The organism is Streptomyces sp. P17 (assembly GCF_032436805.1).
GTDB lineage: Bacteria > Actinomycetota > Actinomycetes > Streptomycetales > Streptomycetaceae > Streptomyces.
Genome location: NZ_JAVRBF010000009.1, coordinates 111,664 through 160,167 on the forward strand (window position 1 = coordinate 111,664; position 48,504 = coordinate 160,167).

Genomic DNA, 48,504 nt, shown 5'->3' on the forward strand with positions numbered 1-48,504 from the left:
AACCCACCCGCAAGGAGCGCAAGGCACTCCTGAAGCTGCGCCGTGAATCGGTCGGCATCCTGCGTGCGTGGGAGGACCGCCTCGCCCGGGTCGCCCGGATCGAGGGCTGCGAGGGCGTTGACATCAACTGGTGGCCCGCCAAGGTCGGCTACACCGTGGAGATCAATCTGCCTGCCGGCGGCACCACGGCCGACGACCTCAACGGGTACGGGCCGAAGTTCGCCGCCGACATGCGCCTGCCCGACGGCTGCGGCGTCGACATCTACCCCGGCGCCAACCGTGGGACGATCCTCGTCGAGGTCACCCTCGAGGACGTCATGTCCAAGGACATCCCGTACCCGGAGGACTTCAGCGAGCTCACCATCACCGAGCGGTTCCCCATCGGGCTTCACCGCAACGGCCAGTACGCCCTCGGCGCGCTGTGCAACGACTGCGGCGTCCTCATCGGGGAGACCGACGCCGGCAAGACGAACCAGCTGCGTGTCGTCACCGCCCAGCTCGCCCGCATGCCCGACGCGCTGATCTGGGCGATCGATACCACCGGCGGCGGCGTCGCCCTGCCGTGGCTCACGCCCTTCGCCACCGAGGGCACCGCGGTCGCGCCCATCATCGACTGGATCGCCAACAACGACGACGAAGCCCGGCTGATGACCAACCTGGCCATCGAGGGCATCGCCGCCCGGAAGGCCGGCTACCAGCGGCTGATGCGGGAGAAGAAGACCGACAACAAGCTCCCCGTCAGCCACGAGATCCCCGCTGTCATCATCCTCGTCGACGAGACCGCCTCCCTCCCGCACGACGTCAAGGAGAACCTCGACCGCATCGTCAACGAAGGCCGCGCGATGCGTGTCCGCGTCCTGATCTGCGGCCTGCGAGCCACGCAGGACGTCATCACCGCCGCCATGAAGCTCCAGGCCAAGTGGCGCGTGGGCATGACCGTCAGCGACCCGGAGGAACTGGCCTACCTCTTCCCCGGCTACATCAAGATCGACCCCAAGGACGCCCCGGTCGCCGGGTCGGGCTGGAACATGCACACGCGCCTCGGCCCGAGGAAGCCGTCGCCGTTCAAGGGCTGGCACATCTACGACGAAATCACCGACAAGGTGTGCGCCGCGACCGCAGGCCGACGTCCGACGCTCGACGCGATCACCCTGGACGTCCCCGCCGGCGTGGCCTACCCGGGCCGCTGGGCACGCACGCTCCCTGTTCTGTACAAGGGGCAGCAGCTCACCGAGGCGGCACAGCGGGTTATCGACGAGGCCGGAGAGATCATCGAGGCGGCCGCTCTGCTCGCCGACCTTCCCGAGCCGGCCACCGCGAGCGCCCCCGCCGCGGGCAACGCTGCTGCGGGGACGCCGTCGGGTTACGAGGCGTTCGGCGGCGGGACCGCCGAGCTGTTCGCCGCCGTCGAGGCGAACATCAACGGCTCGGCCGCCGGAGCGACGCCGGCCGCCGCTCCGGTACAGCCGGTGCCGGCCGCGGCCGCCGCCACGATCGTTCCGCCTCCCGCGCCCCGCATCGACCCCCGGGAACTGGGCTGGGAACTCCTCGTAGCCGCCGGCTCCGACGGCTACGAGCCCAAGCAGCTGCACGCCGTGCTGTCCGAGATGATGGACAAGATGCTCGGCGACGGAGCGAGCGTTCCCGCCCCCCGGACCGTCGGCGGATGGCTGAAGAAGTGGGCCGAAGAGGGCAAGGCTCTCGCGGACACGAGCGGGCAGTACACCCGCTACTTCGCCCGTACGACCCCCGGCACCCCGCAGCCCGCGGGGGAGAACGCAGCCGAGGAGGACTCTCTCGAACTGCCCGACGGGGTCGACGGAGTGCTCGTTCTCACCGCGGCCGAGCTCGTGGTGTCCACTCAGTTCGGCTCAACGTCCATGCTCCAGCGCAAGCTGCGGACCACCATGGTCGAATCCGGCGCGCTGATGGAGGTCCTGCACAAGCTCGGCGTTGTCGGCCCGAGCGAGGGCACCCTGGCCCGCAAGGTGCTGGTGGCGCCCGCAGACTGGCCGGAGACGCTCAGTAGGCTCTCCGACGAACTCGGAGTTCAGCAGGGCGACTTGGAGTCCATGGGGCTGGCCGTGGCCGCCTCGGGAGCGGCAGGGGAGTGATGCGAAGGTGGAGACACCGGAGGAAGAGATCGCCCGACTGGAGGGCGAACGGCACACCTACAGCCTGACGTTCGCCAATACCTCGGAGACCGATCTGGTGACCCGGGCCCACCTCCAGCACGAGATGGACCGGCGCACGAATCGCATCGTGGAACTGCAGCAACACAAGCCCCTCGGGTTCCTTGCCCGATGGGGCCTGCGCGCTGCCGCACTCCTCGGCGCGTGGGGCGCCCTCGAGGTCGGACCGTGGTGGGCGAAGGCCCTCCTGGGCCTGCTCGCCGCGTCCTTCGCCTTCCTCAGCCTCGGATAGCCCAACGGTCGTCTCCGCGGCGACCGCCCCTCCCGACCCGTCCGGCCACTTCGGCCGGGCGGGTCTTTCGTATGCCCGCACCCCCTGCAAGGAGCCCCGTGGAGATCCACCCCCTGCCCCCCGACCAGCAGCAGCCGACTGTCGCCGAGGCACAGCCACGGGCCCACAGCGACCTCGACGCGCTGCCGTACGAAGAACTGGAGCGCATCCTGCGGGTGTTCACCGACCCCCAGGGGCCGCATCCGGCTTCCCGCATGCCTGCGCCGTACCCGCAGCTGACGCCGGAGGTCCAGCGTCTGCTGTCCGACCAGCTGTACCTGGACCGTGTCCGCGACCTGACGCTTCTGGAGGAACAGCGCCTCCAGCAGCAGCGGGGCCAGCTCGCCCCGGCACCGCAGTACCTCGAACTGCCCGCCTTCATCGCGCCGACGCAGAAGGCTCCGTCACCGCACGTTCCGGCGTTCGTGTGGAAGTACAGCGCGATCGCCCTGTCGACGGGCGGCGGGATCGCTCTCGCCGGGTACGGCGTCGGCGCAGCCGCCCCCGGCCTGGCCGTCGTCGACGACATCCTCACCGCAGCCGGCCAGTTCGTCATGTGGCTCGCCGTCCTGGCCGTCGCCCTGGGACTGGTCGTTTTCGGGCGCGGCAGCAGCAAGAGCACCGGCGGATCGGTGGTCAACATCCGCAAGGCGGTCTTCAAGCGGAACCGCTTCAAGGGCTGAGGCCCCGGGTGACCTGCCTCGCACCCGGACCCGCCCTGCGGGGCCTCGGGGGCGGGACAGGCCATCCGGGCCTGAACCACCACCTCCTCAATCGATGGGACAACATCCGTGCCGACCCAGGAGATCGAACTGCAGAAGAACCCGGCGTCCGGGGCCCGCGAAAACCGCCGCGCAGCGTTACGCCAGTGGTGGAGCGCAGCATGGTCCAACGGTGGCGCCCTGCACCGCCGGTGGGAGGACCTGCGTGCCGCACCGGCAGCGGGCTGGCACGGAATGGCCAATTGGATCAAGACCGTCCTGGCCGTGACCGCGGCCGCGGTCGTCGTCTTGCTGGTGTCCAGGGCCGGGACGGCCGCGTTCACCGCGGCGCGGCAGCTGCTCGACGCCGTGCCGGCCGTCGACGGGCCCGGCCACGTCGTCACCGCCGTCCGCGCCACCCTCACCGAGCCGGTCCACGCCTACCTGGCCGCGCACAGCGAGGCCACGCCTTTGACTGAACCGGTCGCCTACGCGCTGTGGCAGGCAACCGGGCTGACCGCGCTCGCCGGAGGATTCCTCACCCGCAACAACGCACTGCGCCTGACGTGGGTCGTATGGGGGGCCCTCACCGTCGCGGCGATCTGGTCGGCGACCCCGGACAGCTCACGTCCGGTCGCGGCCGGCGCCGCCGTGCTGGCCTGGTGCCTGGCCTCCACCCTCGCTCTCCGCGGACTCCACCGGGGCCGCACCTCCGCGCCCCACGGCACCGGCACCCTCACCGTCTACCAGCCCCACATCACGGTGCACCTGCCGCCGGCCACGTCCTCCTCTGAAGCCCGCAGCCACCCCAACACCTGAGCGCGTGCGCCGCCCGCTGCCGGCGGCCAGCACGCGGGGCCGGCCCCAACGGGCCGGTCCCGCACCGCGAAATCTGTCCACAGCCCCTTCGCCGTAGCGTCGTGCAGGAGACCCCATGCGTACCCGACCCACCACACCACGCCGCCCTTTACGCATCCGGCGCCCCAGGCTGTCCGCCCGGCGCGCTCGCGCAGCGAGGGACCGCGCCACGCGTCTGGACCAGCGATTGGACGCCACCATCACCAGCCTCGAAGGCCAGCTGAGCCGCTGCGACGGGAAAGCGAACCTCCTTCTCGCCTTCAACGGCGCCGTCCTCCTCATCGGCGGAACGCCGGCCGGCGGGAAGGGGCGCCTGGTCCTCGCCCTCCAGGCGCTGAGCGCCTGCGGGCTGTTGGCCGCGATCAGCTGCGTGCTGCTGGCTGTCTGGGCACGCACGCGCCCCTCCAGCCGCACGGCATGGCCCTTCTGGGCCCTGCTGCACCCCGGCCAGATCCGCGACAGCCTCGCCGAGGACCTGCGCGCCGAGGACGTCGGTTCCCTCTCTCGGCTGCTGCGCACGAAGTACCAGCGCATCAACGCCTCGATCGCCCTCACCCTCGCCGGCCTGGCCTTCGCTCTCACCGCCAGCTGGACCAAAGCCCTTCTGTGACCGCCGCGGCCGACGCGGCGGACACATCCAACCCAAGGACCCTCATGTGCCTCATCTGCCGCGCCCTCGGGGCGCTAGCCGCGTCAGCCTTCGTCCTGCGCACCGTCCAACTCGTGCTGTTCGCGGCCGCTGTGGCGCTCGTGATCGCGCCCGCCCGGGCGACCTTGCTCACCGTCGAGGACACCTTCGGCGCCGCCGGTCTCGGTGTTGCCCTGCTGGCCGCGTCCGCGGCCATCGTCGGCCTTGCGTGGAACGGGACGCCCTCACGGCGCCTGATCACTGCAGGAATCGTGACGATCATCGTCACGGCCCTCGTCCTGTACGGCTTCTCGCACGCTCGGTCTGCCGCGGCGCAGGCCGTATCCCACGTGACCTCCAGCCCGGAGGCCTACGCGCCCCTCCTCTCGCACTGACCGGTGTCTGTCTCGCCCCAGCGGCTCCGCGGGACGGGGCGGAGAACGGCCAGCACGGAAAGGAGCACCATGACGAACTCGCCCGACGGACAGCCGCCGGCGATCCCGCCGGTCTGCTACTGGGTTGAGGAGGAGGGCGGTGCGCGCTGGCTCGTTCCGGGCTGCATGTCCCGCATGCACGACCCTGACGTCGAGCGCTGCGACTGTCCGACGCTCGCCGAGGAACTGTCCGCCGCTCGGCGGGCGAGGGACACAGCGCGGCGCGAGTACCGCGGGCTGCGGTGGTGGACGGACAGCATCCTTGCTGCGGTCCACGCGCACCCCGACGGCATCAAGATCATGAAGGACGCGGCCGAGCGGGCGGTCCAGACTGACCAGCATCCAACGGTTTGACTCTTAAGGCTTGCGAACCTTAACTACGGTATGTAGAGTCTTAAGAGACGACCCGGACTTGCGTTCCAGCGCCACACCGCACCTTCCCCGCGCTGGGCGCTCGCGCGAACCCGACAACCTCAACCCATTGGGAGACCATCCGTGTTCGGAGGTTTCAGCCCCGTCACCCTGTTCCTGGCCGCGTCCACCATCGCGGCCGCTGTCGCCGCCATCCGAATCGCGGTGAAGCGATGACCCCCGACCTCGCGTCCTTCCCCGCTGGAACACTCATCTGCGGTGTTGGAGCGGCCGGGTCCGGGAAGTCCACGCTCTTCTCGGCGATGCCGGACAGTTCGGTCGTCTGCCTCGACGAACTGAGACTGCTTCTGGCTGACGACGCCGGCAACCAGCGCGTGACACCGCAGGCCGTCCGGATGCAGAACCTCATCCTGCGTACACGGATGGAACTCGGCCTGACCACGGGCGTCGACTCCACCAACGTGGAGGAACGTGTGCGGGCCTCCGTGCTCAAGCCTGCCCTGTCCCACGGTCGGCGTGCGGTAGCAGTCGTCTTCCTCACGCCCCTGGAGACATGCCTCGCGCGAAATGCGCTGCGCCCTGCGAACACGCGCGTGCCCGACGACCGCGTTATCTGGCAGCACCGCCAGACCCCACGATCAGCCGCGCGTCTGCGCCGGGAAGGGTTCGCCGACGTCTACTTCGTCGGCGCTGCGGACACTACACCCGGAAGGAGGGGCTGATGCGACGGCGAGTCGGCATAGTTCTGCTGCCGGAGGTCGCCGGAGAGCCTGCCTACCCGGAGTTCGCGGAGGTACGTGAGCAGGCACGGCGCAGCAGCCGTGGGCCTATCGGCATGGACACCGTCGGCCGCATGGAGGAGGTCGCCGCCCGCCGGGGCGGCGACTGGTGCACGGCCGTCTTGGGCCGTAGCTTCCCCGGTCTCCGGCACGTCTCCACCGTAGACGGTTGGATGCTGATCATCGCGGACACGCGAGGCCTGGAGCCAGCCCTACCGCCCCGGATCGTCGAGGAGCGCCAGGCGGCGGAAGAGCTGCGCGTCGGGCGCGAGCGGGCGGCCGTCGTCGAACTGAGCATGGCCAAGGAGGCATGGCGGCAGCTCGCTGTGAAGGCCCCGGTTCCGCTCACCGTCCGTGAAAACACCCGCCACACCGGACCCCGCGGGTCTTTGCGGCACGTCGCGGCCGCTGTTGACCTCGTCTCCGGCCGCAGTCGGATGCACAAGGCGGGCATGGGGTTGTGTGAGACGCCGGAGCGGGCCAACCCCCTTCAGCTGGGCGGCGCCGTCGACCTCCCGCCCACCTGCACCCGCTGCCGGGAGTTCGTCGCCAAGGTGCGCACCCTCGATGCGCCCGCCCCGCCCACGGCAGCCGAAGCGGCGCTGCTCAAGCTCATCGATTCCGGCGTCGTGCTCACCCTTCGGCCGGCGCGGGGCCAGCCGACCATCCGCGACACCAGCCAGCGCAGTCACGGCGTGGCCTGGGGACACCTCGGCCGGAAGGTCGACACCGCCGTCACGAAGCTCCAAGCGAAAGGGTGGGTCCAGAAGGACGAGAAGCCCACCAAGACGGACACCGGTCAGCACGGGCAGCGCTGGCGGCTGACTGACGCCGGCACCTCAGCCATGGGGGCCTGAGCATGGTTGCCCGGCTGACCCTCGCCCAGTACCAGGCGCTGATGAAGCGCCGCCGCACCCAGACCGTCCAGCCGGCAGCCGCGGCGGTGCCACGAAAGAAGGCCGCCCGACAACATGCACCTGTGCACCCGGGGCCGCCATCCGTCCCCGAGCCGCCCGCCGTTGCTCCGCTGCTCGCCGGGCTTTCCGGCGTGGGCTACATCGAAACGCTTCTCATGCCGTATTCCGAGGAGCTGCTGACCAGCAACCAGCGGCTCCACCACATGGCCTATCACCGTCTCCGGAAACAACTTCGCGCCGACGCCGCCAGCTTGGCCATGGCCAAGCGCCTGCCCCGTCTCCAGCGTGCGGCGATCTTCTACGTCCTGCACCCCCGGCCGATCGCTCGGAAGCGCGACCCGGGCAACTGGTCGCCGACGGCCAAGGCGTACGTCGACGGCCTGGTCTCCGATGGAGGGCTCCTGCCGGATGACAATCACGAGCATCTGCTGGGCCCCAACCCCGTCATGGGACCACCGGTCACCACCGGATTCGCACGCATGTCGCTCGTCATCGTGGAACTCACGGATCCGGTGACCAGCCAGAACGCGGAGTCTGTTGCGACGTAGAGCACCGGGCACAGCCACGTACCGGAGTCCTGCCGAGCTGTCACAAGCCCGGCCAGGAAGCGGTCGTCGAAGACGGAGGAACCACCCCGCCCCAGCTAGTAACGCCCAGAAGGAACATGCACGACCTCAGCTCGGCCTCACAGAGGCTGCTCGACGGCGAGAACCGCGTCCCGGTCGGAACCGCCGGAAAGGACAGAACGACGTGACCACGACGGTTACATACGAGACCCACCAGCGTCGCGCAGTCGAGCCGGACGGCACCGTCCACGCCGCCCGGTACGCCGGCGACCGAGATCACTTCACCACGGCCTGCGCCTGCTATCCGGCTCCCGAGATCGAGCGGTTGGAAGCCGAGTCCTTCCGATCGGTCACCTGCACCGGGTGCCTGAAAGCTCTCGCCGTCGTCATCACCTGCCCGATCTGCCGGGTTGTCGGCGCCGAGGAGTTCGCTCAGCCGATCCCCGGAACCGACGACTTCGCTGACTGTGTCCGCTGCGCCGGATGCGGTCACACCTGGTGCCTTGATCCCGGCGCGACCACCGGGTGCACCTCGTGCGGCGGCTCGGGCCGCCTGGGCAACGGCTCCCTCACCGGACCGCGCTGCCCCTGCCACGAGGACAGTCGGCCCACCTGACCGAACGCCCGCCGCCCTTGGCCCGTAACCGGAAACCACCACCGACCCGCCGACCATCACGACGAAACGGATCCCATGCTCGATTCCCCGTCCATCCGCTGCCCGCGCTGCCAGGGCACCGACCTCGTCCCCAACATGATCGACTACCCCTGCGGCGACAAGGACGTCGACACGCTGAACTGCCCCCGCTGCGCCACCAGCTGGGACGCGTTCGACACGCCGACCCAGCCGGGTCCCAACTACACGGAGGCCTACGGGGGCGCGCTTGACCTGTTCGAGGAGGAGCACGCGCTGCTCGTCCTGACTGAGAACATCAAGGAACGCGCTCAAGCCACCCTGACCGGGGCCGGAGGCGGCGTCGAGAGCTGGGAGCACCGGGAGATGCTCCTGCGTAAGGCGGCGTGGCTGGACCGAGCGGCTCACCGGACCGAACTGGATTGGTACTGCCGGGCCTACAACGACGACGCGGTCGCCAAAGCCAACACGTACGCCGAGGAGGCCGCAAAGGCACTCCTTGACTTCGACGCCGGCCACGGCGGCCACCATGTGGTCAGCGGCTTCAGCACCGACAGCCCGGTGTGGAAGGTACCCGGCGGAGCGCGGGCGTACGTCCGCCAGGAGTACCTCACCTGGCACAAGGCCCGTGAAGCGGAGGCCGACCGGGCGGAGTGCGAGCCCCGACGCGGATCCGACGGAGAGCTGTACGACGCCGACGGGCGAGCACTGTGAGAGGCCGCCGTACCGAGAAACGCGACGAGAGCACCGAGTGGAAGGCCGTGGCCCGAGAGACTTTTCACGCCTTCGACCTGATCATGACGCCAGCTCTGCACGGACACGACCAGCAGAGCGGCGCCCAAGCGGCCACGGCCCATCTGGAACGGGGTCGGCAGCTGATGCAGCCGATCATCGACCGCTACGTTGCCGACGCCCGTACCCCGCTGGGACGCGCATGGCGCACCAACCGGGTCGCCCGCGGCGCATACGTCCAGGCCTTCGCCCAGGCCATCGCTCATGCGTCGGCCCGCGCGGCCGGCGAGCCCGAGCCCGGCTGGCCCATCCTCTACAGCCGCGGCGCGCTGCCGCTGATCCACCGCTACACCGGCGACCGCCGGATCCTGAACGATGAGGAGGACCCACGATGAGCGATGCGCCCACGGCGCACGAGGTCGGCACGGTGTTCGAGCCCAGCTGGGACGACAACCCCACCTGGCGGGGCACCAGGCCGTACGCCGACCTTGGCACGGCCCAGGAGGTCACCGCCGAGACGTACCGCGAGGACTTGGAGCAGTTCGACGAGTCCGAACCGGCGGGCGTTCTGAAGTGGCGGCACAGGTTCGACGGACTCTGGGAGCTGACCGATGACGGTCACCCGACGCCTGTGGCGATCCGGGCGCGTGCGCTGTACGGGCCTCCGCAGCCCCTCGGCGAACTCTCCGCCGAGGAACAGCTCAGGCTCGCCACGGAGTTCCGCATCCCGCTGCCCCTCGGCTCGGCCGGCGGGTACGGCGAGGTCGTGGTCCGTCCCGACAGCATCAGGGACCGCTGGGCGGTGACCAACGGCGCCATAACCGGACTTGAGGCGTGGGTGGCAGGAGAAGGCTGGCGCCGTGTGAGCGACGTCGGCCCGGACGCCGTCTACACCCTCACCCGTGAGAAGGCGATCATCCTCGGCTACCAAGTTGCTGATCTTGAGGGGGCGTTGCACCAAGCAGCCGTCGCAGCAACGCCCCGGACCGGTCCGGCTGCGATGCCTGTCGAGAAGGCCGCCGAGGCAGACGTGGCGACGGTGCTTGAGGTCGCGGTGAGGATCTTCCACACGGTCACGGGGTCCACGGACTGCGACAGCGACCTGTGCTGGGACGTGCTCTCCCGGGTGCTGGCCACGGTGCCGATGGAGGAGATCACGGACTACCCCCGGCGTCTGGAGCAGTTCGTCGTCAGGAGGAACGAGCGGCTTGACCAGGTGTATCGCGAGTTCGGGCCTGGCAGCCCGCTGGCCGTCCACGGCCGGTACGAGCTGGTGGGGCAGCCCGTCAGTCTCCCGCTGTTCGAACGGCTGGACGTGGTGCCGCACTTGCTGCTCGGAACGCTCCAGGGTGAGCTTCCCGAGGTCTGGGTGGCCGATGCGGCCAGTGCCTGGAATCCGCGGCTTCCCTGACGAGCGGCGCTGCGGCAACGCCGGAGGGGCCGGGCTGGAGACGATCGTCTCCAGCCCGGCCCCTCCGAAGAATTGCCCGCTTGCGACGGGCTAGTTGCTGTTCGGCCAGCCGGTGCGCGAGAAGCTCAGCTGGGCGGCTGCCTCGACCGTGGCATCGATGTACTGCTCCGGCGCGTGCGGCATCACGTGGACCGGCTTCAGCATGAGCACGGCCCCGACGATGATGTCGTCCCAGATGATGGGTGCCGCCACGGAGTTCCAGCCCGCCATGCACTCCTGGTAGCCGAGGGCGTAGCCCTGGTCCCGGATCTCCGCCAGAGAGGCCTTGAACTTGCCGGTGTCACGGATGACGCCGGGGCCTGCCTCTTCGGGTATCTCCTCCTCGAAGACGAGCTCCTGCACTTCCGGGCTCAGATAGGCCAGGATGGTGCGGCCCGAGGCGCCGGTTCGAAGGCTTCGGGTTATCGACAGCACATCGCGGGCGGTCATGCGCAGTTCGGCGAGGTCGGAGTCACCGACCGACATCATCAGGCACTGCCGGTTGGCCCCGAACTGAGACTTCGTGTATAGGAAGACGAGCCCTTGGTCCGTCTCCTCGCGCAGCTTGTCCAGGACGGCCCTGACCTCGGCGCTCCTGTTGAAATTCACGCCGGTCAGGGCGTGGAAGCCGACTTCGGCTGCGCCGGGGCCCAGAGCGTAGAGACCTCTGGAGGGGCGGACGACGATGCGGGTGTAGGCGAGTCGGGCGAGAATTCGGCCGACAGTGGAGTCGTCCAAGCCTGTGTGTGCAGCGATGTCGGACAGCCGCTGCGGACCGCCCCCCATCTCGACAAGCGCCTGCTGCACCATCATGACTCGGTCGGTGTGCGAGGTCCCGCCACGGCTCATCCGTCCTCCTGCCCCATGCCCTCAAGTCCGAAGGCATGTCGTCCCGTTACGCCGGAGATGTGCACGTCACCAGCGTCTGTACACCTCCTGGGAGCTTACTGGCCGTTTACAAGAGAGATCTTGCCGGTTGCTCTGCGCGAGGCGAGCAGTCGGTGAGCGTCTGCGGCCTGCTCCAGGGGGAAGGAGCCGCCGGAGATCAGCCGGAGGTGGCCGTTGGCCACGTAGGCGAACAGTTGCTTGGTCGACAGCTCCAGCGTGCCGCGGCTGGTGTACAGGTTCGGCAGCCAGAAACCCGAGGCCGTGATCGAGTTCTGGAGCAGGGTGTGCACCGGGATGTTCTCAAGGTCGCCGCTGGCGAAGCCGTAGAGCACCAGCCGGCCGCGGGGCGCGAGCGTCTGGATCGTCTCCTGCAAGACCTTGCCGCCGGTCATCTCCAAGGCCACGTTGACCTTGCCGCCGGCCGCTTCCGTCACCCGCGCGGCGAGGTCCTCGTGGGTGGAGGAGTCGACCGTGGCGTGCGCTCCGAGTTCGAGTGCCAGCTGCCGCTTCTCCTCGGTCGATGCCATCGCGATCACCTTGGCGCCCGACTGGGCGGCCAGCTGGACGGCGATGCTCCCGACGCCGCCGGCCGCCGCGGGGATCAGGATCTTCTCGTCCTTCTCCAGGCGGGCGACGGTGTAGAGGAGGTGGAAGGCACTGTTGCCCTGCAAGGGGATCGACACGGCCTGCTCGTCGGTGACGGCGTCCGGGATCTCCCAGGCGGTCAGCTTGGACACCGCGATCTTCTCGGCGTAGCCGCCACCCTGAGTGAGCGCGACCATCCTCCGGCCGTCCTGCGCCACGCCCACGACCTCGTTGCCCGGGATGTAAGGGAGTGTGACGGACTTCAAGTAGGAATTGCCGACAACGTGAAGATCTGCGAAGTTGACACCACATCTCGTGACATCCAGAACAATCCGTGACCCCTTCTGTACGGGATCGGGCACCTCCGAGAGCTTCAGCACCTCAGGGCCGCCGTACTCGGTCATGGTGATGGCGCGCACATTTCTCCTCAGCTATAGCGGGCGAGCGTCCACAGGTTAGACCACGGGTCAGCAGGCCTCTGAGCTGGCCTTATAGTGCGTCGGCTTTCTCACCACGTGAGAAACGGCCGGTACTTGCATAGGGCACTTTCTCTCCTGGTGAGAAATGGAATTGCTTGTTGCGTTTGCTTGCAAACTCGGGTCATATTGAGGCCGCTGCCGCGTCGAGAGTGACCGCTCGACCACTGGCTGCTGTGCCGCGCTGCGGGGCGTGGGGTCGGGGGCGCGGCGATCGAGTCGGAACATGCGGTGGGCCGCCGTGACACACGACTAGAACGCATGTTTGATTGCGGGCGGCTGGCCATACGGGGCGCAAGGGGGCTGAGACGAGATGGACACGAGGAAAACGCTTCAGCCCTGCTCCCGCTCGTTGTCCTCTGCTCTTCGGCCAGCGAGGGCGTGGCGCAGCCGCCGGGCTCTTCGTCGGGAGACGGAGAACCTCGTGGCCTCCATGCCGATCCCGGATCCCTTCGACCTCGACCAGCTCATCGCCAACATCGAAGCCGCCCGAGGCCGACGGATCGTGATCAAAGCCCTTCCGGACCGCATCGCGGCCGCCACCGGTATCTGCGGGCTGTGGGTCAAACACGACACCCGGCCGGTGGACCTCCTCCTGCACGCCCGCGGCGGCTCGCCCTGGCACGAACGCCAGATCTGGCTGCATGAGCTCGTACACCTCTGGGCAGACGACGCCACCGGCGTGGTGGGCACTGACGAACTGCTCAGCGACTTCTCCCCCGAACGCATCGAGAAACTCGTGGCCGGCGGCCAGGTCGCCGCGCGACGGCGATACGAGACCGGGATCGAGAAACGCACCGAGGACGCCGCCGCCATGCTCAACCGCCTGGCCGACACCGCCTACCTGCTCATCAAGGACCCCACCACCCGCCGCCTTGCCGACGATTTCTGCTCGTTCGGCGGGCCTATGCACCTGTGAGTACTGCATATGTCCGATGGGATCGCGTACGTCATCGCGGGCCTGCTACTCATCCAGGCCTTCTTCAGAGCCAGAGCCGCCCTCAAGGGGTGGAAGCGCGACCGGTCTCTCTGGGGAGCTTTCGTCGCCTTCGCGGCGGCATGGCTGAGCCGGACCACCCACGGCCGAGACCTGCTGAACAACCTCGGCATCCCCGACCTCGCCTACTTCGTCAAACACGCCCTGACGATCGCCGGCATCTGCGTCATCCTGCGCTACGTCACCGCGGTCTACCGCAGCGACGGATTCACTCGTGACCTGCCCCGCAGCGTCCGGATCTCCGCCATCGTTCACCGCGTCGCCACCAAGGCCTCCGTGGCTACGGTCGCGGTCATGGGCCTGGTCTTCGTCTTCCTGCTCAACGACCCCGACACCAGTACCCCCTTCTTCCTGGACCGGCACCGCGGAGAAGCCGGGGTCCTCGTCTACATGGGCCTTTTCTACCTCTACGTCGGAGCAACCGCGGCCGTGTGCGCCGTCCAGTGGGGCGGTGCCGTCAGGCGAGCCCCGATACGGTCGCTGCGCATCGGGCTGCGCATGATGACCGCCGGCATGGTCCTGGCAGTTCTGTACGCGATCCTGCGGACCGCCTACCTGCCCGTGATCACCTTCTCCAGCGTCTCCGAGAGCGCCAACCTTGACCAGGAGAGGGTGACTGACACTCTGCTGTACTTGTCGTTCCTCCTGTGGGGATTTGGCACCATCGCACCAGCCGCCCGCGCCGGCCGTGAGCGCATCTCCGCCGTGCGCGGCCTGCTCGAGCTTTACCCGCTGTGGCGCTCGCTCGCCCTGTGGGCGCCCGAGGTGGTACGGCATCGCGCGAGCACGCTCTTCTCGCGGCGCGCGGCCAAGGCCGGACGGCTCGACACCGTACGCGACCTCTTCTTCAGCCCCGACCCGTCCCCGCCTGCCCACCTGGCTCGATGGGCGATGGACATCCGCGACGTCATTGCCGAACTGCGCCGCCAGGTCCCGGCGGACCTCGCCGAACGCGCCCTCGTTCAGGCGGAGGCCGAGCTCAAGCCTGAGCACGGAACCGACGTCCAGGCCGAGGCGCTGTGGCTTCGGGCCGCCGTGTCGGCCGAGCGTCGCAGGACGGAGGGAACCGCTACCAGCAGTGCGCCCTACCCCTTCGGCCCCGGCCAGGACCGCGACCAGGGTGATTCCGCACCCGGCCACAGCCTGCGCGAGGAGCTTGAACACCTGCGGACCGTGGCATCCGCCTTCCGCATCACCAGCCTGTCCGATGGACGTGCACTCCTCGTCGGCCACCCGGCCGACCACGTCTAACCCCCCACTACGAGCACCAGAGAAGGTCTGACCATGGCACCAGCACCCGCCCGCCCGACCCAGTCCGCCGCGGCCGTTGTGCGCGACGCGGAAGACCGCGTCCTCATCGTCAAGCCGGGCTACAAGGACGGCTGGAACCTGCCGGGCGGGGGAGTTGATGAGGGGGAAACGCCCTCGCAGGCCGCTGCCCGGGAGCTGCGTGAGGAGGTCGGTGTCGAGCAGGTGATCGGCCGGCTGCTTGTCTCCGCCTACATTCAGTCGGAGGCTGGTGCGCACATCTACTGGGTCTTCGACGGTGGTGTCATCAGCGAGGAGCAGAAGTCCGGCATCAGGCTGCAGGAGAGCGAGCTCGTCGACTACCGGTTCAAGAGGGCCGAGGAGATCGGCCCCGATGAGATTCCTCCGGCCGTGCGTGCAGTGTGGGACCGTGCGCTCCAGGCCCTGCGGGACGGGACAGCGCTGAGCCTTGAAGTCGTGCGGTAGTCGATGGGAGTGCTGATCTTGAGGGGCGGGCTACTTCGTCCCGCCCGTCTCCGGGCCGAGGATCTCGGCCATCGTGTCGCTGATGAAGTCCGCGAGCTCGGCGCGAGCCGCCTCCGGAATGCCGCTCTCGCCGCCGCGGGCGGCCCGGATCGTGTAGCGGTTGCGCACCACCTGGGCCGAGACCACGAGGCGTGCGATCTGCGGGTCGGACGTATGCATGTAGACCGGCGGGAGGTTCAGCGCGAGGGCCAGGGCGTCCAGCACCTCTTCCGACATCTGCGTCTGTGTCCCCTCGCGCAAAGCCCGCACCAGGTCCTCGGTCAGCAGAGGCCGGCCGCTCTTGCGGTTTCCCGCCGAGGCGATCTCCGCGTCCGAGGGGAGATCGCCTCCGTACACCTCGTCACGCACGTAGGCGATCCTGTCGGCGATGACCCGGTCGTCCGGGAGCCGGTCCTCCGGCGCCGGAACGACGCGCAGCGGCGCCACGACGGGCACGTCGTACCCGAAGGACCTCTTCTGCGCCGCGCGCAGCTCGGCGAGCGTGACCCCGTAGGCCTTGCTGAGCGCGAGCTCGTGCTCCTCCGACAGCGGCCTCTTGCCCTCCTCCGCGGAGCGGACCGCCATCGCCGACCTCGTCTTGGTGAACTCCGTTGTGTCGGCCCGGGTCATGCCGGCATCGCACCGCAGGTCAATGAGGTCCGGCGGCCCCAGCCGCGGGAACAACTCGTCGAGGTCGGCGTCCACGGCCCGTGCGATCCCAGGAAGCCGCTCCTGCGGCGGCGTGGCCTGGTTGGTCTCCCACTTCGACACCTGGTTGGTCCGCACACCGATGTCTTCCGCAACGCTCGTCTGCGACTTGCGCGCGATCACGCGGCGGTCGCGCAGCTTGCTGCCGTCGAAGATGCGCTCGGGCATGCAGGTACTCCATCAGGGTTGGCGGGCGCACTCACTCTAGCCACTTGATCAGATCACGAGAAGAGGATAGTTTCATCTTCCGGTGATCAACAGGGTGGCACCGCCAGGTCGACTTCCCTCGAGTTCGCCGTAGTACCACGTGCTCCCGCAAGGAGCGGTGCGGACCCGGCCATTCCGGTTTCCTAGGCCAATGCGATGGCCGGGCCCGTACGTGTTCCCCGAACAAGACGGAGATCGATCTGGATGAGTGTGGCATCACCCGCACCTCGTGCGCACCACGTGCAGCAAAAACGACGCTTTTTCGCGACCATCGCGCAGGTCACAGGCTTTGCCGGCCGCCTGTCCCTTACGGGCGCGAACACGGCAAATGCCTCCCTCCTGGCGGCGGCGAGGCCCACGCGGTAGTTCCGGACGATCACGAGCCTGTCCAAAATCTGCCCCTGATCGCCCCTACCGACCTCAGTGCTCCGGGGCCGGGCAAACCTGACGTGCCCGGTCCCGGCCTTCGCCTTGCCACTCCATCCTGAAGGCCCCCACGGTGATCGACCTGTCCACCAGTACGCGGTACGTAGTCCGCGCGGCACGCGGATGCAGGAAGGCGGCTGCTCCTGGCAGCAGCCCTGCCGTGCGGCCGCCGCGCGCCGGACACGATCTCGGCGCATGCGCCGGCCACTCCGGCATAGCCGCCGACATCCTCACGGGCAGCCGCCTGCGGGCCGACCTCGCGGTCGGCGTTGCGGGAGGGCACCCGCTCACCGGCACCTGCGCACCCTCGCATGTACCGGACCTCAACTTCCCACTGACGAAGGCCAAGACGACGCCCTGGCCCACCGGCCAGCGGCCCAATCCGGCAAGCGCGTCCTCGAAGGCCGACCCCACCACCTCAATGGGCGGTGCCACATGACGACCGACGACACACCGACGACCGACGAGACGATCACGACAGTCCAGCCGGCTGCCCCGTGGCCCAACTACGAAGCCGACCACGCCCGCAAAGAGCTCGCTGCGATGAAGATGCTCTGCGACGGGGCATCGCTGCGCACCGTGCGACTGCGCACCCAGCTGAGCTGGGCCCAAGTACGCGCGCTCGCCGAGGTGGTCGCCGAGGACGCCACGACGCCTCCGCCGCGCAACGTGCTCCGCGACCGGCGCCCGCACCGGGCGGCACGAATCCGCGTCGTGCCCCGCCGGCCTGCGCCGGAGTCGGCGCAGGAGTCCGCGGACGAAGTGCAGTCGACCGACACCACGGAGCAGCTGAGCCTGCTCCCCGAGCAGGAGGACCCCAGGGAGAAGGGTTATGCGCCGGTTGCCGAGCCGGAGCAGCTCTCCCTGATGTGTCTCTGACGCCTCCCTAGCCGCCGGCTGGCGGCTCCTCCCCAGGCCCTTGAAGGCCCGCCGCGCTCATGCGCGCCACGGGTCTATTTCGCGCTACCCGGAAACGGACCCACGTGCTCTCCGCTCAGCCCCTGCAAGCCCCCTACGCGTCCGCCGCTGTTCCCGAGCGGGTCCGCGTCGCCCCCGCTGACCAGTGGGTCTCCACGACCTCCGGCCGGTTCGCCCCCGACGGCTTCTCGTGGATGCAGGCCGTCTGCTGGTCCTACCTCGAGGACACCTACCGCCGCACCCGTGACCACGGTCCCCGGAAGGTCGGCGAGACCACCCTTCGTGTCGCCGCCGAACTCGCCCGCCTCGCTCCCTGCCGGCCTGGCGTCGACTTTCTCGCTCGCGTCCTGAAGCTGAGCGAGCGCACCATCCAGTACCACCTCGCCATCCTGCGGGAGAGCGGACTGCTCGCCTACCGGTCCAAGGGGACACGTGTGTCCGGCGAGGGCGGCCAGGCCTCGGAGTTCGTGTGGATCATCCCCCAGGCCTTCGACGCCGCCCTGCACCTCGTCACCCGTACCTGCGATCGGCTTGTCCGCGCGCTGAGGGGGATCGGCGACGAGGGCCGTGCGCTCATGAAGCGGCTGGCGAAGATGGCGCAGAAGCTCCTGCGGCGCCGCCGTTCCCGTCGCTCGAGAACCCGTTCGTCGGGGTCATCGCGTTGCACCCCAATGGGGGGTAGTTCAGATAGCTCTTCTTCTGCGGGTGGTACTTCTCTCCCCCCTGAGAGCAAGCTCGAATTCGGGAAGCGCACGTCCCCCACCCAGAAGAAGTCCAAGGCGAAGGCCCGTCGCACCCTCAACCAGACCGGCCGCCGTTTCCAGCTGGCCCGCGAGCTCATCGAGCAGGTCGACTGGCTGCGCGGCTGCTCGGTGCCCCGGATCGCGTGGGTCGTCCGCGACGTTGCCGACGCCGGATTCACCGCGGAGGAAGTGCGTGGCTGGCTCCACTTCCGGGGCGGATCCGCTCGGGTCCGCCGCGCCTCGGGGCTGCTGGCAGTGCTGCTCAGCGGCGCCCACAAGGTCCTGGACACCCAGGACAAGCGGGACCTGGCCGTTGCCCAGTGGCACGCTGCATCCGAAGCGGCACGACGGCACCGGATCCAGTCCGTCCGGCAGCGCAGCGAGCGCTTCGACGGCGACTGGCAGGCACCTCGCAGCGCCGCGGTCCAGCGCATGGTCGCTGACGCGATCGCCGCGACCGCCGCCCCCGCCGCACCGGCCGAAGCACTGCCCGACCTCACCGGACCGCAGGACCTGACCGTCGAGGAACTGCAGGTCATGCGTCAGACGGCATGGGCGGAGTTCATGCACGGTGACACCGCCCTGGTCACCTCTGCCGTCGAGGCGTTCGGCCGGACGACCGCCGAGTCCATGTACGGCACCGACCTCGTCCAGCGCGCGCTGCGGCTCACCGGCCACAGCGCCCTGATGTCCCTGGGACGCCGGTAAGGAGCACTGATGACCGACACGACCGCCCCGCAGCTCTCCGGCGTCGACCTGGCACGCGTCGCATTCCTCGCGGCGAAGGAGAGCGCCCGCAAGAACGGCGGCGCCACCGAGAGCCGGACACCGCGGCCGCGCTCCCGCCAGGAGGGCGGCCGACAGACCTCCGACGGCCGGGACCCGAGAGGACTCGCCGCGGTGATCCAAGGGCTGATCACCGATCGGGCCTGGGAGGCGCCGACAGTCGGGGGCAGCGCCGTCGACGAGTGGCCGGCGATTGCCGGACCTCGGCTTGCCGGGCACGTGCGGGCCGTGAAGTTCCGCGCGGCCGTCGGCGAACTGGAGGTGCAGGTCGACTCGCCGGCGTGGTTCACCCAGCTCCGGCTGGAGAAGCCCGCCCTCCTGGCGCGGTTCGCTGAGGCGCTCGGGACCGACGTCGTGAAGGACATCGTCCGGTCCCGGCCCGGCGCGGCCGGCGGTGACCTCGCCAGCGAACGGCCTGCGGCACGTGGCGACAACGGAACCCGGCCGGAGACACGGGGCACGACGTCCCTGCGGTCTCTGGTCCAGGGTGCCCACGCGTCCCGCCCGGCCGACCGCGACCGCGCGGATGAACCGTCTGCCGGCACGCCAGCGGTCGGCCGTCCGATCGATCCCGACCACGCAGAGCCGGATCCCGCAGCGCTCACCCATGCCCTGGCCCTCCGCCGGGCACGGCGGGAGCGTGCCGAGCGCAAGCGCCAGGAGACCAACCAGCAGACGAAGGGAGTAACCCGTGGCTGAACGAGACGACCTGTCGGAGCAGTTCATCGCCCGCGCCCTGCGCCTCCAGATCGAGGAAGGCCACCTCTGGCTGGATCCGGCGGCCCTCACCGAGGACATGATCATCAGGTGGTTCGGAGTCCCACGCCCGACGGCCGCCCGCGCCCTGCACACGCTCTGCGGCGACCTGCCGCCAGCAGCCGACGAGCCTGCGCGGGCAACGAGGGTTCAGCCGTCGCGGGCGGCCGCCCACCCGCGGCCTACCGCGTCGACGGTCACCGATGCGGACCTGGACCTGCTCTATGCCGAACTGGCCAGGCTGCACGAGCAGTTGCGCGAGCGCCGCTCCGCGGCATGAGGGACGCCCCGCCCGGGCGTCCCCGCCGGCGAGTACGGCGCACCGCCGCCCCAGGGAGCCTCGTTAGTCCGCAGAGGCACGCACGCCGAGCACGCGCAGAGCCAGCGGCTAGCCGCTGTCAGGACCCAGCTGAACGAATACTTAGAAATGCTAGTTGCGTAAGCATTCTTAAGCGTTCTAGGGTGGGGGCGCAGACGCCCGTACGAGACCGAAGGGGGCAGCGATGCCGACGGACGGCAACGCCGAGCCGGACCAGGTCCTCGCCGTCAACGTCACCCGACGCTGGAGCGAAGTCGAGGACGGCACGTCGACAGAAGCCGACGTCGTCCTCGGAGAATGGTCACCATGGGTGGGCCGTTCCACGACCAAGCGGCACTTCGACCCCGACCGTATCGCCGTGGTCATCGCATGCCGACGCGGCGAGACCATGGCCGTCTACGAGATCCACCCCGACGGCGACGGCGAGCGGTACCACTGGACCGGCGACGAACCCCGAAGGCGCCTCGTCTTCCACGGCCGCCCGTCCTCCCGGTACGCCGCACACCTCAACGCGCCGGCCCCCACGTGGAAGGCCGGAGAGGGCACCCCTCTCAAGCTCCTCGCCCTGGGGGACCTGCTCCAAGGCGAACAGCCGCAGGGGCATGACGAGCCCGCACAGCGTCAGGCCGTCGTCGGGCAGGCTGTGATCACCCTCAGCGGCACACAGAACCTGACCGTCTCCATCCCCCCGCACTACAGCGTCACGGTCACCCCCCGCGCCGCGCAGGAAGGGAGCAACTGAGCCCATGGAATCCCAGCAGTACAAGGCAGGGCTGGCCGAACTGCGCGGGCTGCGCGATGAGATCAAGAAGGCTCAGGCGGCTCTGCGCAAGCTGGAGGGTCGGCGCGACCGAAAAATCACGGAGGTGGCGGGCTACCCGAAGGCCAAGCCCGACCAGATCGCGCCCGCGGCGGGACGTTCGGTGAGGGACATCGTCGAGCTCGCCCCGCACCTGGCCCCCGAGACCTCCAGCACTTCTGAGAGTGCGGCGCCTGCCAGCAAGCCCGCCGTGCGGCCGGCCGTCGAGGTAAGCGGCGCCGCAGCACCGGAGATGGCCCCTATCGCCGCTCATCAGCCCCCGGCAGCCACCGTGCCCGAACAGGACACCGAAACCACCAACGAGCGCGACGCCGACGCCGAACAGCCGCCCGCCGCGCCGGTCGACCAGGCCCCTGCCGCGCCGGCCGCGGAACCCGCCGCTGACACCAGGCCCGACGTTGCCCCCCGGGAACTGCCCGTGATCCCCGATGGACCGGAGGGCGACCGCTGGTTCAGCGTGGCTCCGAACCTCAGCTCTCAGCGGCCCACCTTCACGCAGCAGTCGCGGCCTACCGTCTTCCTCGACGCCAAGACCGGCGACCTCCTCTTCGGCAACCAGCGTGTCCGGCTCGACCTGGGCGGCGCCAGCGCCGGTGAGATCCTCACCGCGGTATTCGCCTACGCACCCGACACCACCGAGCGGATCTTCATCACCGCGGGTGCCCCGTGGCACCGGGATGCCGATCGCTACCCCTATCTGAAGGACGCGGTCGGGGCCTGGCTCGAAGCCCCCACGCCCGATGGCTGGAAGGTCGAATCCTCACGCGGTAAGGACACCCTCGCCGGCCACTTCCTCCACGAACGCAACCCGGTCGGGCGCTGGGAGCGCGGCAAGCAGCACGTCGAAATCCGCAGCGTGAGCGAGTGGTTCGACCCGGACGGCAGCGACGTCGCCACCATCCGCCACGCCTTCGTCCTGCTCGGGCAGGCCCTCAAGCGGATCTGGCCCGACCTCGTCATCATGGGCTCGCCCAGCCAGACCGGCCGCGACCTGTGGCAGCGCACTCTCCCCACGAAGCAGGGCGCCCGCTGGGCCGACGGCTACCCCGTCATGTCCGACGAGATCCGCCAACTTCTCCACGCCACCTCCGGCCAGGGCCGCACCGAACTCATCACCCCGCCTCGCGTCCCGGACCAGCTGCCCGCCCTCTACGAACTCGACCGCACCCTCGCCTACGGCAAGCACACCTGGACCTCGGGTGTCGGCGCCCCCGAACGCGTCACCGCGCAGAAGTTCGCCTCTTGGTCGGAGAAGCAGCAGAGCGACGTTCTCTTCAAGCCGGGCCACTGGCGTGTCAGGGTCACCATTCCCGACGACTGGAACCACGTCGGCATCCTGCCCTTCGCCGTCGAAGGCGAACGTGCGTGGATCTACCCCCACGAGGGCGGCAGGACCTTCACGACCTGGGCCGGCGGCGCCGAGATCAACCTCGCGCTCCGCAACCCTGTCCAGCCCTGGCGGATCGAGATCCTCGACGGCCTGCTGTGGGAGAGCGGCACGCCGCTCAAGGAATGGTCCGAGAAGCTGAAGAAGGCCTGGGCGGAACTGGCCACCGCGGCGCAGGTCGCCGGCGACGACGAACTTCGCACGGCGTACCGACTGGCCTCACGTGCCGTGCGCAGCATCCTGCTGTACGGCATCGGTGGGTTCGCGCAGCGGCCGACGATCACGACCGGCTCCGTCCAGCTCGGCCAGGAGAACCAGATTCCCAAGGGCGCGCGGATCAAGACGATCGACGGACAGACCGTCATCTGGGAGCGCACCCAGATGCGCCGCAACCCGAACGCGCACCCCGAGTGGTCCGCCGGCGTATGGTCCGCCGCACGCGCCGCCCTGCTCTCCACGAGCGTGAAGGGCACCGACGGCCAGAAGACCCACGTCGGCGCCCTCCACCTCCCGGCCGGGAGCATCGTGGCCATCCGGACCGACGCCCTCTACACCACCGTCCAGCCCAACTGGCCCTACAACGGCGACCCCGGGGACTACCTCCTCAAGGGCATCGTTCCCAACCCCTCCACCGCCCCCCTCACCGAAAACGACTTCTACACCCTGCAGTCCCTCGGCCGGGCCTACCTGGAGGAACAGCAGGACACCGCCTCCGCCAACCTCTGACCGGCACGACAAGAAAGGAGCCCGGGGACCATGCCGCCGCGCAGGCGCCGAACCAGCCCACCGCCCCCCAGTGAGGCCGCACGCCTGACCGACCACCTCCTGGCCGAGGGCTTCAAGAAGAGCGAGATCGCCGAAATCCTCGGCCGCAACTCCGCCATCGTCTCGCACTTCTTCACCCGAGGCCCCGGCGCCGGACAGGCGTACGTCGCAGCCCTCCAGGCCGTCGTCCAGGAAGTACAGGCCGGAGGCCCCCGAGACCTCGCGTCACTCAAAGCCCTCGCCGGCCAGTACGTCCAGCGCCGCCGCACGAAGTCCGGACGACTGGCCCGCGTACGACAGAAGGACGCGCTCCAGCACGAAGTCGACGAAGAGTGGAACTCCGGCTTCGCCCGCGCCGGACGTCAGCACATCGCCTCCGGCGCCTCCCGCCTCAAGCCCATCATCGAGGAGGCCGCCGCGGCCCGCGGTGTCATCGCCTTCACCGTCCGAGCGTCGAAGGGGCGCTTCCTCATCGACTCCGGCCGGGATGAGGACAGCCCGCGCGTGCGCACCCACGTCGTCCAGCGCCCCGACGGCACCGAGGAACGCAGCTACGGCCGCGGCGGCGCCGGCATGGACGCGCAGGAATGGCACCAGCGCGTCACCAGCGCCGGCGGTGACGTCACCGCGGCCATCAGCGACTGGATGGAGGAGACCGGGCGCCTCGCCGAGGGAACCAAGATCAGCCACATCGAACTCCGAGGATGGAAGCCCAACCACTGACCCGCATCCCCGGCCCTCCCGGCCAGGAGGGCGTGCGATCCTGACCCTGGCCTGGCGGTCGCCCATCACCGAAGCCGATGCGCCGCCAGGCCCTCGCGGCCACCGCCCCGGATCCATTCGGGCCACGGCAGCGACGAGCACACCGGAGTCCGCCCTGGCCGCCTCCCCACACCCGCCCCTCGTCCTCTTCCTCGGCGAAGCCAGCTACTCGCGACCCGGGTCACCCGGTCGCCTCTCGAAGACTCTCTCCTGACGGTCCGCAGACCGTCGTACGCCTCCGGACCGTCCCGGACCAGCTCGCATCCACAGCCGCACGGGACCGACCGACTGCCCGCTGAAAGGGGAACTCCATGGAAACAGCGGACCTGACCGAGGACGAAACCGCGGCTGTAGCCGCGGCTGCCACTGCGCTTCTGCTGGCACACCATCCCGCGGCAACTTTCGACGCGACCGGTGCCGTCGCCACGGCCGGCTTCCTGTGCCTGCCCGGGGCGCCGGGTACGGAGCAGGCTCGCGTCGGTCACCGTGCCCCGTTCCCGAGGGCCGACAACGACCGCACGTTCGCCGGCAACGCAGCTGAGGAGTTTGTTCTCGTCGCCGCCTACGCCGACCTGCTGCGTGAAGACGGCTGGATGGTCAGGGAGGTGACGACCACGCGGCCCGGACTCCTCATCTCTAAGCCCTCCGCGTTGCCCCACCGATCCCCAGTGCAGCGCGGATGACCCCGCGACGCACACCGAGTGCGTCTAGACCAGGAATCCGTCTCGCAACCTTGACTGCGAAGGAGAATGCACGTCATGGGCCATGAATCTTCAACTGCGGCGGCATTTGTCGTATCTCCTGGGAGCGGGCGGGGCTGGAAGTCACTGCCCCCCGACGCCGAGGTTGGCGCCTTCATCCACCAGCTGAACCGAGCCCTCCACACGATCGAGTGCCGGGAGCTTGGACCGGTGGCGGCCAGGCAGCGATACGGCCAGTTCGCGGACGTCCAAGGGGGGCGGGTCTTCCTTGCCATCAACGCGGATCAACTCTCGGCTCAGCACCCTGGGCATGAAGAGCTTCACGATCTGCTCCGAACCGTGCGTGAGCGAGGCCCAGCCGTGGACGTCACCCTGACCTCCCCGAGAGCGTGAGCCAAGGCCGCACGAGCCCTCACGAGCAGCCAAGCTCCCTCCATCACGGGCGAGTTGCCACGGCGTCGACCGGGGACGCCGGCCGCTCACCCGCCGGCGCATAGGCTCCTGCGCATGCGAGGAGTCCGCAGTATCCACACACTGTCCTTCGGCGCCCTGTACATCGAGGCATGGCACCGCTCCCTGGGAGGGAGCGAGGACACCCTCCTCGGGCCGGCCACGGGCTTCCTGGTCGGGATCCCCGGAGACTTCTGGCTCGTCACCGCCTGGCACGTCCTCAGCGGACGGCGCTCAGACAACGGTGAGGCCATGCGCGCCGACGGCCTTCGCCCGGACTACCTCCGGGTTCGCTTCGCCGGCGAAGGGGACGACGCCTTCCACCCCATCGACCGAGACTTCGAGCTGTACGACGAGGAATTCCAGTCCGGCCCACGGTGGCGCAGCCCCGGCGAGCGGCGGATCGACATCGCCGCACTGCACATTGGCGCCGTCCCGGACAGCGCGGTGGAGGCGTTCATGCCCAACACCTGGCCCACCCTGCGCGACCTGTTCGCCCCCGAACGCCGCGCCCAGCAGGGCAGCGAGGTGGACGTCGACATCCCCCTGCGGATCACCGACCGCCTGTTCGTCCTCGGCTTCCCCTTTGGCCACACGGGAAGCTGGCCGTTCGCGGTGTGGACGGCAGCGCCGGTCGCGAGCGAGCCCTTCGCCCGCTGGGACCAACTGCCCGGATTCCTCCTCGACTCCCGCACTCGTCCCGGCCAGTCCGGGTCACCGGTCGTGATGCACATCAGGCCCGGCGAACCGGTCGTCGCCGGCGGCGATGTCATCGCGCACGACGAGTCGGTCACCGCCCTGGTCGGGGTCTACAGCGGACGGCTCGACCCGAACGCCGATCTGGGCATGGTGTGGACGACCGACGCCCTCTTCGAGATCCTTCCTGAAGTCGCACCGCCCGGCTGGACGTCACCCGATCCCGTCCGCTGACCGATACCGGCCCGGCGGCGCCGATGCCAGTGCCGCCGGATACAGCACGCCGTCCCCGAACCGGGCCCGCGCCCGATCGGCGACCGCCTCGATCAGCAGCTGCTTGTCGTCCTGGGCGTCCAGGGCGAGCTGCCGCGTCGCCCGGTCCGCCGGCCGCAACCCGTCAGCGCGCAGGATGATGCCCCGCACCCGAGCTCGCTGCAGCCCGAGCGTCTCGTACGCCGCGTATGCACCCCGGCCCAGGAAGACCGTGTGGTGACTCGCCTCAGGCAGGATTCGGCTGCGCGTGGTGGCAGACCGGTCGGCGTACGACACGATGACCGACACTCCCTCGGCGATCTGCCCGGCCGCGCGCAGGCGCGCGCCGAGCTCCACGGCGAGCGCCAGGAGCACCCGCCGGTGCTGCACGGCGTCGAGCTCGTCGTAGACGAACCGGTGCTGTGCGCTGAGGCTCCGTGCTGGCGGCGCGGAGTCGACCGCGGAGACATCGTGTCCGCGGGCCCGGTCGTACAGTGCCCGGCCCGCGCGGGCACCGAGCAGACGCTGGAGCGTGTGCAGGGGGACGGCGGCGACGTCCCCGACGGTGTACAGACCGAACCGGGCGAGCGTGCCAGCTGTCGCGGTGCCGACGCCCGGCAGCTCCCGGGCCGGCCGAGGATGAAGGAACGTGCGGATCTCGTCGGTGCCGTGCCCCACGGCGAAGACCTGGCCGAGGGGGGCGAGCGCAGACACCATCGCGGCAAGCATCGGGGACGACGCCGTGCCCGCCGCGCTGCGCACGCCGTACAGCGCGACCGCCCGCAACTGGATGACCTGGGCGATCCCTCGGGCGTCCCGCCCCCAGAAGCGGCGGGCTCCGGTGACGTCGAGCCGGGCGCTGTCCGGAGGCAGGAACTGGACGCGGGGCGTGAAATCCTCCAGCAGGAGCCGAAGGTCCGCCACCAGGTCGTCGGCCGCTGCCGGGATCTCGAACCGGATGTGGATGATGTCGGTCATCTGGTCACCCCGCACTTCCCGGACTGCGATGCCCCAGTCGGCGCAGGTCGGCGGAGCGTGTCCCCGCAGGATGGAGGTCGGCGTAGGGGTGAAGCCGGGAGCCGGCTGTTCCATCCGTCAGTGTCCGCGGCGCCGGGGTGGTTGCCTCCTCAGTGGACTGGGCCGGGGTGCGGGCTGGCGCGTCCTGCCCGAGCATCTCCAGCGCGGCCTGCGGGCCGTGGTCGCGACGGGCGGCCGCGACGTCCTCCAGGTCCCACGCCATCTCGCCGACGATGGTGTTGCGCGCGCCTCGTCGTTCCACCGTGCCCCGGACCAGGAGGAGGCCGCTGTGGAACACGGTGTGCGCGCACACGTCGTGGGAGTCCTCGAAGAACGCGACGTCGACCAGGCCCGACCCGTCCTCGAGCGTGCAGAAGATCACCCGTTTACCCGACGGGATCGGGGGAGTTTGGGTGGCCGCTCTGACGCCGGCGACCAAGACCCGCTGACCGCGGTGCAGTGCGCGCAGGTGCGCGGCGTCGGTTGCGCCCAACTCCCGCATCAACCGGTGGTGATGGTCCATGAGGTGCTGGGACACGTCGACGGACAGCACCTCCAGCTCGGCACTCATCCGCTCGCGGCTGGTCATCTCGGGCAGCCCGGCGGGGCCCGCGGTGACCAGCTCCCCGCCGAGTGGGAGCTGTCCGTCGGTGGCCGTCCGGTTGCGTGAGTGGCGGTGTAGTTCGGTGGCCTGGAGCAGCAGGTCCCGCCGGGTGAGGCTGCCCTGGAGAGAGGCGAGGGCGCCGATCTGGATCAGGTGTTGCGCGGTGGGCAGCGAGGGCCGGGCGCGCTGCCACAGGTCCTGCAGACTGCTGTAGGGCTGACCGGCGGCGATCCGGCCGACCTCCACCTCGCTGATGCCCTTCACGGTGGACAGTGCCAGCCGCACCCCCCACCCTTCGGAGGTCGACTCGACGCTGTGGGCGACCCGCGAGGCGTTGACGTCGACCGGCAGGACGGGCACGCCGAGGCGGCGCGCGTCGGCGACCAGGACGCGGCGACTCCACATCCCGGGGTCGTGCTGGTACAGGCCGGCGAAGAACGCAGCCGGATAGTGTGCCTTCAGCCATGCGCTCTGAACTGCGGGAACGGCAAACGCCGTTGCATGGGCGCGGCAAAAGCCGTATGCCCCGAACTCCTTGACGGTCGACCAGACGTCGCTGATCACCTCGGTGCTGTAGCCTCGTTCCGCAGCGGCCCGTCGGAACCACGTCTCCACGCGCGGCAGCCGGTCGGAGTCGGCGAGCGCCCGGCGTGCCACATCGCCGGCGGCGCGGTCGCACCCCGTCATACGGACGAAGACGGCGATGATCTGCTCGTGCCAGATGATCACCCCGTACGTGTCGTCCAGGATCGGCTCCAGGTCAGGGTGTGCATAGCGGGGCGCCTCTATCCCGTGCCGGGCGGCGATGAACCTGGCCGGAAGGCCGCCCGCCACAGGTCCGGGTCTGAAGAGGCTGATGTCGGCGATGACATCCGCCAGGTTTTGCGGCTGTAGCCGGCCGATCAGATCCTGCTGGCCGCTGGACTCAATCTGCCAGCAGCCCAACACGGCCCCGCGGCGGATCAGTTCGAACGTCGCCGGGTCGTCCAGAGGAACATGGTCTGGGTTGTCCAGGTCGATCTGCCGGCCGGTGACACGGCGGATCTCCGCGACCGCGTGCGCCATAGCGCTCTGCATCCGGACCCCGATCACGTCCAGTTTCAGCAGGCCCCAGCCCCGCCAGTCTCCCTCCACGTCGATGTCGATCTTGTCGGCCATGATCATCGGATACTGGCCGCCGGGGGTTGGCTGCACCGGCACCCGGTCCAGCAGATTCGCGTCGGACAGGATCACCCCGCACGGATGCATCGCGTAGCCCCGTGGCAGCCCGTCGAGCCCCTCTGCGAGCTCCCACAACGGTCCGAAGCCGTCCGCCCGGCGGGCCAGGTCGCGCAGCTCGGGGAGCTCCTTGAGCGCGGAGCGGATATCTCGGGCCCGGATGTGCGGGAAGGCCTTGGCGATCTCGTCGACGACCTGAGGTGCCAGACCGAGCGCAAGTCCGGTATCCCGGAGGGCGTGCCGGGCCCTCCAGGTCTCCGGCATACCTGTGACAGCGACCCGCTCGCGGCCGAACCGCTCGAAGATCCTGTCGTAGACCTCCAGCCGCCGTGCCGACTCGACGTCCAGGTCAATGTCAGGGAGCGAGGTCCTGCGCTCCGATAGATACCGCTCGAAGAGGAGCCGGTGGGAGACGGGATTCGCAGTGGCCACGAAGAGGCTGTGATTGACCATGGACCCGGCGCCCGAGCCGCGTGCGGCCACCCGGATCCCCATCGCCCTGACATCGCTCACGACCTGCGCCACGGCGAGGTGGTACGCCTCATAGCCCAACCTCTCGATGACCCCGAGCTCGTACTCCAGCTGATCCATGGCGCGCTGGTCGGTGTCCAGGCTCCGGGCGACCATGCCCGCCTCGCACCGCTGGCGCAGCAGGCGCATCGCGTCCCCGTTGTTCGGTCCCGCCCCCACCACCTGTGCCTCGGGGAAGTGCGGCCGGCCCATCCCCAGGTCCCGCACCGGGTCGATCACACACTGCTGCCCGATCGCCGCCGTCTCGGCGAGCAGGGCCGCGGCGCGATCCGCGCCGCCGCCGGCGGCCGCGGCGATCCGGTCCGAGACGGCCGCCATGGCGTCCGGTCCCTTTAGCCAGCGCTCCCCGCCGTCCAGGCGTCGGCGGTCGACCGGGCGCAGGAGCCGGGCCGCGTCGAGCACGTCGGCCAGCCGGTGCTGGCCGCGGTCGGCGTACCGCACCGCGTTAGTCAGGATCACGCCCACCCTCTCCTGATCGGCCAGGCCGAGGGTCCGCGCCGCCAGCCGCAGCGAGCCCGGCCCCGTTCCGGACTGGCCCAGCCAGACCGCTTCGAGCCGTACGTTCTCTCCGGCCAGCTCGCGCCACGGCGCGAGCAGCTGAACCGCCAGATCCGGCCGCCCGGCCGAGAGTGCTCGCGCGGGCTCGGACGTAGGGCCGAGCAGCACCACCAGATCCTCGTCGGCGTACTGGCGCAGGACCGACCACGAGACCACGGGCGATCCGCCGGATGCCTGGGCGTGTGCCGCCGACAGCAGACGGCATAGCCGGGCCCACCCCAGGGCGTTCTTCGCCAGCAGAGTCACGCGAAGCGCGGGCTCCACTACGTGAGCACCGCCGCGTACCGGCGTCCGGGCCCGTTCACGAGTTGCTGACGGTCGGAGGGCGGCGACGGCGATGTCCACGCCGAACACCGGGTGGATCCCGGCGGAAGCGGCAGCGTGAGCGAAGCGCACTATGCCGGCCACGGTGTCCCGGTCGGTCAGCGCGAGGGTGGTGACCCCGCGCTCGGCGGCACGCCGGACCAGGTCCTGAGGCAAGGAGGCACCGAACCGCGCGGAGTAGCCGCTCGCGACCCGCAGGTGCACACCACCAGGCATCCGGCACCTCCGTTCCAGCACACCCCCTTGCCCATCCAGCCACGTGGCTGGATCCAATCACCGTATCGAACAAAAATCGAACACGTCGATTCGTTGCAGCTGAACGGGTCGGTTGCACCCGCGGAGAGCGCTCTTCGGGCCGGGTGAATCAGCCGGATCACGGAATCGAATCGGCGGCTGTCTGTTTCCTGTCGACGGGCTAATGTGCTGGTAGACGAAGATCATCGAAATGGGGGAGGGGGACGGCTTTGAGCGCTGCTGCCTCGCGCCGTCCCGGACGCCCGGTCGGCCCGCAACCGGCCGAGGAGGGGTTAACCGACCGGCAGCGCCGCATCGTCAACTACATCGGTGACTTCACCCGCCGGCGCGGATACCCGCCCTCCATGCGGGAGATCGGCGCGGCCGTCGATCTCGCGAGCCCCTCCAGCGTGTCCCACCAGCTCAAGGCGTTGGAGAGGAAAGGTGCGCTGCGCCGCCATCCGACCCTGCCGCGTGCCTACGTCCTCGCGCCGCCGCCTGTGGGCAGCGAGGTTCCGGCCGACGCGGGAGCCGCCCCGGTCTGCGTGCCGCTCGTCGGACGCATTGCCGCCGGTGCGCCCATCCCCGCCGAGCAGGACGTCGAGGACGTCCTGCGACTGCCCCGGCAGCTCGTCGGCGAGGGTGAGGTGTTCGCGCTCGAGGTGGTCGGTGACTCCATGGTCGACGCGGCCATCTGTGACGGCGACTGGGTCGCTGTCCGCCGGCAGTCCGATGCCCTCAACGGAGACATCGTCGCCGCCATGATCGACGGCGAGGCGACCGTGAAGCGCCTCCGTCGCGACGGGGGTCATGTCTGGCTCGTTCCGCGCAACCCGGCGTACCAGCCCATCCCGGGAGATCAGGCCACGATCCTCGGCCGCGTCGTCGCGGTCATGCGACGCCTCTGATGCGCGTCTCTTAAGACTTGCCATTCTGCAAGCGTGCATGTAGTGTCTTAAGAGTCAACGGGTGGAAGGTGTGGGAACGCCTCGCCCGCGAAGGAGGCCTGCAATGAGGCCCCAAGGAAAGAGAGTTGATGACGAAGAAGCGGCAGATGCTGCTGTCCGGAGTAGCCCTCATCCTCAGCGTGGGCTTGAGTGCCTGCGGCCCCGCCACGGGCGCTCACCGGAGCGACGCCCCTGCGGAAGCCCGACACGACGACACCGTCTCCGGCCTCCGTGACGACGTTCGCCACGTCACCCGGAAGACCGCGTCCGCAGTCCGGCCCCGCATGGTCAACCGGTGCACGACCACCACCAAGAAGATCAAGCACACGTCGCGCACGCGCGTGGGCAAGCGCAGTTCGACCACCACCTGGTATGAGAACAGGCCCGTCACCACCTGCCGCAAGGTGCGCAGCGGAACCGAGTCCTACACCCGGGTGATCCGCCACGAACGCTGGTGCGTGGAACTCGATGCCGTCAACGGCGACCAGCGCCGCCGGGACGTGTGGTTCCAGGTCACCCACGCCACCTACGCGAAGGCCAGCACCGCGCAGGAGGGCGACAAGGTCAAGTTCACGCCCGTCGCGAACGGCTGCTGACCTCGTCGCTCCCCGAGAGCTTGCCCCTCCCCGGAGGGGCAAGGACGACCCGCGAGTGTCCCGCCGCCGGCCGACCGGCGGCGGGACGCGGGCCTCCGCGCGAAATCTGTCCACAGACCAGCCGTCATACGGTCCGACGGCACACCACCGAACGAGGGGATCGCCCGTTGAGCTCGGCACGCCGCCGCAACCGCGCAGGAGCCAGCGCACAGCAGATGGCAGCACGCCAGCGCCGGCGGGCGCTTCCCCTGCCCATCACTCTGGTATTCGCGGCCGCACTCGCGTTCCTCATGACTCAGATTCTCGGCATCAAGGCGGGCGCCACTGCGGCAGCTGCCGCCCTCATCGTCGGCAGCTGCCGCACCTCCCCTGGGCGGAACTCCTGGGCCATCGGCGCGGCTGGCGAGCGCCGCACGGCACGGCTGCTCTTCCCTCTGATCTGGACGCGGCGGTACGCCGTCCTCCACGACCGAGCCGTACCTAAATCGCGCGCGAACCTCGACCACCTCATCGTCGGGCGATCCGGCCTCATCTACGTCGACACCAAGAACTGGACCTCGGTCACCTCGAAGGTGCGTGTCAAGAGCAACGGGCAGCTCTGGTACGGCGATTACTCCCAGGGCCCCGCAGTCGCCACCGTCCGCTGGGAAGCGGAGCAGGTCAGGCGCGTCCTCGGCTGGCCGGTCCACGCGGTGATCGCGGTCCACGGCGCCCGTGTCCCCGGAGGGCGGATCCATCTCGACGGCGTCACCGTCGTCCAGGCCCGCGACCTCCGCCGCTACATCCGTTCGCTTCCCGACGCTCCCGGATGGGACCGGGCGCTGATCCGCGAGACCACCCGCATCGCGGACACCCGACTCGCTCCCGCTTCCGCACGCTGACCGGCCGAGGAACTCTCCAGACCGCTACATCAAGGAGAAAAGACCTCGCAGCCTATCAAGTCAGCCTTTACAATGATCTTTGTGAGCCCTGGGTTGCAGTCACTGAACCCCCGCACACTGTCCGGGGCATAGCAGAGGCGCCTGCGCTCGCTGGATCCGCGAGATCACCGCAGGCGCCTCGCCCATGCCGGGCGGGTCTTCCCACCTGCTCTGTCAGGCGGCCTCTGCGGCCTCCCTCGCGAGTGCGGCCAGCGGTGAACGCTGGCCCTTGCGCACGGCAACCAGCTGCTGCCAGTCGATCTCCGGATGGGCGCCAGGCAGGGCGTCGATGTCGGCTGTACGGAAAATCGGCACCGTGACCGCCCCTGCCTTGGACGTCCCGAACGAGACCTTGCGCCGCTCGACCGGCTCCACCCACTTCAACGTGAGCATGTAGTCGAAGTCCACCCGCCTGACGCCGAGCCGGGCCGCAGACTGGTCCGGTCCGAGCGGCGCTTCGGCCGCGAGGCGCGAAGCGAGGTCGGGTATCGCGCAAACGGCGGCCACCTGGTCAGGGTTGACGAGCACGGCGTCCGGGTCCGCGCTCAGGTTGGCCAGCAGACCGAGGTGGATGAGCCGGCGCACGGCGAACGCGCTTACGGCCGGCGGATCGTCGGGAAGGTTCGGGGTGCCCAGCGCCTGGGCGATCAAGTCCGCGGCCACGGCCGCGCCGATCGGCTCCCGGGGGAGCGAGGTCCGGATCGCCTCCGGGGCCATCGCCTCCACCGCCGGCCGCGACCAGTGGCTGGAGGACGCGTCGGGCGCCGGGATGACGCCGGCGTGCCGCGCCCACCGGAAGGCCGCCACGGGCACCCGCAGACGCTTCGCGGCCTGGCTCTCGTCGTACTCGGTGAGTCGTGCCGTGGATCTTCCTCTCTCGTCGGCCCTCCGAAGCGGGCGCGACAGAAGGTTGCATCACAACTGAAAGCATGTCAATTCGTATTAGAACTGGGCAAGTTGGGTCAGGTAGGAGGGAATCGGGCTCGCGTGTGCGGAGCAGAGATCGCCCAGGCCGGGACTCCGCACCGGATTCCACATGGGCTGAACACCCAGTAGTCGCCGCTGGACAGGGCGACGGCAGGACGGATCGCCCTGGGGTGATGCCGAAACGGCCCCCCGCTGCCCACAGGTCAGCGGGGGGCCGTCAGATGCGGGGTCCCGGACGCCGTCGGACCGGACACGGGTCCGCTCGGCGGTACGGGAGGGCTCTGCTGGCCGGTAGCGGCTAACACCGCATGACAGTGCCCGTCCGGTCCGACGGTCCCCCTGCCTGCGCTCCCTGGGGCCGCCCCGGGTCGGCTTCGGGCGACGCGGCACCCGGAGGGTCAGGGAGAATTCGGGCGAGTGCCTTGTTGAGCTTGCCCTGGACCTCTTCCGTGAGGTCCGCTCCCTCTGCAGTGATCACCCGTATCGGATCGGTACTGGCGAGAACGGCGCATTTCCTGCCGCTGCGGACGAGGGTTTCGAAGGTCATGTGCAGGGTCGCCTTCGTTCCTGCGATGGCGAGGACGTATCGACCTTTACCGTCGCGCCCGACGGAGACGGCGACGTCGTCACGACCGCCCAGCCGTATCTCGCATTGGCTGAGGCTCTGACGGATCTGGAGGGGGAGCGGCTCGCCTGGGCTGAGCGGCGTCAGGGCAGGGAGCACCGCCAGCCCGGAAGCGTCGGGTGGAAGGCGCTCGCGGAGCGCGCGATAGGCCTCCCAGGACTTCGGCATGGGTTTGCGCTCACCGTCCCGGAAGAACTGGTAGGCGTTCCTCTTCCATCCGTTGCTGCTCGGGCGGAAGACCGTCTCGATCCGCAGACGGCCGCTCGTGTGTGTGAGACGGACCGCGGCCGTGCCCTCGAACGTGATGACGGGCTCGACGCCCGTTTCGCCGGCCATGATGTCGACCTCACGCAGCACAGGAATCGGTATGAACCCGTCCTGTCCTACGGGGACTTGGGGCAAAACTGGCACTTCTGGTCGCGCCCTTCTTTGGCTGAAGTGATGGTGAATGGGGACCCGAGAGCGCCGCCTACGGCAGCCCTTTCGCGTCCCGGGTTTCGCAGCTTCTGATTCAGGCCGCTGTGCGGATCGGGTTGCGGTGCAGGCGAATACGCAGATGGGCGGGCAGGTGGTCGGACAGGTCGGTCAGACCGAACTCCGTGCCCGGGGTGTCTGGGGCAGGGATGTCCGGGGCGAAGGAGCGGGGCGCACCGAGGGTGCGGTAGTCGACCACCTCGATCCGCCGACCGGTGACGAGGACCTGGTCGAGATGGAGGGGAACCTGCTCGTTCTCGTACCAGTAGCCGACCGTGGGTGGCCGCCGCATCGGCACGTCATCCTGCGGGTCACGCCAGCCGGCATTCAGCAGCATCTGCAGAGCGTCGGTGTCCCACCCGCCGTACGAACCGTCGCCCAGACGCTTTCGATAGCGGTGCCAGAGATTCTGCGGCACCGCTGACCAGTCCGCCGGCTCCGGATCGTGGAGGTCGGGACTGTTCCCGTCCTGGATCAGGACACAGTCCTCCGGCCAGTCTCCGAACTTCTGCCCGTAGTCGGCGAGATGAGGGACTTCCAGCAGCCGGCCTGCAGGGCTGCTATAGGTGAGGTGCGCTCCGAGCGCCAGCAGGCGCACGCCGTTCACCTCGAACTCCGCTCGCATTGCCCCGTGATGCAAGGCTCCGCGGGCCAGCACACTGGACGGCGAGACGAGGCGGAGCCTGTCGGCTCGGTAGTACATGCAGCTGTGGTTACGTCCGTCGCCGTTGCTGGAGGTCACGTACGGGAGCGCGGTCAGCCCCGTGGCGTCGGCCAGATCGGCAAAGCGATCTCCCCTGTCCCAGTCCGTGGCCTCCATGATCCACAGCAGATCAAGGTCCTGTAAGGAGGCCAGGAAGTCGATCTGCCGTTCCCGGCGGTACTCCTGGTCTCCGTCGATTCCTCCGTTCAGGATGTTCCAGCCGACCAGGTCGAGCTCGGTCGCGTCGGTCTGCTTTGTCATGCTGTCCACCTCCGGCTGCGTGGCTGATTGAGCACGTGGGGGCAGGTCACGAGGACAGAGCACGTAGTTGCTGCCGTACGCGGTCTGCGTCGCGCGGACTGATGGGGGTGTAGATGGCGACGGCCCGCTGGTAAAGGGCCTCGGCGTCGTTGCGGCGGCCAGCTGCCTGGAGGGTTTGGCCGAGCAGTTCGCGGCTGTGCGCCCGCCAACGTGGGGAGCCGGCGCGGTCGAACTCGTCGACGGCCTGACGCCCGAGGAGTGCCGCCTCGTCGAGATCGCCGTCGATCGCATGCGCGCGGGCGAGCCAGGCCAGCGCGCGCGCCGCGTCGATGGAGTCCTGGAGGGAGACGAGGGTGGCACGGGCGGAGGAGAGCGTGCCGATCGCCTCGGATGACCGTTCGAGCAGAAGCTGAACCTGGCCGAGGCAGACCTTGGTGATGGCGACCGCGCGCCGGAAGGTGATCTCTTCCCGGGTGTCCTCGTCGGCCTCGGCCTGGCGCGCGAGCTCGGTACGTCGAGTGAGGGCCTGGAGGAGGAAGGGCTCGGCATCCGCGGGACAGTTCGCAGCGAGGTGGGTTGCGCCGAGCTCGTGGAGGGCCTGCGCTTCGCCTCGCCCGTCGTTCGCGGATCTGGCCAGGTGAAGTACCTGGTCGAACGCCTCGATTGCCTCGTCGTGTTGGCCAGCACCGCGTATCCCGACGGCCCAAGTGCCAAGGATCTCCAGTTCGGCGGCGGAATCCTGGCAGTTGCGGGCCGCGCGGGCCGCGTGTGAGTGGGTGACTGTCCAGAGGTCGTAGTCGTGGTGGGCGCGAAGCAGAGGCCAGAGGGCGTGCGTGAGCTGCCAGACCGATGAGTCGAGCCCGGCGGCGGCCGCCGTGATGACGGCGGCACGTAGGTTGTCCTGCTGGGCTTCCAGCCACGCCAGGGCCTCGGCGTCGGTGTTGAAGGTGACCGGGTCCGCAGGTTCGAATCGGTACTCCCGGGCGAGCGGGCGGTGCGTGGGGGTGAGGCGCCGTTCGGCGCGTGAGGCGGCGTCGAGGAAGAAGTCCAGCGCCATGCGCAGCACCTCCTGCGCACCGTCCGGCTCCTCCTGGGCGAACCGCTCGGCGGCGTGTTCGCGGGCGCTGTCGTGGTATCGGTAGACGGCGCCTCGTACAGGGTCGTCCCCGGCCTGGACGGCCTCGATCATGCCTGCGGAGCGCAGCACGTCTAAGGCTTCCCGCGCGGCGGATTGGGTCAGGCCGGAGAGGGCTGCGGCCAGTGCGGGGTCGACGTCCAGGGGGAACATGCTGCCCGAGCGCCGGTACACCGTCGCGGCGGCCGGCGGGAGTTGCTGATAGCGATCGTCGAGGGCTGTGGTCACAGCCACCTCCTGCAGGGTGAGAACGGGGTGGGAAAGCCGCACTGAGTCACGGGTATGCATCAGCGCGGAGGTTGCGGCTGCCAGGGGTTGGTCCGGTTGGGCTGCGAGGGTGCCGACGACGACGGCCAGGGCCATCGGCAGCCCAGCGGACAGCCGTACGATCCGGGCTGTGGCCTGACGTTCTCCAATGACCCGTTCCCGACCGAGTTGGCGTACGAGGTAGTCCTGCGCGGCCTCGTCGTCGAGCGGCTCGACCCTGTGGAACCGGGCTCCATGGCCGGCGAGGCCTCCCAGCACGTGACGGCTTGTGGTCACGACAACGTGGCCTTGGCCGCCCGGCAGCAGCGCCTGCACCTGGTCTGCGTCGGTGGCGTTGTCCAGCAGGACGCACACCGGACGGTCGGGGACGGCGGTCGCCGTACGCCACCATGCGCCGAGCTCCTCGGCCGACGTGGCACGCACGCCGGGACGAACGGACCGCAGAAGACGGGCGAGGATCTCCGAGGCGGAGGCGGGGCCCCCGGGGGCGTACCCGCGCAGATCGGCGTACAGAGCTCCGCCAGGGAACTGCTCCAAATGCATGTGGAGGAACTTGGTGGCAAGGGCGGTCTTGCCGATGCCGCTGGGACCGCTGATTGCGATCAAGCGCACGGAGTCGGCACCCAGACGGTCGACTGCGGCCGCCAGCTGGACCAGGTCGTAGGTCCGGTCCGTCCATACGGCGGGCACGGGCGGAAGTTGGCGAGGCGTTGGCGGAGTGAACACTGCTTCATGCACGGTCACATGGACATCGGCGACGCTGTCGGCCTGGATGACGGGGCCGTACACCGTGCTGTGGGCAAGCTGGTTGGAGATTGCGCGGCCGGTCAGGGGACTGTCGGGCGGATGGGATGGGATCACAGTGACTTGCTCCTGGTGGCGGCGCTGGCCGGGTGGTTCGTGCCACAGAGGGGTGGTCGGTCCTGCGCTACGCGGTCAAGGCCATCGGTGAGCAGTGGGATCGCGAGCTACGGTTTCCGGCCGACGCCTCCGTAGATGTACGTCGGTTCAGGGGATGCCTCTGGATCAGGGCGCCACAGGGGGCAGGAGACGATGCCCGGCTTCAGCAGCTCGAGCCCCTCGTAGTAAGCAGCGATCTGCTCGGGGCTGCGCAGCACGTACGGGACGGCGCCGGTGTTGTCGTAGCCGGCCTGGGCCTTCAGGAGGTCTGCGTCGGTGTTCGTGCCGTCGTAGTGCACGAGGTAGCTGCCCGAGGGCAGGGATGCCAGAAGATGGCGGACGATCGCCGTCGCCTCGGCGTAGTCCTCGATGTGGCCGAGGATGCCCATGAGCATCAGGGCGATGGGCTCCTTGAAGTCCAGGGTGGCCGCGGCGTGGCGCAGGATCGTCTCCGGGTCGTGCAGGTCGGCGTCGATGTAGGCGGTGACACCCTCAGGAGTGCTGTAGAGCAGGGCGGCAGCATGGGCCAGGACGATCGGGTCGTTGTCGACGTAGACGATCTTGGCGGCCGGGGCGATCTTCTGGGCAACCTCGTGGGTGTTGTCGTACGTCGGCAGGCCGGTGCCGATGTCGAGGAACTGGCGGACGCCGAGTTCGCTGGCGAGGAGGGTGACCGCGCGGATCAGGTACCTGCGGGATTCGCGTGCCATGGTCACGACCTGGGGGGCTATCTCGGCGTACGCGTCGCCTGCCTCCTGGTCGACGGGGTAGTTGTCCTTGCCCCCCAACCAGTAGTTCCAGGTCCGTGCCGAGTGTGGGATGGACGTGTCGATATGGCCGTTCAAGGGATTTCCTCCGGAGACGTCGTGTCCAGTCAGGGGCCGGATCGGGGATCGGTGGGTGCGAGACCGGTCAGGGTGGGGCGCAGCACCTCGGGATCTGTCAGGAGCTGCCCGGTCGGAGCTCCGCGAGTGATCCACCGCAGGTTGAGGGTGTCGTCGCGGGCGGCACGCGGCGGGATCTGAACCGTGGGCCCGCCGAGATAGGTGACCCAGTGCGGCCATAGCAGACGGCCGGATCCCAGCGGGACGAAGAAGTCCCAGCAGCCACTTTCAGCGAAGACCGCGCCGTGCTGCACGCGGTGTGACCGCAGGTGAGCGAGGACCGGGGCGCAGATCTGCTGCGGTGCACGCACCACGTCGAACCGCTGCCCGGTCTGTACGAGACAGGCCTTGGAGCTGCGCCACGCCGAGCCCAGTAGCAGGTACGCCTCCCGGCCGGGGTCGTTCGCGGCCAGGGTGGGGATCGTGTACGGCGGCTCGACGGCGGCGGCGGTGGGGGCCAGCGAAGGCGCGCTGTTACGCCGGATTGCGATCACGTCGAGGGCCGTTCATCCATGAGCGGTGGAGATCAGGCGGGCAGCCGCTGAAGCCAACGGTCGGGGTGGCGTAGTTCGTCGAGCGTCGGAACGAGATCGTGCGTGCCCCACAGACGGTTGAAGCCTTCAGGGCCGATCGCGGCCATCGCCTGATCGACGAACGCGGTGGCCCTCCGCAGCACCCGGCCGTGCTGTCCGCGGGAGGCTATGAACACGAGCGCCGCCTGACGCCGATAGGTCCATGAGCACTGTCGCCGCGTGTCCGTCACGGGCTTGCCAAGAACGAGCGGCGTCGCCTCGCGGGTAGCCCACGAGGCATGCCCGGCGCTCAGCTGGGACACGGGGTTCTGACTTTCCTGCACAGCTGGCCAGGCGCTGCCTGGGACGAGGACTCCACGACACGCCTCGACCTGGGCTTGTTCGGCGAGCACACGAACGAGTAACTCGCAAAGGCCGTCTGGGTCAGAGAGCAGGCCCTGATGCGCAAGGGCCTGGGGCACGATCAATGTCGAAGGCCAGCCGACGGTGTTGGCGACGAGGACCGAGGCGTCAACTGCCCACGTCGTGCGTGCAGCCCAGCCTGCTGCTATGGGAAGCGCTGCTGCCTTCTTCTGCTCCGACTCGGTCAACTCGACGTCAGTGGTGTCGCGTTCGACTTGGCGGCGGATGAAGGCTGAGTAGTTCGTGGCCAAGCCCGGGACGGTCAGCAGCTTCACGGTGACGGTGTGCGGCAGCTGCAGTTGGGTGACCTTCTCGACATACGGTGCTGCCTGGGCGAGGAAGGTGTGCATGTCCTCGGCCAGCTGCCCGCTGCGGCCGGTCTCGTCCTGAACGTTGATCGTGGTCATGCGCGGGCTTTCGGGTCGAGAGCGGGTAAGGACGTGGCGGACGGCGGACCGGAGTGCTGTCCCACCGAGAGGGCGGCGACGATCGCCGTATGGGGGCTCATCGGAATACTGACGAGCCCTCTCGATCCCACGGTGGGAGGCGACTGTGCCCACGAGGGGCGCGGAGAGTGGACGAGTCGTTTGATCACGGAGGCTTCTTCTCGCAGAGGTTGAGGGGGCTTGACCGCCTGCGTAGGGGTGAGTGGTGCACTTACGCGGGGAAGGCGTCGGGAATCACGGTGTGCTCGCGGACGATCACGACGGTCTCTCGTGGTGTGGGCGGTTCAGCGGAGTCAGGCGGCGTGGGGTGCCCTGCGGGCGCGGCGGACCGCGTGTTCGGCCGACCACTGGGGGTGGTGAGGCCCGAGGACGGATTCGGCCAGGCGTATGAGCTGGAGATCGTCGGGTCCTGCCGGGGCATGGATGAGGTCGAAGTCCCTTCGCAGTTGCTCGATCGGCTCTCCGATGCGTGCCGCGTGGCCGCCGTAGAGCTGTTTGGCGTGCTCGGAGGAGGCCGCTCCGGCGCGGTGGGCGGTGAGTTTGGCGTTGTGCAGCCATGGGTCGCATGCCTTGCCCTGGTCGAGGAGGCGCGCGGCGTGGTAGGCGGCGAGTTCGGCGGTCATCAGGTGGTGCTGCATCTCAGCGACGCGGTGGCGGACGGTCGGCAGATCCGCTAGATGCCCGTCGCGGCGTTTGCGGGTGGAGACCCGTTGGGTGGTCTCGTCGAGCATCCGCTGGTGGATACCAAGGGCGACGGCTGCGAGGTTGAGACGTCCATAGACGACGCTGGCGAGTTGGGCGACATCGAGGCCGTCGCCCAACTCGCCGATCATGTTGGTCTCGGGGACACAGACCCGGGTCAGGCGCAGGGTGTCGACGCTGAAACCTCTCAGCCCGTTGACGGGCGCGGGGACGATGTCGACACCGGGGGTGTCCTGCTCAACCAGGAAGGCGGTGAGGCTGTGGCGGTCGCCAGGCTTCCCGGTCCGGACGACGACACAGTGGACGTCCGCGATGGCCGCGTTGCCCACCAGGACCTTCTCCCCTTCCAGGATGTACTGCCCGCCGCTGGGTCGGGCGGTCGCCTCCAAGCCGAGGATGTGGCTGCCACGCTCGGGGTCGGTCACGGCGATGGAGGGCCAGCAGCGGCCCGCGGCGATCTCGGGCAGCAGCTTGCGCCGCATCTCCTCGCTCCCGTACTCGGCGATGGGGGCGGAGCCGAGGATGGATGCCTGGAGGGTCGCGCCGGCCGCAGGACTGACGCGGGATACGGCCTGGAGCACCAGGGTCTTGGCGGTGTGGCCGAGGTTCAGGCCGCCGTCCTCGGTGTCGATGAGCAGGCCGAGCCAGCCCGTCTCGCTCAGGATCTGACGCACGTCACGGTTGGTGTGAGGGCCGCCCTCTTCCATCTGGCGGGCGAGCGCGGTGAGCCGGGAGGTCGCGAAGGCCTCCGCCTCGTTCAGGAGGCTGAGGTGGTCGTCGGTCAGGAACGGGAGGGAGAGGGCGGTCGGCATCGGGTCGTGTCCCCTCGTGTGTGGGCGGGTGGCGGGTGGTGTCCGCCCGGGCCTGCGCATGGAGGCCGGGGCGGTCCGGCATGAGGTCGGCGACCCGGGGGTGAAGGGCCGTCGGCGGGTGGATGTCGGAGGTGTGTGCCCACCGGGTTGTCGCAGGGCGTGGGGGTGCGGCCGCCGTCCGGTGCTCTTGCTCGGGTACGCGGGGCTAGCGGGAGAGGATGTTGGCCATGGTCTCGGCCGCCGCCTTCTCGACGATCGCCATGAGGCCGTCCGATTCCGTGAGCTCGTGCACCCGCTGGTCGATCACGCACACGGTGCCCAGGACCGTCCCGGTGTCCGGGTGGATGAGCGGTTCGCCGTAGTAAGCCGTGATGCCGATGGCGTCGACCACGGGGTTGCCGGAGTAGAGGCGGGAGGCGTGCACGTCGTGCAGCGGGAGGCCGAGCTCGCGGTCCACGACGTGAGGGCACCAGCCGTGCCTGGGGTCCATGTCGCGGCCGACGATAGACAGGCCGCTGTCGGCGGGCGGGTTGTGCAGCCCGGCGAAGTGCTGTCGCTCCAGCGTGAAGTTGACCATGGCGTAGGGAAATCCGGTCTCGGCGGCCAGGCGGTCGGCGATGTCGTCGAACGAGGCATCGGCCTCTCCGGTGACTCCATGCCGGGCGAGGAGTTCCCTGCGGGTACGGATCACGGCGGGGTTCTGGCTGAGCGTCGCCAGGACGAGGTCACGGTGGTCGGAGGTCATGCGGGGTCCTATACAGCGGAGGCGGTCAGGGCGGTGGAATGGGCGTGCCGGGCCAGGTCGATGAGGACGCCGGCGGCGGAGTTCTCGTCCCGGGCGTCGCAGGAGATGACGGGGATTCCCGGCGGCAGTCGTAGGGCGCGGGCGATGTCGTCTTCGGGGTAACGGAGGGCGCCCTCAAAGACGTTGGCCGCGACGACGAACGGCACGTCGCTGTGTTCGAAGTAGCTCACGGCGTGGAAGCTGTCCTCCAGCCGACGGGTGTCGACCAGGACGACGGCGCCGTGGGCTCCGGAGATCAGGTGGTCCCAGAAAGGGACGAACCGGGCCTGCCCCGGGGTGCCGAAGAGGAGCACTTCCAGCCCGGGGAAGGTGATGCGGCCAAAGTCCAGGGTGACCGTGGTGGTCGTCTTGGTCTCCACCCCGTGAAGGCTGTCGGTCTGCGCGCTCGCCTGGGTGAGAGTTTCCTCTGTGCGCAGCGGCTCGATCTCGCTGACCGCGCCGATCAGGGTGGTCTTGCCGACGCCGAAGCCGCCCGCCACAACGAACTTCAGTGTGTCAGCAAGCCGTCCGGCGGGCATCGGGCCACTTCCTTTCGAGTGCGGCGACCACTTCTCGTAGAGTTCCTGGGTCGCTGGCGAAGACCGTGGGGGCGATCTGCACGGCGTGGATGTCAATCAGGTCCGAGACGAGGACCTGCACGACGGGAACCGGCTGACGGATCCTTCCGGCCAGCTCGGCGATCGAGCGCCTCCGGGTGAGGCAGAGCTCCACGATCTGTCGTGCCTCGGGCACGACCTGGCCCGGAGAGGTCTCGGTGCCCGGTTCGAGCTGTGTGTGTAGTTGCAGGTCCGATGAGTGCCGGGACTGCGTGCGCCCGCCAGCCACCGCGTACGGCCGCACGCCCAGGGCATCGACGACGGTCCACGGCGTTCCGTCCTCGGACGTCATCACCGCAGGTCGGCATGAGCGCTGCCGGGGAAGGCGCCGGCCAGCTCCTGCCGGACCGGTGTCGTCATGCGCTGCGGGAACCGCTTGATCAGCTTCCGCATCTCGTAGCCGATCAGACCGAGGTCAGCGGCTGTCTCGGTGTGGACGCCCAGGACCGTCTCCACGGTGCCCTCGGCCGAGGGGCGATGGGAGAACGCGGCATGCTGCCTCACACCCGAGGCCATGGCCACGAACAGATGGTCGTCGAATTCGATGGCGATCTGCCGCGCGTGCTGCTTGGTCCCGGTCGGGCCCGGGGTGCTGGCGGCGAGCGAGGCGTAACCGCACAGCGCCGCCGACACGGTGTCCGCCCAGTCCTTGGCGACGTTGCTGCTGGCCAGCAGGGTCAGCCCGTCTTTCGACGCGACCAAGGCGTGTGTCACTCCGGGCACCCCCTCCACGAAAGCGTCCAGCAGCCATGCCACCGTCTGGGCGGGCGTCAGGTCGGGCGGCGGAGCAGCGGTGGTGTCCTGAGCGACGGTGGGGGTGGGGGGATTCGTCACGGTGAGACCTTCCTGGATCGGGTCGGCTCCGGCCCCTGGCCGGAGCCCCTGATGTCACTGACTGTCGGCGGGCACGGACGGGATGTCTTCGGCCAGGGCGCGCTGGTTCCCGCGCCTGAAGTCACCGAACAGACCGGGGCTATCGGTCACAGCCGCCGGGCCGGCGGCGCTCCTCTGCGGCTGCGGCGTGCCAGACGGGGCGTCGGGGCGCACTGGCAGCGGCGGGAGTCCGTCCGCCGTCGGGCCGAGCGACGGTGCGGCCTGCCGGGCACCTCGGCGCTGTGGCAGCTGCCCGGGCGCCTGCCCCGCCGCCACGGCGGCCGGAAGAGGCCGGGCAGCGGGGGCACGGCGCTCTGGAACCGGGGCGGCGAACTCCTGCTCGGGTTCAGGCTCGGGCCACACGAGCAGATCTCCCGGCACGGTGATGAACGCGGTCGTCCCGCCCCCCGGGTTGCGGCGCAGTTCGACGTGGATGCGGTGGCGCTGCGCGGTCATGCCGACGACCAGCAGGCCGAGCCGTCCGTCCTCCAACTGCTTGTGGACGTCGACGAGGTGAGGCGAGGTGAGCAGTGTGTTCGCCTGGTCCAGCAGGTCTCTGGGCATGCTCTCGCCGCGGTCGGTTACCTCGATAACCAGATCTGCGGACACCGTCCGCGCCTCCACCCATACGGGTGTGTTCGGCGCGGAGAACCGGGTCGCGTTCTCGACGAGTTCGCACACCAGATTGGTGACGTCCGGCGCCACATGGCCGGGCAGTGACAGCTGGGGGGGATGGGAGCCGTGCACGACGCGGGCCCGTTCGTACTGCTCGATAGCCTGGATCGCGCCGCGCAGAACCAGCGTGACGGTGACCGGCTGGCGTACGGCGCTGGCCGACTCACCGCCGAGGATGGCGAGGTTGTCCACCATGCGCCGCAACCTGACGGCCATGTTGTCGATCCGGAAGATCTCGTTGAGCAGGCTCGCGGCCTTGACCTGGTTCTGCAGAGCTGCGAGCGCCGCGAGCAGCTTCATGATCAGCAGATGCTCGCGCTGGGCGATGTGGCGGAACATCGCGTGCCGGACCACCAGACGCGACTGCTCGTACGCCGCGATCACCCTGCCGACCACGTCAGCCTGAAGCTCCTCAAGCGCGGTCTCGACCTCGGAGAAGACGATGATGTCACCGGGTACCGCCGGGTCGGACACCTGAGCCGCAGGACCGACCGGATCGTCCGGGCCCCCGGGAGACGGGACCCGGGGCGTGTGGCCCTGCTGGAGTTGTTGCATCGACCACTCGGCGCTTCGGCCGACGGCGCCGATCGCGTCGAGTACTCGCCGCGATCCCTCTTGCTGAGCCCGGCAGAGGCCCCGTGCTGCTACCCGGGCCCGCCACAGCCCGACGGCCAGAGCGGTGAGCACGCCGGCCCCGAAGGCGATCAGAAGGTGCGGCACCCCAACGTACGCTGGCGCCGCCGACCACAAGCCGCCCGCCGCGCACAGGACGAAGGTCAGGATCAGCATTGGCGTGGCCACTGCGCCCTGGACGTGGCCGTAGACCAGCTTTTCGGCCGGCGGCCGTCTCTGCCGTGCACGACGATGGCCGGATCGGCGGCGAGTCGGGAACGCAGACATCGAAATCCTTGGGGGCGCAGAGGGGGAGGGCCACCAGGGAAGAATCCGCAGCCGCGACGGGGGACGCGCGGCTAGCCTGAATGCTCTTCACCTGGTGACCCGGCTTTTGTCAGGACATCAGGCCGTCGCTTCAGCCTTGCCGATACAGGCTGTCGGCCGGGCAGTAAGGTCCCGCAGGTCGTAGTCGGAACCTCTGAGACGGCTGGTGTCCTTGCTCCTACGGTTTCAAGAGCCGCACGGTGTCGTCACGGTCAGCAGTGACCAAATTTTTCGGCTGACATGCAACGCTGTGACCTGCGAAAACGGCTCTACTACCCGCGTTTTTCGGCACGTTGGGGCCAAGGGCCCTCACGATCTGGGACGGTTTGCGAAACCACGGGTCTACGGTGAGCCGACCACGACACCCAGGGAGCAGCTACATGAGTGCGCCTCGATCAGCCAAGGACTCGAAGGCGGCGAGAGACGCCCTACGGCGACAGATGACCGAGCTGGACAGCCCCATGTCCGCCATCGCAGCGGAGATGCGCACGCAGTTCGGTTATCGACCGCGGGAAGCCTGGCGCCACGCCCACGGCTGGTCACTGCAAGAGGTGGCCGACCGCCTCAATGACAGAAGCCAGCAGCAGGACGAGGCGATTGCCGCAGAGACATCCGCCGTCAGCAAGTGGGAACGCTGGCCAGTCATGTCCACCCAGCGCCGGCCCACGATCCCGGTCCTCCTCGCGCTCGCCGATGTCTACGGATGCGGCGTGGAGGACCTCCTGGACCTCCAGGACCGTGCGGAGCTTCCCGCCTGGGAACTGAACGTCCTCAACCGGATGACGCCCGCAGACGTCGAACCTGGCGGCACCGAACTGGTGAAGATGGCTGCGGACGAGTCCTTGACCTGGGCACGCTGGGCGGAGATCACCAACGTTGGTGCCTTCTCGCTCGCACAGCTGTGGGGACAGACACAGCTCCTGGCCTCCCAGTACCTCCAGCCGGACTCGAACCCCATTGCCCTGTTCAGCCGCGCCCGCGAACTACGCGCCGAGGCCGGCCGGCTCCTGGGCGGCCACCAGCACCCCCACCAGGCCAGCGAGCTCTACATGATCAGTGGCTACCTGTGCAGCCTGCTGGCCTGGATGTCCTCGGACCTGGGACACGCCGCGGAGGCCGAGACCCAGAGCGAGACAGCATGGCTGTGCGCAGAGTTGGCCCGCAGCGACACGCTACGGGCATGGGTCCTGTCCGTCCGTTCCAAGACCGCCTTCTGGAGCGGACGGCTCAAGGACGCCCTCCAGCACGCCCGCCGCGGAGCCTCCTACGCCCCCGGCGGCACCGTGGCGGTCCTGCTCGCGTGCCAGGAAGCCGACGCCTGGTCACAACTCGGAGCCGTCAATGAGGCACTGGCCGCACTCACGCGCGCCGAGGCCGCACGGGAAGCCGTCACCGACGCGGACGACATCGGCGGCCTGTTCGCCTGCACGCCCGCGCGGCAGGAGAACTATGCCGCCGCCGCACAACTGCGTATCGGCAGGCCCAACGACGCCCTTGAATCCGCAGACCGCGCACTCGACCTCATCAACGCCCAACCCGTACGGGCCTACGGGACCGTCGCGCAGATCCACATCAGCCGCGCGGCGGCGTACCTGGATCTCGGGGAGCCCGACGGCGCATACGAGGCGTTACAGCCGGTCCTCACCCTCTCCCCAGACCGGCGCTTAGCCCCGGTCGCCGACCGGCTGACGGAACTCGGCGCCGGCCTCGGCCACCTGCGCGGAGCGGGCAGGGCCGTCGTGGGCCTGCGCGCGGCGATCGACGAATTCGGACGAGACTCCGCCTCCCGGCGTCTTGCGGCCCTCTCGCCAGGGCACAGCAGCACCTGATTGGATCACCGCCATGACGACTGAGCCCAACGGCATGCGCAATCACTGGTGGTGGCGACCCGGATGGAACGTGGGCCGCCGCTTCTACACCTGGCACTTGACCTTCGAAGGTCAGCAGGACGTACACCGGCTCGCCGCCGAATACCGCTCCGCCCTCGCGCCCCTGGAACCGGCGCTCACGCTCATCCCTGATCAGTGGCTGCACCTCACTATGCAGGGCATCAACTTCATCGACGAGATCGACAAGAAGGACGTCGAGGCAGTCGTCGCAGCCGCCCGCCCCCGCCTGGCGGCGATCCCCGCCTTCGACGTCCAGTTCGGACCGGCGACGATCGACCCGGAAGCCGTCCTCCTGCCCGCTCAGCCCAGCGAACCAGTCCGAGCCGTCCGCAACGCCATCCGTGCCGCGATCGGCGACGTCCTCGGCGATGTACCCGAACAGGCCCACGGCTTCACGCCCCACATGTCCGTCGCCTACTCCGCCACCGACGGACCGAAAGATCCCATCGCTGAAGCGCTGGCCGAGCTTGATGCGGAGCCCGCACGTGCGCGCATCACCACGGCAGAGCTGATCGTCATCCATAGGGACAACCAGATGTACGAGTGGGAGCCCTACACAACCGTGCCACTGGGGTGACTGTCCAATGTGAAGACAACCCCACCTGCAGAGCCGTTCGGCCGCAGGGCCGGGCGGCGGCAGGGCCGGGCGGGCTGTAATCCCACTTGCGTCAGTGAGCACGTCACGTGTGAACGGTCACGTAATTCCCCGGGCCCGGCGTCACGTAATTCCCCAGGTCCTGACCTCGTCCATGTCTACTTGA

At 69.3% G+C, this 48,504-nt stretch carries 51 protein-coding genes (1 of these 51 only partly in view); 32 read left to right on the plus strand and 19 right to left on the minus strand.

The window, feature by feature from the left end; all coding sequences use genetic code 11:
• The 14 genes from RMT89_RS08220 to RMT89_RS08285 form a co-directional block, all read left to right on the plus strand.
• Window positions 1-2,114 carry the 3' portion of a DNA translocase FtsK gene (locus tag RMT89_RS08220; protein ID WP_399497759.1) on the plus strand. 349 nt of this gene lie to the left of the window's left edge, so the window shows 2,114 of its 2,463 coding nt (coding positions 350-2,463); its start codon lies beyond the left edge, outside the window; the stop codon is at window positions 2,112-2,114.
• Between the two features lie 7 nt (window positions 2,115-2,121).
• Window positions 2,122-2,424, plus strand: coding sequence for a hypothetical protein (locus RMT89_RS08225; RefSeq protein WP_315883164.1), 303 nt, complete (start codon window positions 2,122-2,124; stop codon window positions 2,422-2,424).
• 98 nt (window positions 2,425-2,522) lie between these two features.
• Complete coding sequence (locus RMT89_RS08230; RefSeq protein ID WP_315883165.1) at window positions 2,523-3,146, plus strand: hypothetical protein; 624 nt, start codon at window positions 2,523-2,525, stop codon at window positions 3,144-3,146.
• Between the two features lie 108 nt (window positions 3,147-3,254).
• Window positions 3,255-3,983 carry a hypothetical protein gene (locus RMT89_RS08235; RefSeq protein WP_315883166.1) on the plus strand — a complete coding sequence of 243 codons (729 nt, stop codon included), beginning with the start codon at window positions 3,255-3,257 and terminating at the stop codon, window positions 3,981-3,983.
• A gap of 226 nt (window positions 3,984-4,209) precedes the next feature.
• Complete coding sequence (locus RMT89_RS08240) at window positions 4,210-4,632, plus strand: Pycsar system effector family protein (protein WP_315883167.1); 423 nt, start codon at window positions 4,210-4,212, stop codon at window positions 4,630-4,632.
• A gap of 44 nt (window positions 4,633-4,676) precedes the next feature.
• Window positions 4,677-5,045, plus strand: coding sequence for a hypothetical protein (locus RMT89_RS08245; protein ID WP_315883168.1), 369 nt, complete (start codon window positions 4,677-4,679; stop codon window positions 5,043-5,045).
• Between the two features lie 69 nt (window positions 5,046-5,114).
• On the plus strand, window positions 5,115-5,438 hold the full coding sequence (locus RMT89_RS08250) for a hypothetical protein (protein WP_315883169.1): 324 nt from the start codon (window positions 5,115-5,117) through the stop codon (window positions 5,436-5,438).
• Between the two features lie 230 nt (window positions 5,439-5,668).
• A complete protein-coding gene (locus RMT89_RS08255; protein WP_315883170.1) occupies window positions 5,669-6,178 on the plus strand; it encodes an AAA family ATPase in 510 nt (169 codons plus the stop codon).
• Window positions 6,178-7,092: a hypothetical protein gene (locus RMT89_RS08260; RefSeq protein ID WP_315883171.1), complete on the plus strand. Its 915-nt coding sequence runs from the start codon at window positions 6,178-6,180 to the stop codon at window positions 7,090-7,092. The genes RMT89_RS08255 and RMT89_RS08260 overlap by 1 nt, the downstream gene beginning before the upstream one ends.
• Window positions 7,093-7,094: 2 nt before the next feature.
• A complete protein-coding gene (locus tag RMT89_RS08265; RefSeq protein ID WP_315883172.1) occupies window positions 7,095-7,700 on the plus strand; it encodes a hypothetical protein in 606 nt (201 codons plus the stop codon).
• A gap of 202 nt (window positions 7,701-7,902) precedes the next feature.
• Window positions 7,903-8,334 (plus strand): hypothetical protein, encoded by a 432-nt coding sequence (locus tag RMT89_RS08270; RefSeq protein WP_007492588.1) that lies wholly within the window; start codon window positions 7,903-7,905, stop codon window positions 8,332-8,334.
• A 75-nt stretch (window positions 8,335-8,409) separates the two neighbouring features.
• Complete coding sequence (locus tag RMT89_RS08275) at window positions 8,410-9,063, plus strand: hypothetical protein (protein WP_007492586.1); 654 nt, start codon at window positions 8,410-8,412, stop codon at window positions 9,061-9,063.
• Window positions 9,060-9,476 (plus strand): hypothetical protein, encoded by a 417-nt coding sequence (locus RMT89_RS08280; protein ID WP_007492584.1) that lies wholly within the window; start codon window positions 9,060-9,062, stop codon window positions 9,474-9,476. The genes RMT89_RS08275 and RMT89_RS08280 overlap by 4 nt, the downstream gene beginning before the upstream one ends.
• On the plus strand, window positions 9,473-10,492 hold the full coding sequence (locus RMT89_RS08285; RefSeq protein ID WP_007492581.1) for a hypothetical protein: 1,020 nt from the start codon (window positions 9,473-9,475) through the stop codon (window positions 10,490-10,492). Before RMT89_RS08280 ends, RMT89_RS08285 begins: the two co-directional genes overlap by 4 nt.
• Before the next feature lie 90 nt (window positions 10,493-10,582).
• Here RMT89_RS08285 and RMT89_RS08290 read toward each other — a convergent pair whose 3' ends face one another.
• Complete coding sequence (locus RMT89_RS08290; protein ID WP_007492579.1) at window positions 10,583-11,380, minus strand: IclR family transcriptional regulator; 798 nt, start codon at window positions 11,378-11,380, stop codon at window positions 10,583-10,585.
• A 95-nt stretch (window positions 11,381-11,475) separates the two neighbouring features.
• A complete protein-coding gene (locus RMT89_RS08295; protein WP_244313304.1) occupies window positions 11,476-12,270 on the minus strand; it encodes a zinc-binding dehydrogenase in 795 nt (264 codons plus the stop codon).
• Window positions 12,271-12,904: 634 nt separating this feature from the next.
• On the opposite strand from RMT89_RS08295, the gene RMT89_RS08300 reads away from it, so the two are divergent.
• The 3 genes from RMT89_RS08300 to RMT89_RS08310 are packed head-to-tail and all read left to right on the plus strand — an operon-like array spanning window position 12,905 to window position 15,211.
• The gene (locus tag RMT89_RS08300) at window positions 12,905-13,399 is read left to right on the plus strand and encodes a hypothetical protein (RefSeq protein WP_007492575.1); all 495 of its coding nucleotides are present in this window, start codon (window positions 12,905-12,907) and stop codon (window positions 13,397-13,399) included.
• Window positions 13,400-13,408: 9 nt separating this feature from the next.
• Entirely contained in the window at window positions 13,409-14,728 is a 1,320-nt protein-coding gene (locus RMT89_RS08305) for a DUF6545 domain-containing protein (RefSeq protein ID WP_007492573.1), read from the plus strand.
• A 33-nt stretch (window positions 14,729-14,761) separates the two neighbouring features.
• On the plus strand, window positions 14,762-15,211 hold the full coding sequence (locus RMT89_RS08310) for an NUDIX hydrolase (RefSeq protein ID WP_007492571.1): 450 nt from the start codon (window positions 14,762-14,764) through the stop codon (window positions 15,209-15,211).
• A 30-nt stretch (window positions 15,212-15,241) separates the two neighbouring features.
• Here RMT89_RS08310 and RMT89_RS08315 read toward each other — a convergent pair whose 3' ends face one another.
• Window positions 15,242-16,126, minus strand: coding sequence for a helix-turn-helix transcriptional regulator (locus tag RMT89_RS08315; RefSeq protein WP_007492569.1), 885 nt, complete (start codon window positions 16,124-16,126; stop codon window positions 15,242-15,244).
• Between the two features lie 625 nt (window positions 16,127-16,751).
• Between RMT89_RS08315 and RMT89_RS08320 the strand changes: the two genes are divergently transcribed.
• From RMT89_RS08320 to RMT89_RS08360, 9 genes are all read left to right on the plus strand, one after another.
• Window positions 16,752-17,030 (plus strand): hypothetical protein, encoded by a 279-nt coding sequence (locus RMT89_RS08320; protein WP_043735231.1) that lies wholly within the window; start codon window positions 16,752-16,754, stop codon window positions 17,028-17,030.
• On the plus strand, window positions 17,027-17,470 hold the full coding sequence (locus RMT89_RS08325; protein WP_007505748.1) for a hypothetical protein: 444 nt from the start codon (window positions 17,027-17,029) through the stop codon (window positions 17,468-17,470). Before RMT89_RS08320 ends, RMT89_RS08325 begins: the two co-directional genes overlap by 4 nt.
• 104 nt (window positions 17,471-17,574) lie before the next feature.
• Window positions 17,575-18,960: a helix-turn-helix domain-containing protein gene (locus tag RMT89_RS08330; RefSeq protein ID WP_007505747.1), complete on the plus strand. Its 1,386-nt coding sequence runs from the start codon at window positions 17,575-17,577 to the stop codon at window positions 18,958-18,960.
• A 9-nt stretch (window positions 18,961-18,969) separates the two neighbouring features.
• Entirely contained in the window at window positions 18,970-19,737 is a 768-nt protein-coding gene (locus RMT89_RS08335) for a DciA family protein (RefSeq protein ID WP_007495298.1), read from the plus strand.
• A complete protein-coding gene (locus RMT89_RS08340; protein ID WP_007495300.1) occupies window positions 19,730-20,074 on the plus strand; it encodes a hypothetical protein in 345 nt (114 codons plus the stop codon). Before RMT89_RS08335 ends, RMT89_RS08340 begins: the two co-directional genes overlap by 8 nt.
• A 223-nt stretch (window positions 20,075-20,297) precedes the next feature.
• Entirely contained in the window at window positions 20,298-20,855 is a 558-nt protein-coding gene (locus RMT89_RS08345) for a hypothetical protein (RefSeq protein WP_007495302.1), read from the plus strand.
• 4 nt (window positions 20,856-20,859) lie between these two features.
• Window positions 20,860-23,046 (plus strand): hypothetical protein, encoded by a 2,187-nt coding sequence (locus RMT89_RS08350; protein WP_007495305.1) that lies wholly within the window; start codon window positions 20,860-20,862, stop codon window positions 23,044-23,046.
• A gap of 30 nt (window positions 23,047-23,076) precedes the next feature.
• Window positions 23,077-23,808: a hypothetical protein gene (locus RMT89_RS08355; protein WP_007495307.1), complete on the plus strand. Its 732-nt coding sequence runs from the start codon at window positions 23,077-23,079 to the stop codon at window positions 23,806-23,808.
• A 350-nt stretch (window positions 23,809-24,158) separates the two neighbouring features.
• Complete coding sequence (locus RMT89_RS08360; protein WP_007495309.1) at window positions 24,159-24,530, plus strand: hypothetical protein; 372 nt, start codon at window positions 24,159-24,161, stop codon at window positions 24,528-24,530.
• Window positions 24,531-24,671: 141 nt separating this feature from the next.
• Here RMT89_RS08360 and RMT89_RS08365 read toward each other — a convergent pair whose 3' ends face one another.
• Window positions 24,672-24,872, minus strand: coding sequence for a hypothetical protein (locus tag RMT89_RS08365; RefSeq protein ID WP_007495311.1), 201 nt, complete (start codon window positions 24,870-24,872; stop codon window positions 24,672-24,674).
• Window positions 24,873-25,055: 183 nt separating this feature from the next.
• On the opposite strand from RMT89_RS08365, the gene RMT89_RS08370 reads away from it, so the two are divergent.
• The gene (locus RMT89_RS08370; protein ID WP_007495313.1) at window positions 25,056-25,928 is read left to right on the plus strand and encodes a trypsin-like peptidase domain-containing protein; all 873 of its coding nucleotides are present in this window, start codon (window positions 25,056-25,058) and stop codon (window positions 25,926-25,928) included.
• On the opposite strand, the gene RMT89_RS08375 is transcribed toward RMT89_RS08370, so the two are convergent.
• Window positions 25,908-26,924, minus strand: a complete 1,017-nt coding sequence (locus tag RMT89_RS08375; RefSeq protein ID WP_007495315.1) for a DNA polymerase thumb domain-containing protein — start codon at window positions 26,922-26,924, stop codon at window positions 25,908-25,910. The genes RMT89_RS08370 and RMT89_RS08375 overlap by 21 nt on opposite strands.
• A gap of 4 nt (window positions 26,925-26,928) precedes the next feature.
• Entirely contained in the window at window positions 26,929-30,414 is a 3,486-nt protein-coding gene (locus RMT89_RS08380) for a DNA polymerase III subunit alpha (protein ID WP_208865797.1), read from the minus strand.
• Between the two features lie 248 nt (window positions 30,415-30,662).
• Between RMT89_RS08380 and lexA the strand changes: the two genes are divergently transcribed.
• The 3 genes from lexA (at window position 30,663) to RMT89_RS08395 (ending at window position 32,856) form a co-directional block, all read left to right on the plus strand.
• The gene (lexA, locus tag RMT89_RS08385) at window positions 30,663-31,340 is read left to right on the plus strand and encodes a transcriptional repressor LexA (RefSeq protein ID WP_315883173.1); all 678 of its coding nucleotides are present in this window, start codon (window positions 30,663-30,665) and stop codon (window positions 31,338-31,340) included.
• Between the two features lie 128 nt (window positions 31,341-31,468).
• A complete protein-coding gene (locus RMT89_RS08390; protein ID WP_007495321.1) occupies window positions 31,469-31,975 on the plus strand; it encodes a hypothetical protein in 507 nt (168 codons plus the stop codon).
• Between the two features lie 215 nt (window positions 31,976-32,190).
• Window positions 32,191-32,856: a nuclease-related domain-containing protein gene (locus RMT89_RS08395; protein WP_007495323.1), complete on the plus strand. Its 666-nt coding sequence runs from the start codon at window positions 32,191-32,193 to the stop codon at window positions 32,854-32,856.
• Window positions 32,857-33,069: 213 nt separating this feature from the next.
• On the opposite strand, the gene RMT89_RS08400 is transcribed toward RMT89_RS08395, so the two are convergent.
• The 13 genes from RMT89_RS08400 to RMT89_RS08460 all read right to left on the minus strand — a co-directional run bounded on the left by RMT89_RS08400 (window position 33,070) and on the right by RMT89_RS08460 (window position 45,635).
• A complete protein-coding gene (locus tag RMT89_RS08400) occupies window positions 33,070-33,708 on the minus strand; it encodes a hypothetical protein (RefSeq protein ID WP_007495325.1) in 639 nt (212 codons plus the stop codon).
• Window positions 33,709-34,120: 412 nt separating this feature from the next.
• Window positions 34,121-34,783, minus strand: coding sequence for a hypothetical protein (locus tag RMT89_RS08405; protein ID WP_315883174.1), 663 nt, complete (start codon window positions 34,781-34,783; stop codon window positions 34,121-34,123).
• A gap of 175 nt (window positions 34,784-34,958) precedes the next feature.
• Complete coding sequence (locus RMT89_RS08410) at window positions 34,959-35,885, minus strand: hypothetical protein (protein WP_007495329.1); 927 nt, start codon at window positions 35,883-35,885, stop codon at window positions 34,959-34,961.
• A gap of 46 nt (window positions 35,886-35,931) precedes the next feature.
• Window positions 35,932-38,148: a tetratricopeptide repeat protein gene (locus RMT89_RS08415; protein ID WP_007495331.1), complete on the minus strand. Its 2,217-nt coding sequence runs from the start codon at window positions 38,146-38,148 to the stop codon at window positions 35,932-35,934.
• A 107-nt stretch (window positions 38,149-38,255) separates the two neighbouring features.
• Window positions 38,256-39,032: an SAM-dependent methyltransferase gene (locus tag RMT89_RS08420; protein ID WP_007495333.1), complete on the minus strand. Its 777-nt coding sequence runs from the start codon at window positions 39,030-39,032 to the stop codon at window positions 38,256-38,258.
• A gap of 29 nt (window positions 39,033-39,061) precedes the next feature.
• The gene (locus tag RMT89_RS08425; RefSeq protein WP_007495335.1) at window positions 39,062-39,565 is read right to left on the minus strand and encodes a hypothetical protein; all 504 of its coding nucleotides are present in this window, start codon (window positions 39,563-39,565) and stop codon (window positions 39,062-39,064) included.
• A 32-nt stretch (window positions 39,566-39,597) separates the two neighbouring features.
• Window positions 39,598-40,413 (minus strand): zinc-dependent metalloprotease, encoded by an 816-nt coding sequence (locus RMT89_RS08430; RefSeq protein ID WP_007495337.1) that lies wholly within the window; start codon window positions 40,411-40,413, stop codon window positions 39,598-39,600.
• A gap of 332 nt (window positions 40,414-40,745) precedes the next feature.
• A complete protein-coding gene (locus RMT89_RS08435) occupies window positions 40,746-41,966 on the minus strand; it encodes an acyl-CoA dehydrogenase family protein (RefSeq protein WP_007495339.1) in 1,221 nt (406 codons plus the stop codon).
• A gap of 205 nt (window positions 41,967-42,171) precedes the next feature.
• Window positions 42,172-42,711: a GAF domain-containing protein gene (locus tag RMT89_RS08440; RefSeq protein WP_007495340.1), complete on the minus strand. Its 540-nt coding sequence runs from the start codon at window positions 42,709-42,711 to the stop codon at window positions 42,172-42,174.
• An 8-nt stretch (window positions 42,712-42,719) separates the two neighbouring features.
• The gene (locus RMT89_RS08445; protein WP_007495342.1) at window positions 42,720-43,289 is read right to left on the minus strand and encodes an ATP/GTP-binding protein; all 570 of its coding nucleotides are present in this window, start codon (window positions 43,287-43,289) and stop codon (window positions 42,720-42,722) included.
• The gene (locus RMT89_RS08450; protein WP_063741749.1) at window positions 43,267-43,659 is read right to left on the minus strand and encodes a DUF742 domain-containing protein; all 393 of its coding nucleotides are present in this window, start codon (window positions 43,657-43,659) and stop codon (window positions 43,267-43,269) included. Before RMT89_RS08450 ends, RMT89_RS08445 begins: the two co-directional genes overlap by 23 nt.
• A complete protein-coding gene (locus RMT89_RS08455; RefSeq protein ID WP_007495346.1) occupies window positions 43,659-44,201 on the minus strand; it encodes a roadblock/LC7 domain-containing protein in 543 nt (180 codons plus the stop codon). The genes RMT89_RS08450 and RMT89_RS08455 overlap by 1 nt, the downstream gene beginning before the upstream one ends.
• A 54-nt stretch (window positions 44,202-44,255) precedes the next feature.
• Window positions 44,256-45,635, minus strand: a complete 1,380-nt coding sequence (locus tag RMT89_RS08460) for an ATP-binding protein (RefSeq protein ID WP_315883175.1) — start codon at window positions 45,633-45,635, stop codon at window positions 44,256-44,258.
• A gap of 599 nt (window positions 45,636-46,234) precedes the next feature.
• On the opposite strand from RMT89_RS08460, the gene RMT89_RS08465 reads away from it, so the two are divergent.
• Window positions 46,235-47,683, plus strand: coding sequence for a helix-turn-helix domain-containing protein (locus RMT89_RS08465; protein WP_139063548.1), 1,449 nt, complete (start codon window positions 46,235-46,237; stop codon window positions 47,681-47,683).
• A 13-nt stretch (window positions 47,684-47,696) separates the two neighbouring features.
• Window positions 47,697-48,320 (plus strand): 2'-5' RNA ligase family protein, encoded by a 624-nt coding sequence (locus RMT89_RS08470; RefSeq protein WP_244313349.1) that lies wholly within the window; start codon window positions 47,697-47,699, stop codon window positions 48,318-48,320.
• The last annotated feature ends 184 nt before the right edge of the window (window positions 48,321-48,504 follow it).

Bases quoted from the DNA above. Each gene is read 5' to 3' on its own strand.
- RMT89_RS08275 (WP_007492586.1), top strand. From the start codon at position 8,410: ATGCTCGATTCCCCGTCCATCCGCTGCCCGCGCTGCCAGGGCACCGAC.
- RMT89_RS08435 (WP_007495339.1), bottom strand. From the start codon at position 41,966: ATGCCGACCGCCCTCTCCCTCCCGTTCCTGACCGACGACCACCTCAGC.
- RMT89_RS08410 (WP_007495329.1), bottom strand. From the start codon at position 35,885: ATGACAAAGCAGACCGACGCGACCGAGCTCGACCTGGTCGGCTGGAAC.
- RMT89_RS08260 (WP_315883171.1), top strand. From the start codon at position 6,178: ATGCGACGGCGAGTCGGCATAGTTCTGCTGCCGGAGGTCGCCGGAGAG.
- RMT89_RS08345 (WP_007495302.1), top strand. From the start codon at position 20,298: ATGCCGACGGACGGCAACGCCGAGCCGGACCAGGTCCTCGCCGTCAAC.
- RMT89_RS08430 (WP_007495337.1), bottom strand. From the start codon at position 40,413: ATGACCACGATCAACGTTCAGGACGAGACCGGCCGCAGCGGGCAGCTG.
- RMT89_RS08250 (WP_315883169.1), top strand. From the start codon at position 5,115: ATGACGAACTCGCCCGACGGACAGCCGCCGGCGATCCCGCCGGTCTGC.
- RMT89_RS08375 (WP_007495315.1), bottom strand. From the start codon at position 26,924: ATGACCGACATCATCCACATCCGGTTCGAGATCCCGGCAGCGGCCGAC.
- RMT89_RS08255 (WP_315883170.1), top strand. From the start codon at position 5,669: ATGACCCCCGACCTCGCGTCCTTCCCCGCTGGAACACTCATCTGCGGT.
- RMT89_RS08285 (WP_007492581.1), top strand. From the start codon at position 9,473: ATGAGCGATGCGCCCACGGCGCACGAGGTCGGCACGGTGTTCGAGCCC.
- RMT89_RS08440 (WP_007495340.1), bottom strand. From the start codon at position 42,711: ATGACCTCCGACCACCGTGACCTCGTCCTGGCGACGCTCAGCCAGAAC.
- RMT89_RS08315 (WP_007492569.1), bottom strand. From the start codon at position 16,126: ATGCCCGAGCGCATCTTCGACGGCAGCAAGCTGCGCGACCGCCGCGTG.
- RMT89_RS08350 (WP_007495305.1), top strand. From the start codon at position 20,860: ATGGAATCCCAGCAGTACAAGGCAGGGCTGGCCGAACTGCGCGGGCTG.
- RMT89_RS08465 (WP_139063548.1), top strand. From the start codon at position 46,235: ATGAGTGCGCCTCGATCAGCCAAGGACTCGAAGGCGGCGAGAGACGCC.
- RMT89_RS08470 (WP_244313349.1), top strand. From the start codon at position 47,697: ATGACGACTGAGCCCAACGGCATGCGCAATCACTGGTGGTGGCGACCC.
- RMT89_RS08380 (WP_208865797.1), bottom strand. From the start codon at position 30,414: ATGCCTGGTGGTGTGCACCTGCGGGTCGCGAGCGGCTACTCCGCGCGG.
- RMT89_RS08335 (WP_007495298.1), top strand. From the start codon at position 18,970: ATGACCGACACGACCGCCCCGCAGCTCTCCGGCGTCGACCTGGCACGC.
- RMT89_RS08445 (WP_007495342.1), bottom strand. From the start codon at position 43,289: ATGCCCGCCGGACGGCTTGCTGACACACTGAAGTTCGTTGTGGCGGGC.
- RMT89_RS08305 (WP_007492573.1), top strand. From the start codon at position 13,409: ATGTCCGATGGGATCGCGTACGTCATCGCGGGCCTGCTACTCATCCAG.
- RMT89_RS08370 (WP_007495313.1), top strand. From the start codon at position 25,056: ATGCGAGGAGTCCGCAGTATCCACACACTGTCCTTCGGCGCCCTGTAC.
- RMT89_RS08290 (WP_007492579.1), bottom strand. From the start codon at position 11,380: ATGAGCCGTGGCGGGACCTCGCACACCGACCGAGTCATGATGGTGCAG.
- RMT89_RS08405 (WP_315883174.1), bottom strand. From the start codon at position 34,783: ATGGCCGGCGAAACGGGCGTCGAGCCCGTCATCACGTTCGAGGGCACG.
- RMT89_RS08310 (WP_007492571.1), top strand. From the start codon at position 14,762: ATGGCACCAGCACCCGCCCGCCCGACCCAGTCCGCCGCGGCCGTTGTG.
- RMT89_RS08265 (WP_315883172.1), top strand. From the start codon at position 7,095: ATGGTTGCCCGGCTGACCCTCGCCCAGTACCAGGCGCTGATGAAGCGC.
- RMT89_RS08390 (WP_007495321.1), top strand. From the start codon at position 31,469: ATGACGAAGAAGCGGCAGATGCTGCTGTCCGGAGTAGCCCTCATCCTC.
- RMT89_RS08395 (WP_007495323.1), top strand. From the start codon at position 32,191: ATGGCAGCACGCCAGCGCCGGCGGGCGCTTCCCCTGCCCATCACTCTG.
- RMT89_RS08325 (WP_007505748.1), top strand. From the start codon at position 17,027: ATGACGACCGACGACACACCGACGACCGACGAGACGATCACGACAGTC.
- RMT89_RS08355 (WP_007495307.1), top strand. From the start codon at position 23,077: ATGCCGCCGCGCAGGCGCCGAACCAGCCCACCGCCCCCCAGTGAGGCC.
- RMT89_RS08450 (WP_063741749.1), bottom strand. From the start codon at position 43,659: ATGACGTCCGAGGACGGAACGCCGTGGACCGTCGTCGATGCCCTGGGC.
- RMT89_RS08360 (WP_007495309.1), top strand. From the start codon at position 24,159: ATGGAAACAGCGGACCTGACCGAGGACGAAACCGCGGCTGTAGCCGCG.
- RMT89_RS08245 (WP_315883168.1), top strand. From the start codon at position 4,677: ATGTGCCTCATCTGCCGCGCCCTCGGGGCGCTAGCCGCGTCAGCCTTC.